We start from the raw sequence: 57,671 nt of genomic DNA on the forward strand, positions 1-57,671 counted from the left end.
ATCTCGGTGGAGTGCAGGATGGACTCCAGAGCGGAGACCGACTCCTCGGGGAGGTGGCTCAGCTTCAGGTAGACCGGGCCGCGGTCGCCCGGGCCCCTCGGCCGGTCCCCGCCCCGCGACCCGTCAGGCTCCGCCGAGGCCGCGCGCGCTGTCGAGCGCCGCCTCGTAGGAGCCGGCCGCGACGTCCTTCAGATGCGCGAGCCGGGGCACGTGCGCCGACTTCGTCAGCTCCGCGTGCAGGAAGGTCAGGTCGGAGGCGAGGCCCACCATGCCGAGGGCCGCCTTCAGGTACGACTCCTGGTGGTCGCAGTGGTGGCGGGGGGTGCCGGGACCGTAGGCGCCGCCGCGCGCGGAGGCCACCACGACCCTCTTGCCGGACAGCGGGCCCTCGCCGGAGACCGGGTCGAGGATCAGCGGCGGGATCAGAACCCGGTCGAACCACGCCTTGAACGCCGACGACACCGAGAAGTTGTACATGGGGACGCCGAGCAGGATCGTGTCGGCCGCGAGGAGCTCCTCGATCAGCGGCCAGGTCACCGCCCAACTCGCCTTCTCCTCGGGTGAAGCACCGGCCTCCCGGGCCTCCGCGAGGTCACGGACGCCCTGCGTCTCGAGGCGGTGCATGACCTGGATCTGCGCGTCGTCGATGTGCGGGACCGGGTCGGCGGTCAGGTCGCGGTAGACGTACGCCGCCTCGGGGTTGGCCTTCCGCCAGGCCTCCGCGAACTCGCCGGAGATCCGGCGGGAGACAGAGCCCTGGCGGGGGCTGGAGTCGAGGTGGAGGAGTGTGGGCACGGCTAAACCCCTTGCGTGGACGGTGCGTTGAACGGAACCGACTCCATTGAAGTCACCGCACCGGCTTCTGTCCCGTAATCTGGCGTGATACTTCGTAACCGGATGCGTTAGCGGGGATGACGGTGCTGGACGTACGGAAGCTGGTGCTGCTGCGCGAGGTGGGGGCCCGGGGATCGATAGCCGCGGCGGCCCAGGCCCTCAACTACACCCGTTCGGCGGTCTCCCAACAACTTTCCGCCCTCGAGGCGGAGACCGGCACCGCGCTCCTGGACCGCGGCAGCAAACGAGCCGAACTCACCGCCTCCGGGCGGCTGCTCGTGGAGCACACCGAGCGGATCCTCGCCGCACTCGAAACGGCTCAGGCGCAACTCCTCGCCCGGGAGGACGGCAAGGTCACCGGCGAACTGAGGGTCGGCGTACCGCTGCACGAGGGACCGGCGCTGCTGGTGCCGGCGCTGAACCGGCTGCGCGAACGGCATCCGGAACTGCGGATCACCCTCCACGGAGTGGACCCCGACGAGGGACGTCAGACGGTCCGCCTGGGACGGCTCGACGCCGTCCTGGCATCCGGCTATCCGCAGGTGCCCGAGCCCGCGGTGCCGGGACTGTACGAGGAGGAGGTGATCAGCGACCGCATCCGTCTGGTCCTCGCGCCCGGCCATCCGCTGGCCGGGGCGGAGGGGACGCGCGCCCTCGCCGAGTTCGCGCGAGAGCCGTGGCTCCTGGACCGTAGGTCCCGGCTCGGGAAGCTGGCCCTGCACCTGTGCGCCGGCGCCGGCTTCGTCCCCGACATCGTCTCCGACATCGGGGACATGCAGGCGGTCTTCGGACTGGTCTCGCTGGGCTGGGGCGTCGCGTTGGTGCCCGACCTGGTTCCGGACCGTCCGGGCCACCCGGTCGTCCGCGTCACCCTCGAGGGAATCCGGCCCGTCCGCCGGATCACTCTCGTCGTGCGCGAGGGCGCCCTGGACAGCCCACCGGTGGCCGCCCTGCTCCCGGCCGTCCGGGAGGCGGCCGACGAGCTGCGCCGCCCGCCCGAGTGAACCGTCCGGGGATCGTGCGGCGCCACGTCATGCCGTGGGTCAGGTCTCGATCACACGGTGGAAGGCGACGGTGTCGAAGATGTCCTCCATGCGCACCGCCTTGCCGTCCCGCAGCACCCACGAGTGCACGAACGGCTGTGTCTCCGTGTAGCCGCTCAGGGAGACGATGTCCCGGTGGCCGAAGACCACCACGCGGTCGCCCTCCCGGACGAACTCCGTCGGGTGCAGCCGCATGCCGCCGAGGACGGTGGGGACGTGCGTGAGGAACTCCTTGACGCCGGCGTGCCCGTGCTTGGTGCCGCCGAGGCCGTACCGGGCCATGCCCTCGGGGTGCACCCACTCGATGTCCGGGTCGAAGGCGTCCAGCAGCGCGCTCACGTCGCGGGCCGCGAAGGCCGCGTAGGCGGCATGGACGGGTGCCAGTGGATCGGTGCTCCCGGTCATGTCCGGTCCGCTCCTTCGGTCTTCAGATACTCGGGGTACATGGCAGCGAGGGTGCGCCGGATGCCCTCTCGCCAGGAGACCTTGCACGGTCCGGTGAGCGAGCGGCGCAGCGTCGGGTCGAACTGGTAGGTCTCGCGGGTGACCTCGCTGGGGACGAGGTTCGCCGTCACCCCGGTCAGCTCCTCCAGGTAGCGCACGCAGTCGGTGATGCCGACGGACTCGTCGCCGCCCCAGTTGGTCAGGGTCGCCGGCACGCCCGCCGCGTTCCACAGGTGCGGGACCTGTTCCACGAGGTCGTCGGTGTACAGCAGCGAGGTCCAGTTCTGGCCCTCGAGGGGGACCGGGATCGGCTCGCCCGCGAGCATGCGTTTGAAGTAGAGCATGGGTACGCCGCCGTAACCCCCGGGCCCGTAGGCGATGTTGAGACGGGCGATGACGGTCGGCAGCTCCAGGGTCCGGGCGAAGGCCCGGACCGTGCCCTCCGCCGCGATCTTGACGACGGGATAGGCGGGCAGCCAGTCGGCCTTGCCGTCCAGAGGGTCGTTCTCGGTGTACTTGTGGTCGAGGGTCTGGCGGGCGTACAGCGCGCCGGTGGAGACGTAGAGGAACGCCTCCGCCGTACGGCAGTGCGTCATCAGACGTCCCGCGGCGACGGAGTTGACCTCGACGGCCGTGTTGAAGTCACCGTCCTCGCCGCGCCGTACCGCGGAGTGGAAGACGTGGGTGAAGTCCTCCGGCAGGCCCTTGAGCGAGCGGGCGCTCGTGTCGTCCATGTCCCAGCGGAAGGTGCGGATGCCGTGCCGGGTCAGCTCCGCCTCCGCCGCGGGGGCGCCGAAGCGGCCCAGCGCCCATACTTCGTTGCCGTCGGCCAGGGCCTTGGCCACCGGTCCGGCGACCTGTCCGGTGGCACCGGTCACCAGGATCTTCTTGCCGTTCAAGCGGTATCACTCCAGTGGTGGTGGGGTCAGGCGTCGCCGAGGGCGCGGTCGAGTTCCTTGCGCAGGATCGACTGGAAGGTCGCCACATGCGCGGGGCCCATCAGCGTGTAGTGCTCGCCGGGCACGTCGATGTACCGGTTCTCGCCGGTGACGTGCTCGTCCCAGCGGCGCAGCTCGTTGTTCAGCCAGTCCTCCTTGGAGCCGCGCAGCGGTATGGCGTAGAAGACGCTCATCGAACGGACCCGTCCGCTGGGTGAATAGCCGCGGCCGAGGTCGGTGAGTCTGTCGGCGAGTTCCGCCCATGCCCTGAACTTCTCAAGGTCCAGGTCGAGTTCGGCCAGCCGCCCCTCGGGCGCGTGGTCGATGAAGTGGGCGAGTTGTTCCTCGACCGGCAACGACCGCAGCCGGGCGGGCAGTTCGAGAGACTGCTTCTTGTCGATGAGGTCCAGGAAGAACGCCAGGTTGGTCGCGGTCTCGATGAAATCCAGTTCGTTCATCCGGTACTTGATGTGCGGCGGCAGGTTGAAACTGCCGACGAAGTCGACGCGTTCGCCCTGCGCCTCGAGCACCTTGGCGATCTCGAAGGCGACGGCACCGCCGTACGAGTACCCCGCGACGGCGTAGGGGCCGTGCGGCTGCCGGGACCGGATCGCCGTGACGTACGTGTCGACCATTTCGGCGAAGCTCTCGAAGGGCTTCTCACCAGGGTTGAAACCGCGGGCACGCAGCGCGTAGAAGGGCCGGTCGCCGACGAAGTACTTGGCGAGGTTGACGAAGACGAGGACCTCTCCGACACCGGGGTGGACGCAGAACAGGGGGGTCTTGTCGCCCGTGGTCTGCATCGCGACGATCGGGTCGTACTCCTGCTCCACGTCTTCGGCCCGGTCGAGGTGCGCGGCCAGCGCCCGTACGGTGGGCGCTCGCAGCACCGTGATGACCTGCAGGTCGTGCGCGCCGAGGCGCTGGGCGACCAGGGAGCGCAGACGCAGGATGTCGAGCGAGGTGCCGCCCAGGTCGAAGAAGTTGGCGGTGACGCTCAGACGGTCCGGATCGGTGTCGAACATCTCGGCGTAGATACCGGCGAGGACCCTCTCGGTGTCGCCGGCGGGGGCGGTGTAGCCGCCGAGCCGGCGCAGCACCAGATCCTCGACGTGCGCCGTCACGTCGTCGTACGCTCCCGCCTCCAGCCGTCTGCGCATCAGCGCGCGCTGGATCTTGCCGAGGCTCGTCTTGGGGAAGGCGTCCTTCGGCAGCGGCAGGATCCGCGCGGGCCGGAAACCCCAGTGCATGACCACCGTGCCGCGCACCGCGTTGAGCACGCGGTACAGCGCGAGTTCGTCACCGTCGGCGCACTCCGGGTGGAAGGCGACGACGAGTTGCTCGGTGTCACTGCCGGGGGCGCGGGTCGGGAAGGCGGCGACGTAGGAGCGGGCCACGTCGTCGAGATCCTCCAGGATCGTCTCGATGTCGTGGCTGAAGTAGTTGACGCCATTGACGATGATGCTGTCCTTGCTGCGGCCGACCAGCGTGAGCCGGCCGTCGTCGAGCCGCCCGAGGTCACCGCTGCGGAACCAGCCGTCGGGAGTGAAGGCGTTCCGGGTGGCCTGCTCGTCGTTGTAGTAGCCCGGGGTGATGATCGGGCCCCTGAGCTGCAGCTCGCCCACTTCCCCCGCGGGCAGTTCTCGGTGCTCCTCGTCGGCGATCCGGATACTCAGCCCCGCTACCGGCCGACCCAGGTTGGCGAACTCCTGTCCCTGGTCGGCGGCCGGGAACCCGGTGGAGTAGATGCTGCCCGCACAGGTCTCCGACATGCCGAACGCGGGCCAGAGGGCGTCGGCACGCAGCCCGTAGGGTGCGAAGCGGCTGAGGAAGGTCTCGCCGGTGGTGCGTACGACGGCCTCGCCGCCGCTGATGACGTGCCTCAGCCGGGACAGGTCGATCCCGTCGCCGTCCTCGTCGTCGAGCCGGTCCGCCTGCGGATTGATCAGGCCCAGCAGGAAGTTGGGGGTGAACGTCATGGTGATGCCGAAGCGGGAGATGATCCGCAGGAAGTTCAGCGGCTCCTGGAGCACCACGGGCGCCTCGACGTGCACCTGGTTGCTGCCCGTGGACAACGGCAGCAGATGGCATTCGAGGAGGGCGGCGACATGATCGAACGAGACCCAGTTGAGGCTGATGTCGTCCGCGGTCAGCCGGTGGTAGCCGTTCTTGGCGGCCATGGAGGCGAGGAGGCCCGCGTGGCTGAGCATCACCGCCTTGGAGTTGCCGGTGGAGCCGGACGTGAGGACCAGGGCGGCGGTGTCCTCGGGGGCGGCCTCGTGGAAGGAGTCGGCCGGCCGGTCCGCGTGCAGTTCCTCCAGCGGGACGACGGACAGGTGGGCGGCGGAAGGGAGTTCGGCGACCAGGGCGGCGCTGGTCACGACCAGCGGATGGTCGAGAAGGGTGTCGACATGCGTGAGCTGGGCGGACCACCGCTCCGGGTCGCCCCCGAGGGGGGCCATCGGACAGGGGACGAACCCGCCGAGCTGGCACGCCCAGAACGCGGCGAGGAACTCCCGTGGGTTCTCCAGCAGCAGTACGACCTTGTCACCGGGCGCGAGGGAGTGCTCCCGTAAGCCGGTGAGGACCGAGCGGGCCGCGTCGAGGAGTTCGGGGTAGCTCTGCGGGGACGCGTGGAGGTCGTCCACGTTGCGGGGATAGCGAAGCCCGGCCCCGGGATGGTTGCGGGCGGCGTCGTGCAGCAGGTCCGCGATGGTCCTCGTCGTCACGGCTGTGGTCATGTGGGGGCCTTCCTTGCGGAAATGTCGTTCAGACGTACAGGTGAGGCGCACAAGGAAAGTAGGAACCGGTCGACCACGCTGTCAAAGTGTTGAAAAAGCAACAGAGGAACCGGGAAAACAGGAAGAAACCTCCGTCAAACCTGCGGGGGTGTGAGGGCTGACACACTGGTCAAACGGTGTTTCCACCCTTTTCCTCGTCCTTGCCTTTCCTGATCTGCGCCACTGCGTCAACGGCAACTACGCCATTGCAAAGTGCCGCCCAACAGCCTGCAAATTCCGGTTGCGCCGATTTCCCTGACGGTGGGCGTAAGCGATCGAGACGGCCCGGGTGACGCCGGTCAGCGCATCCGCAGGACGTCGAGCGCGGTGAGTGCCACGTGCAGTTCGGTGCGCTGTTCACCGGACTCGAGGTCGCAGTCGAGTAGCCGCTCGACGGTGCGCAGGCGCTGGTAGACGGTCTCGCGGGACAGACCGCCCGAGCGGGCGGCCACCGTCTTGTTGCCTGCCGCGTCCAGGTAGTGGCGCAAGGTGGTCAGCAGGTCCGTGCCGTGGCGGGCGTCGTGGTCGGCGAGTCGGCCGAGCCGGCGTTCGGCGAAGTCCTGGATCCGGGTGTCCTCACGGAGTGCGAAGAGGAGGCGGCGCAGGCCGATGTCGGATCGTTCGTGGTAGGAGCGCCCCGGCGGGAGCGGCCTGCCGGGCTCGGTGGCCTCGGCCACGCGGGTCGCGTCGCGGAAGGAGCGGGCGACGCCGGCGAGGTCCGCCGCCTCGCTTCCCGCGCACACCGTCGTCCCCGGCAGCAGGTCGAGTGCGGTCCGGCTGAGGGTTTCGACGGCGGGTCGCCAAGGCTGGTCCGGGCGCAGGGACAGCAGGATGCCGAGGCGGGTCGGTCCCAGGAGGCCGACGAGGGCCTGCGTTCCCTTCTTCCTCAGTTCCCCGGGCAGGAGTTCCTCCGCCTTCGTCGTGTCGTCGGCGTGCCGGACGTCCGCCAGCACGGCGACGAAACGGGAGTCCTTCGTGGGCAGGCCCAGCGCGGCGACCCGGGCGCGGGCGTCCGCCGGCGAGCGGTGGCGCTGTTCGACGAGGTCGCGCAGGACGCCGCGGTGCGCGCCGTGTTCCCAGGGTGTCGGGTGGGCGAGGCGGGCGATGGTGAGGGCCATCGCGGTTCGCTCCAGGACGGTGACGGCTTCGGGTCCGAACCGGCCGAGGTCCGAAGGCGCGGCCGGGCCGGGCGGTGCCGGGAGCATGGCCACCCTGCCCCAGCGTTCGCCCTGGTACTCCACCGGCGCCGTGAGCCAGCCCTCGGGACCGGAGACGGTGGTGTGGCCGGCGGGCGGTGTCGCCCGGGAGCGCTGTTCCCAGTCCGTGAGCGCCGCCTCGACCGTGTCGGCGGACGGGCGGCAGATCAGCGCCTGGTGGACCAGGTTCTCCAGCACGACGGTGTGGCCGCTCATCTCGGCGGCGGCGCGCACCACCTCCTCCGGTCCGGCGCCGCGCAGGGTGAGGGCGGTGAACGCCTCGTGGACGCGCTGGGTCCGCCGCATCACCTCGGCCTGGTTGCCGAGGATGAGGGCGTGGACGACCTGGGTGACCTCCAGGAAGTTGACGTCCTGGGCCAGGGTGACGAGGGGGAGGCCACGTGCCCGGCAGGCGTGGACCAGGGCGTCGGGCGGCCGGTGGTAGCGGCGGACCAGTTCGATGACCAGGGCCGCGGCGCCGATGTCGGCCAGTTCGTCGACGTAGCGCCGTACGCCGGCCGGTTCGCCGGGCAGGGGCATGCCGGTGGTCAGGACGAGTTCACCGCCCTTGAGGAAGGAGGCGGGGTCGGTCAGCTCGGTGATGTGGACCCAGCGGACGGGGCGGTCGAGCCGGGACGTCCCGGTGACGACCTGGGGCCGACCGGCGGCCAGGACGGGGAGGGCCAGGACCTCGGCCACGGTGAGCGGGCGGCCCGCGGTGTCCGGGGCGCGGCCCGGCGTGCGGGCGTCCGGACCGCGGGCGCCGGGCCCGGGGGCCGTGGGGTGGTTCTCGCTCACGGTGCCTCCAGCAAGATCCCGGCTCCAGTGACACCCGAGAGCCCGGGACGGTGCCCCGTCACTCTGACAAGCGTCGCTGACCTGCGCAAGAGTCCTGAAAGTCCGCGTCCGCGAGGCGGACCGGAGGGGACGGGACCCGACGCGCCTGACACAACGTCCGGATGCCGCGTCCCGGCCGGACAGATCGCGCGTTGGCGCCGTCCCGGCCCGCGGAGATGCTCGACGGACCGGAGCAGACCGACGAACCCGCCGGGAGACGAACATGACCGCACTGTCGCCGCACCTTCGCCAGGCCACTCCCGTGGTGGCGGCCCGGGGCGAGGGCGTCCACCTCTACGGCGAGGACGGCCGCCGCTACCTCGACTTCACCGCCGGCATCGGCGTCACCAGCACCGGGCACTGCCATCCCAGGGTCGTCGAGGCGGCGCGGGAACAGGTCGGCACGCTCGTCCACGGCCAGTACACGACCGTCATGCACCAGCCGCTGCGGCGGCTGGTCGACAAGCTCGGCGAGGTGCTGCCGGCCGGCCTGGACAGCCTGTTCTTCACCAACTCCGGCAGCGAGGCCGTCGAGGCCGCGCTGCGGCTGGCCCGCCAGGCCACCGGCCGCCCCAACATCGTCGTCTGCCACGGGGGCTTCCACGGCCGTACGGTGGCCGCCGCCTCCATGACCACCTCCGGCACCCGATTCCGCTCGGGCTTCTCCCCGCTGATGAGCGGTGTGGTCGTCACCCCCTTCCCGACCGCCTACCGCTACGGCTGGGACGAGGAGACGGCGACCCGCTTCGCACTGCGGGAACTGGATCACACGCTCCAGACGATCTCCTCGCCCGCCGACACCGCCGCGGTCATCGTCGAGCCGGTGCTCGGCGAGGGCGGATACGTGCCCGCGACCCGCGCCTTCCTGGCCGGGCTGCGCGAACGGGCGGACCGGTACGGCTTCCTGCTGATCCTCGACGAGGTGCAGACCGGCGTCGGCCGCACCGGCCGCTTCTGGGGCCATGACCACTTCGGTGTCACCCCCGACATCCTCGTCACCGCCAAGGGCCTGGCCAGCGGCTTCCCGCTGTCCGGTATCGCCGCCCCCGAGGAGCTGATGAGCAAGGCGTGGCCCGGTTCCCAGGGCGGAACCTACGGCGCCAACGCCGTCGCGTGCGCGGCGGCCTGCGCCACCCTCGACGTCGTACGCGACGAGAAGCTCGTCGAGAACGCCGAGGCGATGGGCAGGCGGCTGCGCCAGGGGCTGGAGGCGGTGGCCGACCGGACACCGGGCATCGGCGACGTACGCGGCCTCGGACTCATGCTGGCCACCGAGTTCGTCACCGAGGACGGCAGCCCCGACCCCGAGACCGCCGCTCGCGTACAGCGGGCCGCCCTCGACGAGGGACTGCTCCTGCTGCTGTGCGGTGCGTGGAACCAGGTCGTACGCATGATCCCCGCGCTCGTCGTCGACGAGGCGGCGGTGGACGAGGGCCTCCAGGCATGGGCGACCGCGGTGGAGGCCGGTACATCGGGAGCGGCACGGCGATGACGGACACCGCCACGGCCCTCGAGGCGCTGGTCGCGCGGCTCGCCGGGACCGCCCCGGGCCTGCGGGTGGAGACCGGCCCGGGTTCCACCGGCCGCTACGCCTACGACGCCTCCAACTACCGGGTTCCGCCGCAGGCCGTGGTCTTTCCCCGCAGCGCCGACGACGTGGTCGAGGTGATGCGGGCCTGCCGCGCAGCCGGCCTGCCGGTCACCGCGCGCGGCGGCGGCACCAGCATGGCCGGCAACGCGGTCGGGCCGGGCGCGGTGCTGGACTTCTCCCGGTACATGAACAGGGTCCTGGACGTCGATCCGGTGGCCCGCACGGCGCGGGTCGAGGCGGGAGTGGTCCTGGACGCGCTGCGCGACGCGGCCGCACGGCACGGACTCACCTTCGGTCCGGACCCCTCCTCGCACAGCCGCTGCACCCTCGGCGGCATGATCGGCAACGACGCGTGCGGCAACCGGTCGGTGCGGCACGGGCGTACCAGCGGGCACATCGAGGCGCTGGAGATCGTCACGGCGGACGGCGTGCGCGCCGTCGCCGACCGCACCGGTCTGCGGGCGGCCGACCCGGACGACACCGAAGCGGTACGGCAGGTCGCCCGGCTGACCGCGGACGTGAAACGTCTGATCGACGCCAACCTGGCGCCGATCCGTACCGAGCTGGGCCGCATCCCGCGCCAGGTCTCCGGTTACCAGCTGCACCACCTGCTGCCCGAGCACGGCTTCGACATGGCCCGCGCCCTGGTGGGCACCGAGGGCTCCTGTGCGGTCGTCACCGCCGCGACGGTCCGCCTGGTGGCGACCGCACAGGCTTCCACGCTGCTGGCGCTCGGCTACGACGACGTCGTGGACGCCTCCGAGGACGTCCCCGAGATCCTGCGCTGGAACCCCACCGCGGTGGAGGGCATGGACGAGGCGATGGTCGCCACCATGCGCGCTCGCCGTGGACACGACTCCGTGACCGGCCTGCCCGAGGGGCGGGCCTGGCTGTACGTCGAGCTCGACGGCGACGGCCAGGCGGCGGTCGACGCCCGCGCCGCCGAACTGCTGGACGTGCTCAGGACGCGGGGCCGGACGACCGGCGGCCGGGTCGTGCGGAGCCCGGCCGAGCGGCGCTCACTGTGGCGGGTCCGCGAGGACGGCGCCGGACTCGCCGCACGCCTCGTCGACGGCGGGGAGTCCTGGCCCGGCTGGGAGGACGCGGCGGTCGCGCCCGAGAACCTGGCCGGCTACCTGCGGGACTTCCGCGCACTGCTCGCCTCCCACCGGCTGACCGGGGTGCTGTACGGGCACTTCGGCGCGGGCTGCGTGCACGTGCGCATCGACTTCGACCTCGCCACGGACCGCGGCCGGGCCGCCGCACGCCGGTTCCTCGCCGAGGCGGCCGCCCTGGTCGTCGAGCACGGCGGAACCCTGTCGGGCGAGCACGGTGACGGGCGGGCACGCGGTGAACTGCTGGAGGTCATGTACAGCCACCGCATGATCCGGGCGTTCACCGCCTTCAAGCAGATCTTCGACCCCGAGGGGCTGCTCAACCCCGGCGTCATCGTCGCTCCGGCCCGCTTCGACGCCGATCTCGCCCTGCGTGAACTCCCGCTCTTGAACACGACGTTCACCTTTCCCCACGACGAGAACGGCTTCGCGGGCGCGGTACGCCGCTGCGTCGGTGTCGGCCGCTGCCGTAGCGACGCGGGCGGCGTGATGTGTCCCAGCTACCGGGCCACGGGCGAGGAGAACGACTCCACGCGGGGCCGGTCGCGCCTGCTCCAGGAGATGGTGCGCGGCGACCTGGTGGCGGACGGCTGGCGCTCGACCGAGGTGCGCGACGCCCTCGACCTGTGCCTGTCCTGCAAGGCGTGCTCCAGCGACTGCCCGGTCGGGGTCGACATGGCCACGTACAAGGCGGAGTTCCTGCACCAGCACTACAAGGGGAGGCTCAGGCCGCGCTCCCACTACTCGCTGGGCTGGCTGCCCCTGACCTCCGCCCTCGCCGGACACGCCGCCCGCCCCCTCAACGCGCTGCTGCGCGGACCCCTCGGCGGGCTGCTCGCCCGGCTCGCGGGCGTCACCACCAAGCGCCGGATCCCGCCGTTCGCCTCCCGGCGCGCCCTGCGCGGGGCCCTGCGCGCGGCGGAGCCCGGCACACCGGCGAAAGCCCTGCTCTTCGTGGACAGCTTCACGCGCGCCTTCCGCCCCGAGGTGGCCGCGGCCACGAGCCGCGTGCTCGCCGACGCCGGAGTCCCCTGCACGGCCGAGGACGGCCTGTGCTGCGGCCTGACCTGGGTCAGCACCGGCCAGCTGTCCGTCGCGCGCCACATCATGGCCCGTACGGTCGCCCGCCTCGACAACGGCGACGAGCGGCCCATCGTGGTCGCCGAGCCCAGCTGTGCCGCCGCGCTCAAGCGTGACGTGCCCGAGCTCCTCGGCACCCCCGCCGCCCGTCGCGTCGCGGAACGTGTCCACACCCTCACCGGCGCCCTGACCGACCTCGCCGCACCGCACTGGACACCGCCCGAGCTGCTGGCCGACGTCGTCCTGCAGACCCACTGCCACGAGTACGCCACCTTCAGCGGCCGCCGGCCTCGTGACCTGCTCCGCCGACTCGGCGTACGGAGGGTCGACGAGGCCGAGGGCTGCTGCGGACTCGCCGGGAACTTCGGCTTCGAGGCGCAGCACTACGACACCTCGATGGCCGTCGCCGCCCTCGCTCTGCAGCCACGCCTCGACGGACTCGGCGGCCCCGCCGGACGAACGGTGGTGGCGGACGGCTTCAGCTGCGCCACCCAGATCGACCACCTCGCCGGCGGCCGTGGCATCCGTGCCCTGCACCTCGCGGAACTGCTCGACCCCGCCGCCGATCGACCAGGAGGAACCTCGTGACCGACACACCCACGCAGTTGTTCATCGGCGGTGCCTGGGTGGACGCCGCGGACGGCGCCACCATGCCCGTCGACGACCCGGCGACCGGCGAGGTCCTCTGCCACGTCGCCGACGCCGGCCCGAAGGACGCGGGGCTCGCCGAGGAAGCGGCCGTGCAGGCGCAGGAGGAGTGGGCCCGTACGGCACCCCGGGTGCGCAGCGAGATCCTGCGCCGCGCCTACGAGATCATCCTCGAGCGCACCGACGAGCTCGCCCACCTCATGACCTCCGAGATGGGCAAGCCGCTGGCCGAGGCGAGGGGAGAGGTGGCCTACGCCGCGGAGTTCTTCCGCTGGTTCTCCGAGGAGGCCGTCCGGGTCGACGGCGGCCACGGCGTCCTGCCCGACGGCCTGAACCGGATGCTGCTCTCCCGCCGCCCGGTCGGCCCCTGCCTGCTGATCACCCCCTGGAACTTCCCCCTCGCCATGGGCACCCGCAAGATCGGCCCGGCGGTCGCGGCCGGCTGCACGATGGTGCTCAAGCCGGCCCCGCAGACCCCTCTGTCCAGCCTGGCGCTCGCCGCGATCCTCAAGGAGGCCGGGCTGCCGGACGGCGTCCTGAACGTCGTCACGACCTCCCGCGCGGGAGAGGTGTGCGAACCGCTCCTGCGCGGCGGACGGATCCGCAAGCTGTCCTTCACCGGCTCCACCGGCGTCGGGCGGCTGCTGCTCGCGCAGAGCGCGGAGGCGGTCGTGAGGACCTCGATGGAGCTGGGCGGGAACGCACCGTTCATCGTCTTCGAGGACGCGGACCTGGACCGGGCCGTGGACGGCGCGATGGTCGCCAAGATGCGCAACATGGGCGAGGCGTGCACGGCCGCGAACCGTTTCTTCGTGCACCGGTCGGTGGCGGCGGAGTTCGGGCGGCGGCTGGCCGCGCGCATGGGCGCGCTGGTCGTCGGCCCGGGGACCCGGGACGGCGTCGACGTCGGCCCGCTGATCGACAGGACCGGCCGTGCCAAGGTCGAGGAACTCGTCGCCGACGCGGTCGAGCGCGGCGCGCGGGTGCTGGTCGGCGGCCGTACGCCGGAAGGACCGGGCTGTTTCTACCCGCCGACCGTGCTCGGCGACGTCGATCCCGGCAGCCGGCTGATGGACACGGAGATCTTCGGTCCGGTGGCGGCGATCCTCACTTTCGACGACGAGGACGAGGTCGTGCGCCGCGCCAACGACACTCCCTGGGGTCTGGTCGGCTACGTCTTCACCGAGGGCCTCGACCGCGCCCTGCGCGTCAGCGAGCGCCTGGAGGTGGGCATGGTCGGCCTCAACACCGGTCTGGTCTCCAACCCGGCCGCTCCCTTCGGCGGCGTCAAGCAGTCCGGGCTCGGCCGCGAGGGCGGGCGGGTCGGGATCGACGAGTTCCTGGAGTACCAGTACCTCGCGGTGCCCGTGCGATGACGGCGGCACCCACCGGAGGTGTCACGGCCCGCCGGGGTGGCCGCGTCAACCGGTGCGGCCGCCCGGGAGGGTCGCAGCCGCCGTTCCCGCACTCCGCAGGACCGGCACCGCCTCCAGCACCAGTACGGCCAGGTCGTCCTCGAGCGGCTCGGTGCCGAAGTCGTGAACGGCTCGCCGGACGCATTCCGCCACGGCCTTCGCGCCGAGTCCCACGCATCGCGCCAGCACCTTCGCCAGGCCGTCGTCGTCGTCCAACTGCCTTGAGCCTCTACGGCGTTCGGTCACACCGTCGGTGACACACAGCAGCGTCTCCCCGGGCGCCAGGGTGAAGGAGTTGGCGCGGAACTCCGCATGCTGCTCGATGCCGAGGAGCATCTGCGGGTCCGCGGCGGGCGTCACCGAACCGTCCGTCGCCAGCCGCAACGGAGGCGGGTGCCCGGCGCTGGCCACCGTGCACCGTGCGCCGCCGGCAACCGGGTCGGGCTCCAGCTCCCCGTACAGCAGGCTCAGGAAGCGGGAGCCGTCCCGCTCGCCGCGGAGCGTCATGGCCTCGGCGGCCTCCTCCGCCAGAGCGAGGTTCAGCCGGGTGAGGAGGGACTCCACGCCGTGTCCCTCACGTGCCAGCAGCCTGACGAGATGCCGGGCCAGGCCGGTGACGGACATCGCCTCCACGTCATGGCCGCACACGTCGCCGAGCAGGAAGCACCACCGGCGGTCCGCTGTCGGGAACAGGTCGTAGAAGTCGCCGCCCACGGTCTGGCCCTCGCCCCAGGGCTCGTAGACGATCGCCGTGTCGACGCCCGGAATGGCGGCGAGGGAGGTGGGCAGCTGGCTGCGCTGGAGTGTCCGGCTGATGCTCACCTGCCGTGCGTAGTGCCGGGCGGTGACCACTGACTGGGCCATGCGCCGGGCCACGTTCTCCGCGAGCCGTACGACGGCGTCCGTCAGCGGGGACAGTCCCGCCTGGCCGATCAGCAGCGTGCCGTGACACCGGCCGCCCGCGACCAGCGAGAACGCCAGCGCCGAGCCGCCCGCGTTCTCGGCGCCCGCGGACCGGGGCCAGGGCCATGGGACACCGGCCGTGCCCAGCCCGGCGGCGGGACGGTCCTTCTGCAGTGCCAGGCGGAGGGTCCGGATGCGCCGCTCGTCCATGTGCCAGACATGGGAGAGCCGCATCTCGGCGTTGTCGGTGGTCAGCCATACACCGCACCAGTCGGCGAGCCTGGGGACCAGGAGCTGTCCGGCGAGTGCGGCGACCATGTCCTCGTCCAACTGCCCGGCGAAGAGCTCTCCGGCCTCGGTGAGGAACGACTGCCCTTCGCGCTCGGCCCACTGGGCGCTGCGGCCCGGACGGTCGCGCGGCGACGGGACGGCCCTGGCGAGGGAGACCGCGACGCCCTGCTCCGCGGTCGCGGACGGGGCCGCCACCGCGCACTCCAGACGGAACCACGTGACCTTCCCGGTGCGCCGGTAGGTGATGCCCCAGGACTCCGCCAGTGCGCGCAGCAGCTGTCTGCCGGGGCCGCGTACGTGGCTGTGTTCACCCTGCTCGCCACCGGGGGCCCCGTAGGCCCCGGGCTCCAGCACCTCGACCACGGCCCCCACCCACTCGGCCTGCGCGCAATCCGCCGCGGAGTCGGGACCGGTGTCGATGCTGCAGGCCACCTCGACCTCGAACCCGCCGTGTGTCACAGCACCGGTGACCAGCTCGCTGACGAGGAGCACGGCGTCGTCGATCGACCTTTCACTGATCGTCGGGACCCCGGGGAAACGGGCCGTGGCCCTCTCGGTGAGCGCGGCCCGCAGGAATCTTCGTGCCGCTGAGGCCGCGAGCTCGTCGGCGGGCACGCGCATGCGCGACGTGGCTCCACACGGTTCAAGGGACGGCCCCATCGGCGACCCCCGCCCAGCTCGCTTCCGACGAATACGGGACGAATGTAGCCTAAATGGGAAGGAATCATACGTTTATCCCGGAAAAGTGTTGCTATGGATTCTGCCAACCAGCCTGATTCCGCTGCTCCTGAGACCGGCTCGGCCCGGGAACAGGAGCCCGCTGCAACCAGTCCCGGGGTCGTGGACCGGCCCGCCCTCTCAGGGAGCGGCGAGTGGGTGTGCGTGACCGAGTTGCGTCCGCTGCTCGCGGCCATGAGCTCCCTTTGTGACGGGGACTTCACCGTACGCATGGGAAGCCTGCCCGAAGGGGTCCTCGCCGAGATGGCGGCCGTGTTCAACCGGGTCGTCACCCGGAACGCGCACCTGGCTTCGGAGCTCGAGCGGGTGCGCCGGGAGGTGGTCCGGCAGGGGCGGCTGGACGAGCGGGTCACCGCGAGTCCCGGGCCGGGAGGGTGGACGACGAGCGTGGACGCGGCCAACACGCTGCTGGAAGCGCTGGCCGTCCCGATCGTGAACGCCACGCGCGTACTGGACGCCGTGGCGGACGGTGATCTGACGCAGCACACCGACCTGCACGACGGCGGACGCCCGCTCCGGGGCGATCTACGGCGCTTGGGGAGCGGGGTGAACCGCATGGTGGAGCGTCTGTCGCTGTTCACCGGCGAGCTGACCCGCGTCGCCCGGGAGGTCGGTACCGAAGGCCGTCTCGGCGGCCGAGCCACGGTGGACGGGCTGGCCGGCGACTGGCAGCACGTGACCGAGGCCGTCAACACGATGGCGTCCCGGCTCACCGCTCAGGTGCGCGACATCGCGGTGGTGACCACGGCGGTCGCGCGCGGCGACCTGACCCGGCAGGTCACGGTGGAGGCGACCGGTGAGCTGCTGGAGCTGAAGCTCACCGTGAACACGATGGTCGACCAGTTGCGCGCGTTCGCCGACGAGGTCACCCGGGTCGCGCGCGAGGTGGGCACGGAGGGGCAGCTGGGCGGGCGGGCACAGGTACCGGGCGTATCGGGGGTGTGGAAGGACCTCACCGACAACGTCAACCTCATGGCGTCGAACCTGACCGCCCAGGTGCGCAACATCGCCCAGGTCACCACGGCGGTCGCCAACGGAGATCTGAGTCAGAAGATCACGGTGGACGCCCGGGGCGAGATCCTGCAGCTCAAGAGCACCGTGAACACGATGGTCGACCAGCTGTCGGCGTTCGCGGGGGAGGTCACCCGCGTCGCCCGTGAAGTCGGTACCGAGGGGCGGCTGGGTGGCCGGGCGCAGGTCCGCGGGGTGTCCGGGGTGTGGAAGGACCTCACGGAGAACGTCAACTTCATGGCGGACAACCTGACCTCGCAGGTCCGCAACATCGCCCAGGTCGCCACGGCGGTCGCCCAGGGCGACCTCGGCAAGACGATCACGGTGGAGGCGAAGGGCGAGATCCTGGAGCTGAAGTCGACGATCAACACGATGGTCGACCAGCTGCTGGCGTTCGCCGACGAGGTCACCCGGGTCGCGCGTGAGGTCGGCACCGAGGGCAACCTGGGGGGACAGGCGCAGGTCCGCGGGGTCTCGGGGGTGTGGAAGGAGCTGACGGACAACGTCAACTTCATGGCGTCGAACCTGACCTCGCAGGTCCGCAACATCGCCCAGGTGACCACCTCGGTCGCCAACGGCGACCTCTCGAAGAAGATCACGGTCGATGCGCGCGGCGAGATCCTGCAGCTGAAGGAGACCGTGAACACCATGGTCCAGCAACTGCGCGCGTTCGCCGACGAGGTCACCCGGGTCGCGCGGGAGGTCGGCACGGAGGGATCGCTGGGCGGCCGGGCGCAGGTCCGCGGGGTGTCCGGGGTGTGGAAGGACCTCACGGACAATGTCAACGGCATGGCGGACAACCTGACCTCGCAGGTCCGCAACATCGCCCAGGTCGCCACGGCGGTCGCCCAGGGCGACCTGTCGAAGAAGATCGACGTGGACGCGCGCGGTGAGATCCTGGAGCTCAAGACCACCATCAACACCATGGTCGACACGCTCTCCTCGTTCTCGTCCGAGGTCACCCGCGTCGCCCGTGAGGTCGGCAGTGAGGGGCAGCTGGGCGGTCAGGCCCGTGTGGAGGGCGTCTACGGAACGTGGAAGCGGCTGACCACCAACGTCAACGAGCTGGCCCTGAACCTCACCACCCAGGTCCGGGCGATCGCGGAGGTGGCCGACGCGGTCACCCAGGGCGACATGTCCCGTGCCATCACGGTCGAGGCCAAGGGCGAGGTCGCCGAACTGCAGAACAACATCAACCTCATGGTCTCCAACCTGCGTGAGACGACCCGCGCCAAGGACTGGCTGGAGTCCAACCTCACCCGCATGGCCGCGCTCATGCAGGGCCACCGTGACCTGGTGGAGGTCGCCGACCTGATCCTGCGCGAGCTGACCCCGCTGGTGAACGCACAGTTCGGGGCGTTCTTCCTGGCCGAGACGGGAGCGCTGCCGGGCGAGGGGCTGCAGTTCATCGCCGGATACGCCACCGACCAGGCCGGCCGGGGCAGTCCGCTCCCCGGCACCGGGACCCCGGGCCGCGGGCTGATCGCACAGGCCGCGCAGGAGAAGAAGCGCATCCTCGTCACGGACGCCCCGCCCGACTACATCACCATCAACTCCGGGCTCGGCACGGCCCGTCCGGCCAGCATCGTCATCCTGCCCATCCTCTTCGAGGACCAGGTTCTCGGGGTGATCGAACTGGCCTCGCTCAGCAAGTTCAGCGAGGTGCACCTGGCGTTCATCGACCAGTTCGTCAACACGATCGGCGTCTCGATCAACACGATCATCGCCAACTCGCGTACGGAGTCGCTGCTGTCGGAGTCCCAGCGGCTCACCTCCGAGCTGCGCGAGCGGTCGGACGAACTCCAGCGCTCCAACGCCGAGCTGGAGGAGAAGGCCGCCCTGCTCGCGACCGCCTCGCAGTACAAGTCGGAGTTCCTCGCGAACATGTCGCACGAGCTGCGCACGCCGCTGAACTCGCTGCTGATCCTGTCCCGGTTGCTCGCCGACAACCCCGACGGGCACCTGACCGAACAGGAGGTGCAGTTCGCGACCACCATCCACCGGTCGGGTTCGGACCTGCTCCAGCTGATCAGCGACATCCTCGACCTGTCGAAGATCGAGGCGGGGCGGATGGACGTGCGTCCCAGGATGCTCCCGCTGATCAAGCTGCTCGACTACGTCCACGCGACCTTCCGGCCACTCACCATCGACCGCGGTCTGGGCTTCGAGATCGCGGTCGACAAGGACGTACCGGCCGACCTCTACTCCGACGAGCAGCGGCTCCAGCAGGTGCTGCGCAACCTGCTGTCCAACGCGGTGAAGTTCACCCCCAGCGGCACCGTGGAGCTGCGCGTCAACCGGGTGCCGGGCAAGGGGTTCGCCGAGGAGACACTGAAGAACGCGGAAGCCGTCGTCGCGTTCTCCGTGACGGACACGGGGATCGGTATCGCCCCCGAGAAGCTTCCGATGGTGTTCGACGCGTTCCAGCAGTCCGAGGGCACCACCAACCGCAAGTACGGCGGCACCGGCCTCGGCCTGTCCATCAGCCGGGAGATCGCCGGGATGCTCGGCGGCAAGATCGTCGCCGAGAGCGAGCCGGGTGTGGGCTCCCGCTTCACCCTCTACATTCCCTCCCGCCACCCCGGCGCCGGCGCGGCGCAGGGTCCGGCGGACCAGCGCACCGTCGGCGCCGCGTCCCCGCTTCCCGTGGCGGCCCGGTCGCCGGCGGCGGACGTCGCCGTGGAAGCGTCACCCGAGCAGGTGCTCGACAGCGCTACGAGCCGCAGCGCCGAGGTCCTGGCTCCGGGCGGCCTCGCGGACGACGCCACGGCCAGGGGAGGCGCCGGGACCGCCGAGGGCCGTGAGGAAACGTGGCCGGAGACGACGCGGCTCAAGGAATGGCTCAGCGGACGGGCGGGCCGCGCCCTGTCAGGCCGTTGCCTCCTCATCGTCGACGACGACATCCGCAACGTCTTCGCCCTCACGCACGCCCTGGGGCGTGTCGGCATCACCGTGCGGTACGCGGAGAACGGCAGGGAGGGCCTGGAGGTCCTGGAGCGGGACCCCGACGTCTCCCTGGTCCTGATGGACATCATGATGCCTGAGATGGATGGGTACGAGACCATTCGCATCATCCGGGACACGCCTCGTCTCGCCCACCTGCCGATCATCGCGCTCACCGCCAAGGCGATGCCCGGGGACCGCGAGAAGGCGATCGACAGCGGCGCCGACGGCTACGTGCCCAAGCCGGTGAACGTCGACCGCCTGTTGTCGGCCATCTGCGATCTGCTCGACCCGCGGAGCGACTCCCCGGCGCCGGTGCACGACCGCGGCGCCGCCGGCGAACCGCCGACCGCGCACGACAGTGCCGACGAACCGTCCGAGGACGCGTCATGAGCCCCCACCCGGTCGACACGTGCAGCATCCTCCTCGTCGACGACATGGAGGAGAACCTCATCGCGTTCGAGGCCGTACTCAGCCCGCTGCACCAGCATCTGGTGCGCGCGCGTTCGGGGGAGCAGGCACTGAAGGCGATGCTGCGCCAGGAGTTCGCCGTCGTGCTCCTGGACGTCCGGATGCCCGGCATGGACGGCTTCGAGACCGCCGCCAACATCAAGCGCCTCGACCAGACCAAGCACGTGCCCATCATTCTGGTGACCGGCACGGAGAGCGGCTCGGACTACGCCTACCGGGGATACGCGATCGGAGCCGCCGACTTCATCGCCAAGCCCATCGACCCGTGGGTGCTGCGCACCAAGGTCAACGTGTTCCTCGATCTGCACCGCAAGAACCGCCAGCTGGCGACACACGCGGTGACGCGGGACGCGGACCGGCTCACGGACATCACCGAGCGGCTCGACCGGATCGAGCTGCTGCTGCGCAACAGGGCGGAACCCGACATGAGCGGGCTCGCCGAACGCATCGCGGAGGTGGAGCGTGCCGTCGAGGCCCTCCTGCCGGACGGCACCGGGACCGCGTAGAAGTTCCCGGGGTGCCGACGCCGACGCGGCGGTGCGATGCCGGGCAGGCGGACTGTCCGGCCGCGGCTTCCCGCGACCGCGTTGTTGGTTAGGGTGGCGAGCAGGGACTGATTACGGGGGTGTGTCGCATTTCGGGGATGGTCTGCGACGGTGGACGGCGGGCGGTGTACTCGCTCATCGCCCCGGGCGGTGACGGCCGCGACGATGCCGCGGGCCGGCCGGACGCGGTGGGCGTGTGACCGGCCGGTCGGCGCCCGCGCTGCTGCCCTCGTCGCTTCGCGTGCGGCTCGGGCTGGTCGCGGTCCTCGCCGGGTCGGTGGTCGTCGCGCTCGGGGTCCGGTACGCCGGCCACGGCGAGCCCGGCAGGGTGGACAGGTGGATCGTCCGGCCGACGGCGGACAGTGTGCGACCGCCGTGGCGGTACGTCGCCCTGGTCCTGGACTTCCTGGGCGAGCCCGCCGGATCGACGATGCTGGTCGCCGCCATCGTGGTGTGCTGTCTGCTGCTCCGGCGTCCCCGCGCGGCGGCGCTCTTCGTCGCCGGCGGCGCCGTGGCCGTGGGGACCGTGACGCTGCTCAAACATGTTGTGGGTCGCACCATCCACGGCCCCGCCAACCTGTCCTATCCGAGTGGGCACACCGCCTTCTTCACCACGCTCGCCCTCGTCCTGGCGCTGCTCGCGACGGGCCGGCTCGGCCTCGGCGGGACGGCCGGCATCTCGCTCGTGCTCGCCGCGTCGCTGGTCGGCGGCGCCACCATGGGATGGGCGGAGGTGGCCCTGGGCGCCCACTACCCGACCGACGCCCTCGGCGGCTGGTGCACCGCGCTGGCGGTGACTCCGGCGACAGCATGGCTGGTCGACCGGCTGGCCGACCGGATGGCCGACCGTCCGGTCGAGGGGATGGCGGAGGCCGGCCGGCGAGAGCGCCGCTGACGTCACATCACGTCACGCCAGGCGGCGGAACACGGGTTTGACCGGCCGTCCGGCCAGCCAGGGGGTGGGGTCCGCGGCGTCCAGTGCCTTCCGGTACACCGCACATGCCTGGGCCACCACCTCGACGGTGTGCTCGATGTCCGCGTCGTCGAGCGCGCTGCTCACCACGAAGGACGGGGCCAGCACCCCGCCCTCGAGGAGCCGGCGCAGGAACAGGGTGCGGTACCGCTGCGACGGCTGACCGTTCTCGTCGAGGGTGGCGAAGACCAGATTGCTGGCCCGGCCCCGGACGACGACGTGGTCGCCGACGCCCATGGTGGCCGCGGCCTCGCGGACACCGGCGGCCAACCGCTCGCCGAGGGCGTGCAGTCGGGCGGTGACGCCCTCTTCGACGTAGGTGGTGAGCACGGCCATCGCGGCGGCCAGGGAGTGCGTCTCGGCACCGTGCGTGGTGGACAGCAGGAACACCCGGTCGCCGGAGTGACGCAGCCCGCCCCGCTCCATCAGCTCGCGGCGCCCGGCCAGCGCGGAGACGGCACATCCGTTGCCCAGCGCCTTGCCGAACGTGGAGAGGTCGGGGACCACGCCGTACAGGCCCTGGGCTCCCGCCTCGGACCAGCGGAACCCGGTGATCATCTCGTCGAAGACCAGGACGCAGCCGTGCCGGTCGGCCAGCTCACGCAGGCCGGCGAGGTACCCGGGCGGCGGCTCGGTGTGGGTGGCGGGTTCCAGGATCAGACAGGCGACCTCGTCCCGGTACCGGCCGAGCAGCTCCTCCGTGGCGGCCAGGTCCCCGTAGGGGAACGCCACGGTGAGCTCGTTGGTCGCCGCCGGAACACCGGCGGACATCGGCGTGGTGCCGATGAACCAGTCGTCGACGGAGAAGAACGGATGGTCGGCGCAGATGGCCACCCGCGGGCGCCCGGTCGCGGCGCGGGCGAGGCGCACCGCGCCGGTGGTGGCGTCGGAGCCGTTCTTCGCGAACTTCACCATCTCGGCGGTCGGCACCGTGGCGAGGAAGCGTTCCGCGGCCTCGACCTCCACGATGGACGGCCGGACGAAGTTGCTGCCGCGGTCGAGTTCCCGCCGCACCGCCTCGACCACGCGTGGGTGGGCGTGGCCGAGGCTGACCGACCGCAGGCCGGAGCCGTACTCGACGTAGCGGTTGCCGTCGATGTCCCACACGTGGGCGCCGCGGCCGTGGCTGATGACCGGGGCCAGGCCTTCGGGGTACTGGTCGTCACCCTTGGCGTAGGTGTGCGCGCCCCCGGGGATCAGGGAGTGCAGCCGCTCGTTCGCCGTCCGGGACCGGGGGAGGAGGAGTTCTGCGGTGTCTACGGTGTCCACACCGACCTCGACTTTCTATGCGTGCTTCAGGACCTCGGCGAGGCTCGGCGCCTTGCGATCCCGCTGGGACATCGATGTGACCGGCAGCGGCCAGGGAATGGCCAGCTCCGGGTCGTCGAAGGCGATCGTCACGTCCTCGGCCGGATCGTGCGGTCGGTCGATCCGGTACGAGACGTCGGCCGGTTCGGTCAGCGCCTGGAAGCCGTGCGCGCACCCCGCCGGGATGTACAGGGTCACCTGCGTCTCGTCGGACAGTTCGAAGAAGGCCCGGCCCAGGTATGTCGGCGAGTCCGGCCGCAGATCCACGACGACGTCGAAGATCCTCCCGTACGAGCAGCGCACCAGCTTGGCCTCGCCGGCGCCGGAGCGCAGATGGAGGCCGCGCAGCACGCCCCGGACCGAGCGGGACAGGCTGTCCTGGACGAAGGCGTCCGGATCGAGGCCCACCGAGCGGACCACGTCGGCGTCGAAGGTGCGGCAGAAGAAGCCGCGTTCGTCGGCGTACGGCGTCGGCTCGAACAGGTACGCGCCGGCGATCTCGGGGACTTCGGTCGCTTTCATGGAGCCTTCCGCGGGGCGTGGGCGTGGGTGTTCGCCGGGAACAGGGTCGTGGTCAAGGCGGTGAACTGCCGGGTGAGTTGCAGGGCCGCGACCCGGTTTCGCTCCGCGAGGGTCTGCCGTAGCTCCGCCGCGTGCTTCTCCAGGTCCCGGAACTGCTCGAGCAGCCGGTCGGCGTCGACCTCGCGTGCCGGGTGGCAGTACGCGCCGAGGCCCATCCGGTCCATGAGCGCGTCGCTCTTCGCCGCGTAGCAGAGGGCGAGCACGGGCGTTCCGGTCTTCAGCGCGCAGATCAGGTTGTGGTAGCGGACGGCCACCACGGTGTCGGCGGCCGCCATCTCGTTCATCAGGTCGGCGAGTGAAGCCGGTTCGGCCGCGGTCACCAGCGGTGAGCCGACGGCGTCGAGGATCGCGGCGACCACCGGCAGATCGCACTGGTCGCCGGTGAGGAGCCGGACCGGTCTGCCCTCCTCGACGAGCGCGCGGACGAACGTGATCGTCCCGTCGAGGTAGCGCCGGTGAATCTCCTCGGCCCGGGCGCGGTCGTCGTTGCCGCCGTGGAAGTCCATGACGCCCAGGCAGACGGGGCCCGGTGTGCCGGTGGGCGCGCTCGCCCGTGGTGCCGGCAGGGAGAACGCAAGGTCGGGGTAGACCTCGTCGCGCGCGGTGTCCACACCCATCGCGCGCATCGCGTCGCGCGACTGGGCGTCGCGGTACGACCGGTACGCGGCGAGCCGTGCCGACCAGCGCACCAGGGCCCGGGTCGGGCGGCTCTTGATCTCGGCGGCGCCGACGCTGACCAGCGCGACCCGGGTGCCCAGCAGCCGTCCGCTCGCGCAGAGCAGGAACAGCGAGTACGGGAAGCCCCAGGGCCGCAGCGGCAGGGTGGCCTCCAGGACGCCCATGCCCGGCACGATGACCACGTCGTGCCGGCGCACCCAGGCGGCGGTGCGGAAGACGTCGACGAGTTTGCCGAGTCCCTTCGACGCGATCGCGCCCGCCCGTGACGCGGTCCGGTACTCCGCACGGTTCCAGTGCAGCCGCGTCGCGGGGATGCCGAACCTGGCGGTCACCGCCTCGGGGCCGCCGCACAGCGCGTCCACGACCGCGTCCGGGTGCTCGGCGCGAAGGTATCCGAGCACGGCCTCGAGCGACCCGTCGTTGCCGAGGTTGCCGGAACCGAGCAGACCGAACACGCCGACGCGCACCGGCGCCCTGTCCGCTGCCGTCATGCCTGCCTCCCCTCACGTCCGGCGACGAGGGCGTCGACGGACACGGTGAGCATCGCCGGGTCCACGGGGGCGCGGTCCTCGACCCGCTCACCGGCGCCCGGCCGGACCCGGCTGGTCATCCACGCGGCCAGGTGGCGGTAGCAGGCGCGCCGGTCGGCCGGGGACAACGGCGCCCGCCGGATCGCCGAGACGAAGCCCCAGACGTACTCGGCGAGCAGCCGCGGCGTCGGGTGCAGCAGGCCCGCCCGGCGCGGGTCCAGGTTGACGCACCGGGCGCGCTTGGACGGGTTCGCCCGCTCGGCGCGGGTGGGGTGGTCGCGGCGGAAGTAGAGGAGTTCCGGCACCTGGTGGAAGCGCCCGTGCAGGGCGATCTCGGCGACGAAGGTGCGGTCCGCGTGGTGGTAGCTGTCCATCGGCTTCACCCGGCGCAGCGCGTCGGCCCGGATCACTCCGTAGAAGTCGTCACCGCCGGGCTCGAACAGCAGGCTGCGGAAGCGCTCGGGCGCATGCGGTGAGCCGGTGTCGAGCGTGTACTCGTACGGGACCTTCACCTGGCCGTCGCCGTCGATGACCGCCTGGTCGGCGTGCGCGAGGATCACGTCCGGCCGCTCGTCCAGCGCCTCGACGCAAGCCCGCAGCAGGTCCCGGGCGTAGAGGTCGTCGTGCGAGGCCCACTTGAACAGCTCGCCCCGGCACTGGGTGAACACGTAGTTGTGGTTCGGGGTGGCTCCGACGTTCCGGGGCAGCCTGATGTACCGGACACGCGCGTCCTGCGCGGCGTACTTGCGGCAGATGTCCTCGGTCCCGTCGGTCGAGGCGTTGTCGGAGACGACCAGCTCGAAGTCCTCGTAGGTCTGGCCGAGCAGGGCGTCGAGCGACTCGGCCAGGTACTCCTCGCCGTTGTACACGGGCAGTCCGATGCTCAGCCTGGGTCGGTCGGTCATGGGGTCCTCACTTCGGGAACGGGGTTCGGGGGCCCGGGGGTCGCCCCTCGGAGGATGCGGCCCGGCGGCGTTCGCGCAGGGCGGACCGCAGTTGCAGCCACCACGCGGCCGAGCCGCTGACGGTCGCGGCGGCGGCGCCCCAGGCCGAGCCGACCGTGCCGGCGACGGCCGCCCCGCCGAGCCCGCCGCCGACGTAGCAGGCGGAGGCGAACAGCTGGCAGCGCAGGCTGCGCCGGGCCACGCCGAGCGCGCGCAGCCCGGCCGCCGCGCCGGTGCCGAGGCCCGCGCCCGCCACGCCGAGGGTGATCGGGACGATGAGCCGCGCGGCGGAGTGCCAGACTCCGCCGAGCACGAGCCCGCCGAGCCGGTCCGGCATCAGCAGCAGCGTCCCGCCCCACAGCAGCGCGCCGGCGGCCTGCCCGCCGCCCAGCAGAAGGCAGAACGTGCCCAGGCGGTGCGGGGCCTGCCGCAGGACCCGTGCCGCCTCCGGGACGGTGACCAGGGACAGCCCCATGAGTACGGCGAGGAACGGCCCCATCAGGAGCTCGGCGCCCCGCACCGCGCCCACCGCGCCGACCCCGGCGAGCGCGCCGAGCCCGTACGCCCGCAGCTGGCTCGCGCCGCTGAGGCTGACGTTCTCGACGAGGTACCGGTAGCCGAGGTCGCGCTGTTCGCGAAGCCACCCGCGCGCCCCTGCCGTCCGGGGCCGGATTCCGGACTGCAGGCAGCCGTACGCGGCGGCGACCGCGGCGGACGCACCCCAGGCGAGCACGAAGGCGGCCACGGTGTCCACGCGGGCCGCCGCCACCATGGCCGGGACGAGCGCCACGCACCACACGACGTCGTTGACGAAGGCCTTCCGCCCGTTGCCCGCGGCGAAGAACGAGAACCGCCAGGCGTCCTGCAGCAACAGCCCCGGCAGCATGACGCCCAGGCAGACGAACGCGGGCCCCAGCCGGCCGCCGAGCGCCAGTCCGGCCCCCAGGGACACCGCACCTAGGGCGGCACCGACACCGAGTGCCGTGCCCGTCGACCGGGCCACCGCGCCGCGCCAGGACGCTTCCGGCACGCCGCTGAACCGCACCACGAGCGGGTCCGTGGACAGGCCGCGCGAGACGTTCAGCACCACGCCGTAGGTCACCCATGCCAGGCTGAACACGCCGAACGCGGTCACCCCGAGCGAGCGGGCCACGTAGATGCCCACGGCGAAGTTGCTGATGCTCGAGGCCGCCTGGTCGGCCAGTCCCCAGGACAGCCGGCCGACGAGGGCCCGCCGGGCGGATCCGGCCCGTGGCGCCACTGTCTGCGGATTCTCCCCCTCGACGGGCATCGACGTCATGTCTTGATCAGCCCTGCCTCGTGCAGGGCGCCGGCCGCGTCGGCGACGGTGTCGAACGGCAGCCCGGACCGCTCGGCCACGTCCAGCAGGCTGTGCTCGCCGTCGGAGAGGCTGAGCACCCAGAGCATGGCCATCTGGGCCTGCTTGGTGTCGCTGCGCCCGCCGAGCGCGTCGTACAACCCGCGCCGGCCCAGCTGCGGTTCGCCGTAGGGGCTGAGGTTGAGGTAGCGCCGGTTGCGGTCCAGGACGGCGAACGCCTCGCGGCAGACAGCGAGGGTGTCCGCCATCGCCTCGGGGGAGACGAGGTCCAGGTCGTCCGCCGAGGTGTGGTACTCGGGGTAGCCCGCGTACGGGGTCCGGGTGAGCGAGCCGACGCCGAGGTTGAACCCGGGTGAGCAGTACTGCCGTTCGTCGTAGCCGTACGGAGTGAACTCGGTGATGCGGTGCGGCCGTTCGGAGGCGGCCAGCACGTGCCGCAGCACCCGGTCGATCTCCGCGTCACCCCGCCTGCTCTGTTTGTACGTCAACGAGCCCGGGTCGCCGGCGCAGGCCAGCACGAGGCCGTGCTTGACCCGCTCGACCCGTTCCGCGTTGCGCGCCAGCCAGGTGATCGCCCCGATGGTGCCGGGCGCGAAGACGAACCGGTAGGTGTGGTACGGCGTTCGCTCGGCCAGCTCCCGGGCCAGGAACGTCGCCACCGCGACACCGGCCATGTTGTCGTTGGCCAGCGACGGATGGCAGACGTGGCAGGAGACGATCACCTCGTCCGCGACCTGACCCGGCACCACGTGCTCGGCGTAGGTCAGGTGGCCGTCGGCGAGCGTGGAGTCGATGCGCACCTCGTACTCGCCGTCCGGCAGCGCGTCCAGGGTCTCCTGGGCGAGACAGAACCCCCAGTCCGGCTTGTAGTAGCTGGTGCGGTACGGCACCCAGGACGGGTGGTCGGGCAGCGTGTGCAGGTGTGCGCGCAGTTCGGACAGGGGCATGGTCCGGGCCACCGGCACGCTGTACCCGAGCACGTGCAGGCTGGACGCGGCGAAGTCGACGACCCGGTTGCCGGCGGGGTCGGCGATGTAGGCGTCCCGGATGTTCCACTCCTGCGGCACCGTCCAGTCGAGCACCTGCGTCCCCGTCGGCACCTCGTGCACCCGCAGCGGTACGTACTGGCCGACGATGTCCAGGGTGGCGCGCACACCGTCGCCGGTGATGCTCCGGCAGAGCGGGTAGAGCCGCTCCACCAGGGCGTACATCTCCTCGCCGGCACCTTTGTCCACATGCGTGGTCACCGGCGCCACCGCAGGGTGTCGTCGACGGTGCCGGCCTCGGACGCCGAGCGCAGCACGGCGAGGCGGGTGAAGCGCTGCTCGAAGTCCTTGCGGGTCAGGCCGTGCGCACGGTAGGCGTCGGCGAGTTCGAGCGCGCCCTGCTTCACCGTCCACTCGCAGTCGAAGCCGGGGATCGCGGCGCGGAACCGGGAGAAGTCCACCCGGTAGGAGCGCGGGTCGGCACCCGTCTCCCCGGTGATCACCACCTCGGAGCCGGGTACCGCCTCGGCGACCTGCTCGGCGATCTCGGCGACCGTGACGTTGTTGGTCTCGCTGCCGATGTTGAACGCCCGGTCGTGCACCGCTTCCCGCGGCGCGGTCAGCGCGGCCGTGAAGGCCCGTGCGATGTCGGCGGCGTGCACCAGCGGCCGCCAGGGCGTGCCGTCGGACATCACCAGCACCTCGCCGGACAGCAGCGCGTGGCCCACCAGGTTGTTCAGCACGATGTCGGCACGCAGCCGGGGCGAGTAGCCGAAGGCCGTGGCGTTGCGCATGAACACCGGGGTGAAGTCGCCGTCGGCGAGCTCGTGCAGGTCGTCCTCCACCCGCACCTTGGACTCCGCGTACGGTGTTACCGGGCGCAGCGGGGCGTCCTCGCCCACCAGGTCCTCACCGCCGGAGGCGCCGTAGACCGAGCAGGTCGACGCGTACAGGAAGCGCCGCACTCCGGTGTCCCGGGCCAGCCGGGCCAGGTGCACGGACGCGTGGTGGTTGATGTCGTAGGTGAGTTCCGGCGCCAGCGAACCCAGCGGGTCGTTGGACAGCGCGGCCAGGTGGATCACGGCGTCCACCCCGGCCACGTGCTCGGCCGTGGCGTCGCGCAGGTCCACCCGGTGCCCCCGCGGGTCCGCGGGCGCCGGGCCCAGGACGCAGTCGGCGAACAGTCCGGCGTCGAGGCCGACGACCTCGTGCCCGGCGGCGGCGAGGACCGGGGCCATGACGGTTCCCAGGTATCCCTGGTGTCCGGTCAGCAGTACGCGCATGGTTCAACCCCCCAGGTTGAGCGTGAGTTTGGTGACGGCGAACGCCTCGGCGTAGCGCTCCTGGCATTCGATGCCGCGGATCCGCGCAAGACCGAGGAAGGCCTCCCGGTCGTACCAGGGGCGGTGCCGCTGCGAGGGGTAGTGCTCCTGCAGCAGCCGCACCTTCTCCTCGGCGGTCTCGGTGGACAGTGGCTGGTACGCCGTCATGCGGCCCAGGTCTCCGTCCCACTTGACGATCTCGTAGCCGAGCACGAGGTGGTCGCGGAAGGCCGTGGGTATCAGCTGTGCCAGGCCGCGGTGGTCCTGGTGGGCGTCATCGGTGCGCGGGGCCAGGATCAGATCCGGGTCGCTCTGCCCACGCAGTTCCTCGACGGCGGCCTTGGCCTCGTCCCAGTGCACGGGCATACGGCCGTCCGGCAGTTTGAGCACGGTCAGCCGCAGGTCGGCGCCCGGGCAGAAGGCGGCGAGCGCGGCCCGCTCCTCCTGCTCGCGTTCGGTGCCGCCGCCGGAGAGCACCAGCGCGTCGACCCGGAGGCCGGGCCGCGCGAGGCACAGGGCGAGCAGCGTACCGCCGGCTCCGATCGCGATGTCGTCGCAGTGGGCTCCCACGGCGACGATCGCGTCCGGGGACCCGGCCCCGAGCCGGATCACGCTCCCACCCCGGCGGTGTCGCGCTCCCACACGGCCCACGGACGGTCGCCACGGGCATAGGCGGCGTCGAGCGCGGCCCGCTCCTTCACGGTGTCGGTCGGCTTCCAGAATCCGCGGTGCTGGTGTGCCACCAGCCGCCCGCGCTTGGCCAGTTGGGCGCATCCGTCGGCGACCAGGTCCCCGTTCTCCGGGATGTGGTCGAAGACCTCCTGGCGGAGCACGAAGTAGCCGCCGTTCTCCCACAGCGGCAGCTCGCTCACCGCGGTGATGCCGCCCACCAGACCGTCCTCGCCCAGGTCCACGCAGTGGAACGACGACTGCGGCGGCACCACCATCATCGACGCACCGGCGTCGCGCCGGGCGAAGTTCTCGATCATCTCCGGCAGCGGGGCGTCGGTGAGCACGTCGGCGTAGTTGGCGAGGAACATCTCGTCGCCGTTCAGGTGGTGCCGCACCCGGCGCAGCCGCTCCCCGATCGGTGACTCGATGCCGGTCTGCGCGAACGTGATCGTCCAGTCGGCGATGTCGGTGGACAGCAGCTCGGTCCGCCCGCCCCGCAGCACGAAGTCGTTGGACGTCGTCTCCTCGTAGTTGAGGAAGAAGTCCTTGATGTGGTGCGCCCCGTACCCGAGGCACAGGATGAACTCCTTGTGTCCGAAGTGCGCGTAGTAGCGCATGACGTGCCAGATCAGCGGCCTGGGGCCGACCATCGCCATCGGTTTCGGCACGTCGTCCGCGGCACCGCTGCGCATCCGCATCCCGTAACCGCCGCAGAACAGTACGACCTTCATCGCGTGACCTCGACAATGCTCAGTTCCGGGATGGGGAAGACCAGCCGGCCGCCCCAGTCGTGCACGAAGGACAGCTGCTCGACGAGCTCCGCCCGCAGGTTCCAGGGGAGGACGAGCACGTAGTCCGGCCGGTCGGCGGCGATCTGCTCGGGCGGCAGGATCGGGATACGGGTGCCCGGGGTGAACCTGCCGTGCTTGTAGGGGTTGCGGTCGACCGTGTACGGCAGCAGGTCGGGCCTGATGCCGCAGTGGTTGAGCAGGGTGTTGCCCTTGCCCGGGGCGCCGTAGCCGACGACCGTCTCGCCGCGCTCGGCGGCCTCGATGAGGAACTTGAGCAGGTCCCGGCGCACCTTGGCCACCCGGGCGGAGAACTCGGTGTACCCCGACAGCTCCTGCAGTCCGGTGGCCTTCTCCCGGGCCAGCACGTCGGCCACCCGCTGTGCGGGCTCGCCGGCCACCTCGGCCGGCCGGGCCCACAGCCGGATGGAGCCGCCGTGCGTGGGCAGCAGCTCGACGTCCACGAGCGCGAGTCCGCCGCTCGCCAGGGCCCGGATCGCGGAGGCGACCGTGTAGTACTGGAAGTGCTCGTGGTAGATCGTGTCGTACTGGTTCTCCTCGATCAGGGTCAGCAGGTGCTGCACCTCGATGGAGACCCAGCCGTCGTCGGCGACCAGGGCGCGCAGCCCCCGGGTGAACCCGACGACGTCGGGGATGTGCGCGTACACGTTGTTGGCGACGACGAGGTCCGCCGGACCGTGCCCGTCGCGTACGGCCGCGCCGGTGTCCGGGCTCAGGAACTCGGTGAGCGTGGGCACCCCCGCGTCCCGCGCCGCGGCGCCGACGTTCACCGACGGCTCGATGCCGAGGCAGCGGATCCCGCGGTCCACCACATGCCGGAGCAGGTAACCGTCGTTGCTCGCGACCTCGACCACGAAGGCGTCGGTGCCCAGACCGAGGCGCTCCACGGCGTCGGAGACGAACGTACGCGCGTGCTCCACCCAGGACGTCGAGTAGGAGGAGAAGTACGCGTACTCCTTGAACGTCTCCTCCGGCGTGATCAGCGGCGGGATCTGCGCGAGCCAGCAGTCGGTGCAGACCCGCAGGTGCAGCGGGTACGCGGGCTCCGGCTGGTCCAGTTGGTCCGCGGCGAGGAAGCTCTCACATGGTGGCGTCGCCCCGAGGTCGACGACGCTCGCCATCGCCTCCGAGCCGCACAGTCGGCATCGTGTCATCTGATGTCCCCATCCCCCCTGCTCGCGCGGGTGTCCCCGCCGCGAGTCAGTGCTGACCGACCCGCGATCGCGGTGCGGTACTCCTCCACCAGGCGCTCCAGCCCGACAGCCGGGCTGAAACCCTGTTCGTAACGGAGCCGGGCCGCCCGGCCCATCTCCTGGCCGAGGGCCGGATCGGCCGCGATGCGGCGTATGCCGGACGCGACCGACGCGGAGTCGCCCGGCCGGTGCAGCAGCCCCGTCACGCCGTCGTCGACGAGTTCCACGAAGGCGCCGTGACCGGCCGCGACGACCGGGACCCCGGCCGCCATCGCCTCCACGACCACCAGCCCGAACGCCTCCAGCCACGTCGAGGGAGCCACCACGGCGACCGAACGGGCGATGGCCTTCCGGCACTCCGCCGCGTCCAGCAGGCCGACGTGGCGCACGTCGTCGCGGCCCGCCGCCCAGGCGGTCACCTCCGGCTCCAGTGGTCCCGTTCCGGCGATCACGAGCGGTACCCCCACGCCGCCGCCCGCCGCCACCTCGTCCCATGCGGCCATGAGCAGCCGTACGCCCTTGGCCTCCGCGAGCCGGCCCAGAAAGAGCAGATGCTCTCCGGCGCCCGTACGGCGCGCGTCCGGGTCGGGCACGAAGTTGTGCTTCACCGTGAGCCGTTCGGCCGGCATGCCGGCCCGCACCAGGACGTCGCGCTGCGCGGCGGAGATGCAGAAGAAGCGCTCCACGCCGGTCCACCACCGCCGCCGGTTGACCGACAGGCTGAGCGCGAGCGGCACCGTCGCGAGGCGGGAGTTCCGGTAGCAGCCGTGGCGGACGGCGGGCAGCGGTGCCGCCCCGACGCACTCGGCGCACGGCTTGCCGTCGCGTCGCAGGGTGCCGGGCGGGCAGACCTGGGTGTAGTTGTGGAGCGTGGCGACGGCGGGCACGCCGGCGTCGGCGCAGGCGGCGAGCACCGCGGGCGACAGCAGCGGGAAGACGTTGTGGACGTGGACGACGTCCGGCCGCACGGTGCGGAGCCGGGAGGCGAGTTCCGTGCGGACCGCTGGGTTCCACGGCACGAGGAGCGGCACCGCGACCTTGCCGGGCAGGGACCGGGCGGCGATGTCGTCGCTGCGCCGCTCGAACACCTCGACCCGGTGACCGGCCGACCGCAGCAGCTCCACCTCCTGGTCGACGACCTTGTTCTCGCCGCTCGGCTGCGCCGAGGCGTAGCGGTTGTGCACCACCAGGATGTGCATGCTCATCTCACCTCCGTTCGCTGGGCCCAGCGCGGGACACGTCGTCGGTCGGCCTCGGGCGTCACCAGGGAGCCGGTCCCGGGGGGAGTCGCCAACAGCGAGGCGGCCAGCGCCAGATGCAGCAGATAGGGCGAGGCGTCGCCCAGCCCGGCCTCGGTGTACGACGCGAGCGCGCAGTAGCTGATCAGGAAGAGGGCGCAGGCCCTCTGCAGCGACGGGGGCCGCAGCAGCGCGACGCCGCCCAGTACGACGAGGAACGCCGCGACGAGGGACACCCCGATGAGGCCCTGCTCGTTGTAGACGGCCAGCCAGCTGTTGTCGATCGGCAGCCCGCCGAACGACTTGTCGCCCAGGCCCACGCCGAACCACTTCTCCCCGGTCGTCCGCGGCGCGGCCAGCAGGGCGTCCCAGACCTTGGCCCGACCGGTGAGGCTGGAGAAGTTCTCCTTGCTCTGTCCGCGCAGGAACCACGCCTGGAGCACGGAGGCGAACCCCACCGCGGCCACCGTGGCGCACAGCACGGCCCAGGTGAAGAAGCGGCGGGCCGCGGTGCTGGTGAGCAGGAGCGAGCCGATCGCCAACGCCAGTCCGACCAGCAGGCCGAGCGTGGCCGTCCGGGTGTGGGTCAGCCCGAGCAGGACGAGTGACGGCACGATGACGACCGCCGCGCTGGTCCTGTCGGTTCTGCCGCCCAGTACGAGCAGCACGGTGAGCCCGATGATCACCGCGGCGTACTGTCCGATCTGCGGCGGGGTGAGCGGCCACAGCGCGCCGACCAGCCGCCCGCCGTAGAGGTCGGGCAGCGCGGCGCCCGGTGAGACGACCAGGCCGGCGGCCACCGTCCCGAGCACCGCGAAGTACATCCGGATGTGGTGCCGGACGAACGTCATGCTCCCGTCCCACCAGCGGCTGAGCAGCCACAGCGTGCCGACGAAGAGAGCCAGCCGGAAGCACCTGAACAGCGCGCCGAACCCGGACTCCAGGTCCGCGCTGGAGACGACGCTCGTCACCAGCAGCAGGGTGAGCAGGAAGACGTACGCACTGGCTCGGACGCGCAGCCGGAGGTTGACCATGAGCGCCAGCGCGAACGCGGCGACCAGCGCGCCCATGGTGACCATCTGGATGAGGGAGCGGGGCAGCGGAACGATGGTCTTCGCCCCGGCGGAGCCGAGCGTGTTGAGGACCAGCAGTCCCCAGACCGTCCCGACGAGCTTCGGTGTGTTGCCGCCCTCCACCTCAACCACCGTCCTGTGCGCGGTAGGTGCTGCCCGCGTCCTGCTGGTACGGCGTGCCCTGCCACTGCCCGAAGTCGAGCACCCGGCTCGGGTCGTAGGCGACGAATCGCCAGGGGCCGAGGTAGACGTTGTGGTGCCAGCGGTTGTGCTGCTTGCGGGTGATCGACTCGGCCACCCGCTCGCCCTTGTAGGGCGACCAGTCCGGATAGGTGCCGTAGTTGGCCAGCACCGCCATTCGGTCGCACTTCGCCGTGCACCCGACGACGGACTTGTCCAGGACGAAGCGGTTGTCGTGGATGTCGACCCGCTGGGTCTTCCACCGGCAGTCGGAGTAGAGCGGTGGTCTTGTGATCGCCGGCTTGACGCAGCGGTGGACGTCGCCGACCAGCAAGGTGCAGTCACCGGAGGAGGTGTTGGCCGGGCTGTTGCAGAACCGGTCGGCGTTCTCCCACAGGGTGATCCCGGACCAGTTGTTCTCCAGCAGGTTCCCGTAGATCTCGATCCTGTCGGTGCGGGCCTTGATCCGGGGTTCGCCGCCCGACTCGGACAGGTAGACGGCCGGATACGGGAAGTTGTCGCCGCGGTCGGCCTGTCTGCGGCCGTCGACCCGGTTGTTCCGCCGGATCGTGTTGTTCCGGATGACCGCGTTGTAGCTGGTCTCGTAGATCAGCGCGGCACCGTCGTTGGCATCGAGCACGTTGTCCTCGATGCGGAAGTCGTTGTTGTCGGTGTCCGCCCACAACCCGGCTCCGCGATTGTCGTGCACCCAGTTGCCGCGTACGTCGGCGCCGTTGACCGCCCAGAACTTCACGCCGCCGGTGCAGCCGCAGCCCGGCTTGCGCCGCTCCCAGTCGCCGGTGTTGTTGCCCACGATCTCGTTGCCCTCGACCAGCAGGCCGCTCATACGGCCTCTGGACTTGTAGGCGTTCATGCCGTACTGACCGTTGTCGCGCAGACAGCTGGCGCGGACCCGCTGGCGGGAACCGGCCATCAGCCCGGCACCCGAGTTGTGCTGGATCGTCGCGTGCTCGATCACCCACCCGTCGGCCGAGTCGTGGTTGACCACGCCCTCGTTCTGCGGTGCGACGAAGCCCTGCACGGTCAGATAGCGGATGGTGACGCCCCGGGCACCGCCGCCGAAGGCGTACTGGTTCTTCTTCCGGCCGTCGAGCACCGCCCCCGGCGCGCCGATGTAGCGGTCCCCGTTCTTGGGGATGACCTGGGCGTAGCGGTCCGGCTCGAGCCGGTGCCTGCCCGGGCGAAGCCAGAACGTGGTGTTCGGGGGGCTGTTCTTGGTCTTCGTGGCCAGGTCGCCGACCACCGCGGGGTCGACCGTCACCGCGCGCGCCGGCGCCTTCGCCGGCCCGGCCGCGGGTTCGGCGCACACCCTGGCCACGGGCCGGGGCGCGGGCGTGGACGGCCCGGATGTCGGCTCTGCCGCCGAGGCGCCCGGCGTGCTCTGACAGCCGGTCGCCGCCAGCAGGGCCAGCGCCGCCGCGGGCAACGCCAGGTTCCGCCACTTGATCTCCACGCGTCCCCTCCCTAGCCCCGGAACCCGAGCACGGTCGTGAAGTCCTCCGTGCCGTCGGCGAAACCGGTGCCGACCAGCGTGGTGGCGGGTTCCTTGCGCCCGAAGCCGGCGGAGTACCAGCCCAGCGGCGGATCGGACTCACCGCGATGCGCCCGCCAGGCCAGCTGCCCGGGCAGGTCGAGCACCGCGGACCGGTCCTCGCCGTCCCGGGTCCAGGTGAGCTGCGCCCGGTTCCCCTCCAGGGCCACGGCGATCGCCGGGCCGAGGTGGAACGCCAGACGGACGGCCCGGCGCGGGCTGTGCTCACCGCGGACCTCGTCGATCACCCGCAGCTCCCGGCGGGTGGCCGTCAGCTCCACCCGGCGGCGGTGCACGGAGCCTTCGTAGCCGTCGTGTTCGGCAGCCCAGCGGGTCACGTCCTCGCCGGACGTGTCCACGGTCAGGACACGGGTCTCGGCATGCCGGGTCCACAAAAACGGGCCGCCGGAGACGGACTGGTCACCGCCGTCCAGCTGCAGGGTGTTGTGGCCGAGGGTCGACCGGAAGTACTGCCGCCACTCGGGCTGGCCGTGGTAGCAGTACGTCCCCGGGTCGGCGAGCACGTCGACACCGTCGTGCCGGACCTCCAAGGACAGCGCGTCCGCGTGGGCGTGCGCGGCGATGGAGAGGAAGCCGTGCGGACCACCGTCGCAACGGCACCAGATCTCCTCCGGCCCGCGCAGGATGGTGAGCCCCGCGTCGGCGAAGTGCGCCGGACGGTTCGCCGGGCGGCGCACGGACGGTTCGCCCGACTTGACGAGCGCGGCCAGCAGCGGAGTGCGCACGTCGGTGCCGGTGACCTCGGGCCACCAGGGGAGCCGGCCGAAGACGGCGTCACCGGTGGTCAGCAGCGAGCCCCAGCGGTCGGTGCCCGTGCCGTCCAGGACCAGGCCGTACCCGTCGTCCGCGTCCCCCTGGCGAGGCGGCCGGAGCCGGTTGTCCACGACCGCGGCGAGCGCGTCGGTCATCCGCAGCAGCACCAGCCGGATCGACGCGGGGACCGCCACGCCCGCGGCATCCGCCTCGGCCACCGCCGCCAGCCCGAGCTCCAGCACCAGTCCGTGGTACTCGGTGGCCAGCTCACGGTTGAGACCGGAGAGGTAGGTGTTGCCGCGCAGGTGCCGCTCCAGCGACCGCAGCGCGTCCGCCCGCCAGCGCGCCGACGAGGGGAACCACCCGAACGCGCAGGCCGCCGCGAACTGCCCGGCCGTCTCGGCGATGACGTGGTTGTTCGCCGACGACCCCCGGCTGGGGAACGCGGCCAGCCAGCGCTGGTGGTACCAGATCTGGTTCAGCGCCACCGGGTTGTCCTCGAACAGCGCGGCCGCGCCCGGCCAGCCGTCGAGCAGCCTGCGGATCCACACCCAGGACAGCAGCCGGATGCCCAGCTCGATCCCGCTGATCCAGTGGACGCCGCGCAGCGGCGGGTTGACCGCCCACCACGACCGCAGGTGCTCGGCCACGCGCTCGGCGTACCGTTCGTCCCCGGTGATCGCGTAGGCGGCGGCGAGCACGGTGAGGTACTGATGCCGGGACAGCTCCCAGATCTGCTTGATGTCCCCGACCGCGTCCTCGTTCCGGTACGGCACGTCGAAGGCGTAGCCCGAGGGAGCCCGGCGCCCGGTCTTCGGGTCGAACCACCAGTCCGGGTCGGCCAGGTCGTCGCGGACCACCCCGAAGTACTCGGCGTGCCCGCCCATGAGCCGGTCCGCCTCGGCGATGAGCCGTTTCGCGGCGTCCGGTGCCACCGCGGCGGTCGTCCCGGCAGGCAGTACCGCGGTGAACCGGGCCCCGGTCACCCTCGGGCAGTGCGGGCGCGCCGACCGCCACCCCCGTCTGCGCACCGCGTCGCCCACCCGGCCGCCGACCTCCCGCGGCCCCATCCGGGACAGCCGCCGCAGGTACCAGCCCGCGCTCATGCTCATCGCGCCCCCGCCAACGTCACCGGCGCACCGCCGGCCAGAGCGGTCCGCACGGCGAGGGTGGCCGCCGTGGTGGCGACCAGCGACTCCAGCGGCACCGGCATCGGCCCGCCGGTCCGCACGGCCTTGACGAACGCGGCCAGCTCGGCGTTCTGGCCCTTGTCCCGGGCCTTGGGCAGCCGTGAGCTGACCCACCGCTTCTGGCCGGCTGTGCTTTTCTCGAAATACACCGAGGCCCGCACGAAATCGTCGAGCCGCAGCGCACGGCCGTCCGCGATCAGGTCCAGTGTCTCCTTGGGGAATCCGGAGGGGCCGGAGGTGAGGTAGCTGATGGTGGCCGTCGACCCGTCCTGGTAGCCCAGCACGATCTGCAGGTCCTCGTTGCCGGACGGGGCGGTCGCGTACACGGACACCGGGTCGGCGTCGAGCAGCCAGCTCGCCGTGTCGATGAAGTGCCCGCCCTCACCCGCGAACCGGGAGCCCTCGGTGCCCTGCTGGAGGTACCAGCTGCCGTGCTGCAGCCGGCCCGCGTTGACCAGGTAGCGCAGGTGCGCCGGTCCGGTCCGGGTGCCGAACCGCTTCCTGGCCTCCTGCAGCAGCGGCGCGAACCGTCGGTTGAAGCCGACCTGCAGCCGGTCGTTGCCCGACTCCTCCACCGCCGCGAGCACACCGGCCAGCTCGTCCTCGGTGAGGGCGAGGGGCTTCTCCACGAACACGGTCTTACCGGCGAGCAGCGCCTTACGGGTCAGTTCGGCGTGCGAGCTGTGCCGGGTGACCACGAACACCGCGTCGACGGACTTGTCGCCGAGCACGGCGTCGAGATCGGTGGTCGCCCCGGCGAAGCCGAACTTGCGCTGCGCGTTGGCCGCGGACAGCGCCGTCGTGGTGACGACCGTCGACAACTCCACGCCCTCGCGCCGCGCCAGGTGCGGCAGCAGCATCGACGTCGCGTAGTTCCCCGCGCCGACGAACGCGAGCCGTACCGGGGACTTGGCGGGCCGGGCCGGACCGGACTGCACCTTGACCGCGGGCACGGCCACCGCCGGGGCCACCGCTTCCTCCGCTTCCCCCGCCTGTTCGGGGTACCGGAACAGCACGGCCACGGCCTTCAGGTCGCCGTCCTTCAGACGCCGGTACGTCTCGACCGCGTCGTCGAAGTCGGCGATGTGGGAGACCAGGGGTTCCACGTCGACGCCGCCGCGGGCGAGGAGGTCGAGGAAGCACGCCAGGTTGCGGCGCTCCGTCCAGCGCACGTAGCCGATCGGGTAGTCGCGTCCCTCGAGTTCGTACTCGGGGTCGTAGCGCCCGGGTCCGTAGCTGCGGGAGAACCGGACGTCGAGCTCCTTCTCGTAGTACGCGTTCCACGGCAGGTCGAGTCGGCACTTGCCGATGTCGACGACCCGGCCGCGGTCCCGGCAGAGCCGGGCGGCCAGCTCGACGGGCTGGTTGCTGCCGCCACCGGCCGCCAGATACACCTGGTCCACGCCCGTACCGCCGGTGAGTCCGGCGACGGCGGCCTCCACGGCCGCGGACGCGGGATCCCCGCAGGCCGCCGCACCCAGCCGCTCGGCGAGTTCGCAGCGCACCGGGTCGGGGTCGGCGCCGACGACGCGGACTCCCGAGGCGGCGAGGAGCTGCACCACCAGCTGCCCGATCAGGCCGAGGCCGATGACCAGGGCCACTTCGCCGAGCTGTGACCCGCCCTGGCGGACGCCCTGCAGCGCGATCGACCCGACGGTGCCGAACGCCGCGTGCCGGGGCGCGAGGCCGTCCGGCACCGGGGTGAAGAGGTTCTTCGGCACCCAGTTCAGCTCGGCGTGCAACGCGTGCTCGTTGCCCGCGCAGGCAACGAGGTCGCCGGCCTTCACCTCGTCGATCCCGGCGCCGACCTGCTCGACCACCCCGCACAGCGAGTAGCCCAGCGGCGTGTAGGAGTCCAGCTTGCCCATCACCTTGCGGTAGGTGGCGGGCACCCCGTTGGTGGCCACGCTCTGCATGACCTTGGCCACCTGGTCGGGACGGGAGCGGGCCTTGCCCAGCATCGACATGCCGGCCTCGGACACCTTCATCAGCTCGGTCCCCGTGGAGATCAACGAGTAGGCGCTGCGGACCAGCACACCCCCCGGCTTGCACCCGGGCACCGGAACGTCGAGCACCGCCAGCTCGCCGCTCTTGTAGTTCTGTACAACCTGCTTCACCCGAACTCCTCTGATTCCTAAGCCGTTTGCCGAGTGCTCTGGCCGGACCCAGAGGTCGCGTCGCGATACCAGTACTCGAGGGTCAGCACATGCCACAGATGCTTGGAGAAGTCCTGCTGTCCTGCGGCGTCCTCGGCGACCATCCGGGCCAGCGCGTCGCGGCGCAGGAACCCGGAGCGGACGAGCTCGCCGTCGTCGACCACCTCACGCACGAGCGGCGCCAGATCCCGGCTCATCCAGGCGCGCAGCGGGGCGCTGAACAGGCCCTTGGGCCGGTAGACGATCTCCCGGGGCAGGATCGAGCCGGCCGCCTCCTTGAGGACCGCCTTGCCCTGCCGTCCGGCGATCTTGCGATCGCCGGGCACGGTGAACGCCGCCCTGACCACCTCCACGTCCACGTACGGCACCCGCACCTCGGTCGACGCGGCCATGCTCGAGCGGTCCGTGTACGTGAGGTTCAGGCCCGGCAGGAACATCCGGGCGTCGGCCAGGCACATCCGGTTGACGAAGTCGTCGAGGTCGTTGTCCGCGTAGACGTCCGCGTGCTCGGTCAGCACGTCGTCGACCGCCCCGGCCAGGTCCGGATCGACCAGGCCGAGCAGCTCGCCCTGGTCGTACATGGTGTAGCTGCGCCGGAACGCCGTCTCCTCCGGCAGCTCGGCGAAGGAGAGGAACCTCTTGGCGAAGCGCACCGACCTGAGGCCCCGGCGGGACGTGGCGACCGGCAGCCGGCCCACGGCCGCGGACACCCCGCGCCGCAGGGGCCGCGGGACGCGCTGGTAGCGCAGCGCGAGCAGGTTGGCCAGGTGCTTGCGGTACCCGGCGAACAGCTCGTCGGCGCCCATCCCCGAGAGCATCACCTTGACCCCGGCCTCCCGGGCGGCCGAGCAGATCAGGAACGTGTTGATCGCGGCCGGGTCGCCGATCGGCTCGTCCAGGTGGTACGTCATCTGCGGCAGCAGGTCGAGCACGTTCGGGGCGATCTCGATCTCGTGCAGGTCGACGCCGAACCGCTCGGCCACCTGCCGGGCGTAGCGCAGGTCGTCCGGCATCGCCTCGAACCTGGCGTCCTCGGCGCGGAACCCGATCGTGTAGGCCGAGATCCCGGGTCGGTGGCGGGCCGCCAGCGCGGTCAGGTAGCTGGAGTCGAGGCCTCCGGAGAGGAAGGTCGCGACGGGCACGTCGGAGAGCAGGTGGCGCCGGGTCGACTCCTCGACGACGGCGGCCAGGTCCGGCCGCTCGCCGGCCCGGGCCCGCTCCCGGCCCTCGGCGGCGACGTCCTTCAGGTTCCAGAACCGGCCCCGCTCGACGCGGCCGTCGGGCCGGCACCTCAGCCAGCTCCCCGGCGGCAGCTTCTCCGCCTCGCGGAACGCGCACCGCGAGTCCGGCACCCAGTAGTACAGCAGCGACGCCACCAGCGCCGCGTGGTCCACCTCCAGCGGTCCGCCGGTCGCGGTGGAGAGCGCCTTGAGCTCGGAGGCGAACACCAGGCCCTCGCCGCGCCGGAGCAGGAACAGCGGCTTGATGCCGAGCTGGTCGCGGGCGAGCACCAGCTCACCGGTTCGCTCGTCGAAGACGCCGAAGGCGAACATGCCGCGCAGCCGGGGCAGGCAGTCCGTGCCCCAGCGCCGCCAGGCCTCCAGGAGCACCTCCGTGTCGGAGGTGCCGCGGAAGCACACCCCGGCGGCCGACAGCTCGGCACGCAGCTCGGGCGCGTTGTACAGCTCGCCGTTGTACGTCAGGGCGAGGCCGTCCGAGACCATCGGCTGGGCGCCGGTCCCGGACAGGTCGATGATGGCCAGCCGGCGGTGGCCGAGGTGTACTTCGCCGTCACCGACGGGGTGGCTGTACCGGCCCGCCCCGTCCGGACCGCGGTGGGCGAGGGTGTCGGTGAGCCGGTCGGTCACGATCTTCCCGTCGGGCCATCGGTAAGTGCCTGCGATGCCACACATGTCCTACCGCGCCTCCTGGTTGCTGTCCGGGACCCGTGCCGCCCACATCGGCTGGCGATCCGTCCGGGGCCGGGCCTCTCCCACTGCCGGAACGGCGTGGGAGGTGCCCCCACCGCCCCGCCGGGCGGACCGGTCGCTCTGACCGCGCAGAGCGGTGTGGAGCCCGTCCCACAGCGTGCCGTCGGTCCGGTCGCGCGGGTCGGGGTCGATCAGCACCACGCCGATCACCGCGATGCGCTGATCGGCGAGCTGCCGCGCCACGGTGTGCAGCCAGGCGGCGCTGCCGTGCCCGGCACGCACGACGAGCACGGTCCGAGTGCCGAGGTACTGCAGGTCGGTCCACGCCGTGCCGGGCGCCACCGAGCCGACGCCGAGGGCGCGCCCCTGATGCGGCACGGCCGTGGCACGCTCGCCGCTGACCACGGTCGGGTCTCCCGGCTTGGGGCGGCGGCGGGAGAGCTGCGAGCCGGGCAGGCCGTCGATGACGACCACCGGCCCGTCCGCCGCCAGTGATCCGGCGAGGTCCAGGGCGATCGCGGCCGTGCTGCGCGCACAGCCCAGTTCCAGCAGCGACACCGGTTCCTCGGAGCCGCGCACGGTGCGCGCCAGGGATCCGGTGAGGCGTTCGCGTGCTGCCCGGTTCCGCCGACGGTGCCACAGCCGGGGCGGCCGGGCGGGGAGCTCCGCGATGACCGAGGCGCCGAGGTTGGCCGAGATCTCCCGGCGCAGCACGGGGCGGTCCGCCACCACCGCGCCGACCGCGGACACCGCGAGTCCGAGGACGAGTCCGAGGACGAGTCCGATCGCGGCGTCGGTGGCGGCGGCCTTGGGCAGCGAGTGCCGCACCGCGTGCGGGGCGTCCACGACCTGTGTGCCGGCGATGAGCTGCGGCGTGCCGACGCTCGCCTCCGCGGCGCGCTCACCGAAATCGGTGATCTTCGACGTGAGGTCGGCCCGGCGGGCGAAGAGCGACTCCAGGTTCGCCGACGTCTTCGCTCCGCTCGCCGTCGACCCGTCCGCGATCGCCTTGTTGACCTGGGCGAGTTCGTCCCGCAGCCGGTCGCGTTGCTTGAGCAGGGCTTTGGCCTGGGCGTTCGAGGTTTCCTGGATCCGCCGCACATGGTCCGCGACGAACGCGTCGGCCAGCGCCTTTGCGCGGGCCTCCGCCTCCGCGTCGCTGGCACCCGTCACATTGATCTGCAGCAGGTTGTTGGTCAGACCGACGCCGCTGTAGTCCCGCATGAAGGTCTCCGGTCTCTCCGGGGACTTGAGGGACTTGAGCGCCGCGTCGGCGATCCGCGTGGTCTGCAGCAGCGCGACGTCGGTGCGGATCAGCGTTCCGGGGTCGTTCGGCTGGTCCTCCTCGTGCGCGACCAGCACCTTGGTCACCGCGCTGGGGGGCGGCGGCATCAGTATCGCCGCCGCCGACCCGATCAACAGGCCGACCAGCGCCATGGCGCACCACAGGCGCCGGCGCCTGCGCACCGCCACCACCAGTGCCTGCAGGTCGAGGAGCGGGGCGGCGGCCGTCGACTCCGAAGTCGTGCTCGTCGTCACGCTGAACCTCCCGTTCCGTGGCCGTGCACCGCGAGCGTCTGGGTGGCGTCGTCGGGAAACTGGCCGGCGGACCGTGTGGGGCGGGCCAGGACCATGCCGGCGACGACGATGCCGACGATCTCGTGCCTGCCGTCCGCACACGCCTCGGCGATGCCGACGAGCTCCTCCGCGGTCCAGCTGCCCGCGCTGAGGACGACCAGGGCGCCGGACTCGGTGTCACGGTCCGGCACCGTCGGCCGGTCCACCGAGACCTCCACCACTCGCAGCTGCGGACCGTTCTTGGCCTCGGCGGCGAGCTGCCCGGCGGCCCGGCGGGCGGTCTCGTCGCCGTCCGGTACGACGACCAGCAGCCGCTGGGCTCCCGGCAGCCGCTCCTTCAGGCGAGCGCACACCCGCCGGTAGCGGATCCGGCTGCCGGCCTGGTCGCCGGACTTCTGCGGGGCGGGTGTGTCCCACCGTGTGTCGATGCCGAGGAGGCGGCGGATCCGGGCCCGGGGGCCGCCGCCCTCCGGCCGGTGCACCCGCTGTTCGGTGGGCACGTCGACGGTGCCGAGGAGCGTCGAGCCCAGCGCCGCGGCGATCTCCGGTTCGGTGCGCAGCCGGCGGTTCATCCGTGCCGAGACGAGATGGCCGATGAGCGTGAGCAGGAAGAACAGCAGCGCCCCGGCGACGATGAGCTGCACCCTCGTGGGCGGCGCCTCGCCGGTCGGCCTGGGGGCCGGACCCATGACGACCATGCCCGCCTTGTTGTTCGCCGGGTCGGCCTCGTTCAGCTTCTGCATGGCCTCCTCGAGCGAGGTGCGCAGCTGCTCGAGCTCGGTGCGGGTCTGCACGCTCTCCACGGTCTGTCCCGGATCGGCCGCCTTGGCCAGATCGGTGATGCGGCGGCTGGTCTCCGCCACCTTCTTGCGCAGCGCCTCGGTCCCCGAGGACGCCTCGGGGTCGGCGCTGCCGCCCGCGATCCCCGACGCGAAGGCGACGAACTGCCGGGCCACCTGGTCGGACAGACGCTGTGCGCGCTTCGGGGTGTCGGCCGTGCCCGAGATCTTGATGATGTTCCCGTCGGCGGCCTGGGCGGTCACCCGGTCCTGGAGCGTGGCGCCGCTGACGCCGGACCAGTGCAGAGCGGCGGCCGTCCGGTCGAGCACCGCCGAACTGGTGGCGATGTCCACCTGGGTGCGGAGCTCGCGTTCCTCCCACTGCCCCGGCAGCAGTACCGGTGCCGACGCCGTGTACCGCGGCGGGAACACCACCGAGGTGCCGTAGCCGACGAGTGCCCCCACCACGGTGAGGACGGCGAGAAGCCGCCACCGCCGACGGAGTATCCGCCCGAGTGTGACCAGGCGGATCGTGTCTTCGTTCAACGCCGCTGCCTCTTCCCTGTGCGGACCGGGTCGCCCGCCGGCACCGCGGTGCGGTCACGGCAGGCGGCGGCGTAGGCGGCGAGCAGCGACGACTGCGAGTTGCGCCAGGAAAGCTGCCCGCCGATCCGCTCCTGGCCGATCTCGCCCATCCGGGCCCGCTTCTCCGGATCGTCCAGCAACACCGCGATGAGCTTGGCGAACTGCGCCTCGTCGTTGGCGGGTGCGTACACGGCGGCGTCACCGGCGGAGACGCGCGCCTCCTTGAGGTCGAACGAGACGATCGGCCTGCCCATCGCCATGTACTCCAGAACCTTGTTCATGGTCGACACGTCGTTGAGCGGATTGCGCGGGTCGGGGGAGAGGCACACGTCCGCGGTGGACAGGTAGCGCACCAGGTCGGCGTCCGGAACACGCCCGGTGAACTGCACCTGCTCGGTGAGACCGAGCCGCCGGGACAGCGCCTCCATCGCGTCGAACGCGTCGCCGGATCCGACGAACACCGCATGCCAGTCGGTCCGCCCGAGCTCGTCGCGCAGCTTCGCCAGGGCCCGCAAGGCGTAGTCGACACCGTCCTGCGGGCCCATCACGCCGAGGTAGCACAGCAGATGGGGCTTGCCGCGCTTCAACTCCGGTTCCGGCGGCACCGGTCGGAACCGCTCGATCGCGGGCGCGCTGCGCACCACGAAGACGTCCTCGGGCCGCCGGCCACCACGGCGCACCGCGACGTCCCGGTAGCTCTCGTTCGTGGCGAGCACGATGTCCGCGGCCCGGTAGGTCCGCCGTTCCAGCGCGCACACGGCGCGGTAGAGCAGGTCCTCGCCACGGCCGAACCGGGAGAGGTACAGCTCGGGCACCAGGTCGTGCTGGTCGAAGACGAACCGCGCGCCGCGCCGCTTCAGCCACAGCGCCGGCAGGAACAGCAGGTCGGGCGGGTTGCAGGCGTGGACCACGTCGACCGGGCCGACCTTGCGGGCCAGCCGGGCCGTGTGCCACAACGCCGATCCGTACTCGCGCAGGTAGCCGGCCGGCCCGCCGGTGGCCGCGCGCAACGGGTAACGGTGGATCCGCACCCCGTCGATCAGCGCCTCCGGCTCCGTGTCCCGCTTCTCCCCGCGGGGACAGATGACGTGCACCTCCCAGCCCGCGTCGCGCAGCGTCGTGCACTCCTGCCACACCCGCCGGTCGAACGGCACCGACAGGTTCTCCACCAGGATCAGCGCGCGCAGGCCCGACCCGTCACCGTTGATCGCATCACCAGGCAAGGCCCACGTACCCCGGTTCGGTCCGGCGCGCCTCGGCGTCGGGAAGGCGGACGAGATCGACGATCAGCGGGCCCCCGCCGTGCGGCAGTGCCGAGAGGACGGCCGGATCCCTGGTTCCGACCAGGCACACCTCGGCGTGCTCGAGCACCTCCTCGACGGAGTCCGCGAGCAGCTGCGCGAGGTGCGGCAGCCGGTTCTCGATGTATTCGCGGTTCGCGCCGAGCAGCCGGGAGAGGCTCACGTTGGCGTCGTGGATCCGCAGGTCGTACCCCTTGCCGTGGAGCCTCTCCGCCAGTTCGACGAGCGGGCTCTCGCGCAGGTCGTCGGTGCCGGGTTTGAAGGACAGCCCGAACATCCCCACCCGGCGCCTGCCGGTGCGCTCGACCAGCTCCACCGCGCGTTGCAGGTGGTCGGAGTTGGAGGGCAGCACATGGGAGAGGATGGGCACCGAGACGTCGGCCCGCTGCGCCGCGTGGACCAGGCTGCGCAGGTCCTTGGGCAGGCAGGAGCCACCGAAGGCGAAGCCGGGCCGCAGGTAGGCGGGGCTGATGTTCAGCTTGCGGTCGGCCAGGAACACGTCCATCACCTGGTGCGAGTCCACCCCGAGCGCCTGGCACACCGCGCCCAGCTCGTTCGCGAAGCCGATCTTGAGGCCGTGGAACGCGTTGTCCGCGTACTTGATCGCCTCGGCCGTCGGGACCGGCACCCGGAACACCTCGCCGGGCAGGCCGTCGTACAGAGCCGTGACCGCGTCGCCGCTCGCCGGGTCGAGCTCGCCGATGACGGTCTTGGGCGGGTCGAAGAAGTCCCGCACACTCGTGCCCTCGCGCAGGAACTCCGGGTTGACCGCGACCCCGAAGTCCACCCCGGCCGTGCCGCCGGTGTTCTTCTCCAGGAGCGGTACCAGCAGGTTCAGACAGGTGCCCGGGAGCATGGTGCTGCGGAACACCACGGTGTGCCGGCCCCCCTGCCCGGCCCCCTCGGCCAGCGCGGTGCCGATCTGCTCGGTCACCCGCTCCAAGTAGGTGGTGCACAGGCTGCCGTTGGGCTCCGACGGAGTGCCCACGCAGACCAGCGACATGTCGCTGCCCGTGATCGCCTCGCGGACGTCGCCGGTGGCGCGCAGTGCCCCGGTCCGTACGACCTCGGCGATGAGCTCGCCGATCCGCTCCTCGACCACCGGGGCCTTGCCGTCGTTGACCAGGTCGACCTTCACCTGGTTGACGTCCACCCCGATGACCTCGTGGCCCATGCTGGCCAGGCACGCGGCCGACACGCAGCCCACGTAGCCGAGCCCGAAAACGCTGACTCTCATGACTCGTTCCTCCCCCCAGGCAGGCCCTGACGGCCTGCGATCCGCGCGCCGGCCGGACGACCCCCGCGCATCAGTAGGCCCCCTGGCCGTAGAGCACCGCACGCAGCGTCTTCCACAAGATCACCGTGTCCAGGGCGAGCGACCAGTCCTCGACGTACCGCAGGTCGAGGCGGACCGCCTCCTCCCACGGCAGGTCGCTGCGTCCGCTGATCTGCCACAGGCCGGTGAGTCCGGGTTTGACCAGCAGCCGCCGCCGGATGTCGGGGCCGTACGCGGCGGACTCCTCCGGCAGCGGGGGCCGCGGACCGACGAGCGACATCGATCCGGTGAGCACGTTGAGAAGCTGCGGGAGCTCGTCGATCGAGTACCGGCGCAGCACCGTCCCCACCCGGGTCACCCGAGGGTCCCGGCGGAGCTTGAACAGGGGGCCGGCGCCCTCGTTGCGGTGGGCGAGCTCGGCCCGCGCCCGGTCGGCCCCGGCGACCATGGTGCGGAACTTGAGGATGGTGAACTCGCGCCCGTCCTTGCCGACCCTGCGCTGGCGGTAGAACACCCCGCCCCGGCTGTCCACCGCCACGAGCAGTCCGACGAGCACCATCAGCGGCGCGAACAGCATCAGCAGGACCGCCGCGCCGACCCGGTCGACGACCCCCTTGATCGCCCGGCGCCCCCCGGTGAAGGTGGGCATGCTGACCCGCAGCAGCGGGATCCCGAGCACCGCGTCGACGTGCAGCCGCGGGCCGGCCACCTCCATCAGCACGGGGGCCACGACCATCTCGGCATCGCTGCCCTCGAGGTTCCAGGCCAGCCGCTGCAGCCGGTCGGGTGTCCAGTACGGGTCCGGCGTGACCGCGACGACACGGTAGCCGTCGTGCTCGACGTGTTTGGCGACGTCCGTCAGCCGGCCGACGACCGGAACACCGTCCAGTCGGTCACCGTCGAGCTCGAGATCGTCCGTGGTGCACACCCCGTCCACCCGCCAGCCCAGGTGCGGGAACTTGCGGGTCCGGGTGATCAGGTCGCGCACGGTGGCCGGGCTCCCGGCGGCGAGCACTGGTCTCAGGCACAGCCCTTCCTTGCGCTGTTTGTGCAGCCAGAGGCGGAGCACATACCGCTCGGTCATGGTGACGAGCGCGATGGCGGGAACCGCGACGAAGATCCAGAGCTTGATGTTGCGCGAGGTGAGGGCTATCCCGCCGAGCGCGAGCACGACGGTCGCCGTGAACAGTGAGCGTCCGAGCCGGCGGAATTCCTCGGCCCCCTGGCCGAGCACGGCCGGAGCCCACGACCGGCTCACCGCGAGCGCACCCAGCACCAGCAGCTCGGTGCCGAAGGCGAGGATTCCCCACTTCTCGTGCCAGTTGGCCGCGTCCCGGGCCCCGAAGAAGTTGCCGATCGACGCCACTACCATGGCCGTTGCCGCGGTGTCGCTGGTGATCACGGTACGGCGGTACCGCTGCTCCCAGTCGATCGCGGTCTGACTGATCGTCCCGTTCGCCACACGCTCGCGCGCCGACGGGAACAGGCTGACTACGCCCCCTTGCCGCACAGAACCCCCCAGGTTCCCAGTGATTCGACGTGTTCGCCTAACACCGTTCCTCTGCACAGGAGGCCCCCGCCCCCCGCACTTCGCCTCCCCTCAGGAGGCCCCCGCCTCCCGCACTGCCCCTCCCCTCAGGAGGCCCCCGCCTCCCACGCAGCGCTGTTCCTGCCCACAGGGCGGCCCCCGCCACCCCGCGCCGGACATCCCGGCTGTTTCAGAGCTGCTCCAACAACCCACCCTGGCGGCAGCGGACTTGGACGTCCTGCCAGACCCGCGCGGTGTGCTGGAACCCGTCGGCACCCCAGGTGCTCCCCGCACCCAAGGCCCCCTCCCGGGCGCCGAGCATTGATCACCCCCACGTCTGGTGCCGGGGAGGCGACCGCTGGCCCTCCACAGCACCGGACCTATAGATCATTACTGGTCGCCTCGTGTCCGAACAGCCGAAGCACGGTCAATCTAGACCATCGGGGCCGGTATGAAGAGAGGATCTGGGTAATTTGTGCTTTCAAGGTCCGAGACTGGCCCGACCGACCGGTAACCGTCCGGGGCCGCCCGCCGCCACCGCGAACTCGTCGCCCGGGTGGTCCACACGACGGCAAGCGCTCCCATGCCGTCGTTCACGGAGCGAGGGAGAAGTAGTTCTCCTCCTCCTGGGTGAAGTGCAGACGCAGGACGGTGTTGAGGCCGTAGAGGCACGAGCGCAGGTCGTCGAGCTGTTCGGGGGAGAGGCCACCGCCCGCGTGGGCGAGTTCGAGGTGGGTGGCGATGCGACGGGAGAGGCGTTCGATCTCGGTGTGGGCGCGGCTCATGGTGGCGGTGGCCTCCGGACCCCCCAGCGCCGGCGCGAGGGCGGGATAGAGCTCGTGCTCCTCGGCGTACTCGTGCGGCAGCAGCCGCTCGGCCAGGAGCCGGTGGGTCTCCTCCACCGCGGCCAGGGCCGTCGGGCCGGGGCCGTCGGAGAGGCGGTCGGCGGCGTCGCGCACGGATTCGAGGACGTCCTGGAGGTCGTCGTGTTCGGCGGCGAAGCGGTGGATGAGGGCTTCGGCGGCGGGGGTGAGGGCCGGCCGCGCGGCCTGGGGGACGCGCAGGGCGCGCAGGGCGTTGAGGATGACGGCGACGTCGATGCCCTCCTGGAGCAGGGCGCCGGCGGCGGGCGGAAGCAGACCGAAGGCGGCCGCGACCATGGCGGCCAGGGACATCGACATCCCGCCGAGCGCGCTTTGCACGGCGATGCGCCGGGCGCGCTGGGCGATGGCCACGGCGTCGGCGAGGCGGTCGACGCGGTCGTTGGTCAGGACGATGTCGGCGGCCTCGGAGGAGGCGGTGGAACCGCGGGCGCCCATGGCGACGCCGATGTCGGCGGCGGCGAGGGCGGGGGCGTCGTTGACGCCGTCGCCGACCATCACGGTGACCGCGTGCTCGCGTTCGGCACGTACGGCGGCGACCTTGTCGGCGGGGCCGAGTTCGGCGCGTACCTCATCGAGGCCGAGTACGGCGGCGACCTCGTGGGCGGGTTCGGCGCGGTCGCCGGTGAGCATGAGGATCCGTTCGATGCCTGCCGCGCGCAGGTGACGCAGGGTGCGTGGCGCGTCGTGGCGCAGGGGGTCGCGCAGGAGCACGGCACCGGCCAGGTGTCCGTCGACCGTGAGCCAGGCGACGGCCGCACCGTCGAGCAGGGCGCGGTTGCCGACCGCCTTCGCCCAGCCCGGCCGCGCGGTCGCGGCCTCCGTGCGGCCGATCGAGATCCGGTGTCCGTCGACGGCGCCGGAGGCGCCCCGGCCCGGCTCCTCGGTGACGTCCGCCGGGACGGAGAGAGCCAGTCCGCGTTCCCGGGCGGTGTCGACGATGGCCTGGGCGAGGACGTGCGGCGAGTACTGGTCGAGCGAGGCCGCCAGCCGGAGCACTTCGGTCGGTTTGCCGCCGGGCGCGGCGATCACGTCGAGGACGCGGGGGCGGCCACGGGTGAGGGTGCCGGTCTTGTCCAGCAGCAGGGTGCGGGCGCCGCCCAGGTTCTCCAACGCGCCGCCGTCGCGGATGACGACGCCGAGGCGGGAGGCGCGGGAGAGGCCGGAAACGATGGCGACAGGAGCGGCCAGCAGCAGCGGACAGGGGGTCGCGACCACCAGGACGGCGACCGCGCGCACCGCGTCCCCGCTGAGCAGCCAGGCCAGTCCCGCCACCGCGAGGGACAGCGGCAGGAACCAGGCCGCGTACCGGTCGGCCAGCCGTACGACCGGCGCGGACTCGGCGCCGGCCTGCTGGGCCAGCCGTACGATCCCGGCGTAGGTGCTGTCCTGCTCGGTTGCGGTGGCGCGCAGTTCGAAGGCGCCACCGGCATTGACCACGCCACTGCGCACCGGCTCGTCCCGGGCCCGTTCGACCTGGAGGGCCTCGCCGGTGAGCACCGACTCGTCGAGGACGGCCGCGGTGCTCACCACCCGGCCGTCGACGGGGACGACCTCGCCGGGGCCGACGACGAGCAGGTCACCGACGGCGACCTCGGCAAGCGGCACCGTGGTCACGCCCGCGACGCCGCGGCGGCGCGCGGAGCGCGGTGCGTGTTCCAGCAGGGCGCGCAGGTCGTGGGAGGCGCGGCGCTGGGCCGCGGACTCCAGGGTGCGGCCGGTGGCGAGCATCAGCGCGATCAGCGCGCCGGCCAGGTATTCGTGGACGGCCAGGGTGCCGCCGAGTGCGAGGACGGCGATGAGATCGACCCCCGCGTGGCCGTGCCGGAGCGCGGCGATCACCCATCCCACGGCGGGGACGACCGCGGACAGGGTCCCCAGGGCCCAGAAGAGGTCGGCGACGTCCCCGGCCCCGGCGAGCCAGGCGATGCCGCCGGCTGCCAGGGCCGCCGCGGTGACGGTCAGGAGAGCGGGTTCCATCCGGTTCGACACCACCGCCGCGGTCAGGCGGTGCAGCCGTGTGGTGGGCGTGCGCTGGGTCATGACGTACCTCGGTCCGTCCGGCGCGGCGATCGTGGGGCCGGCTCCCTTCCAGTACATCGCGCCGTCGGGTGCCGCAGCGAGCGGACGTCCGGCCCTGTTTCCGGGCCGTGCGGACGACGGTGCGTGTGTCTGCTCCGGTCACGGCCCGTGCCGTTCGGTGCGGAACGCCGGCTTCCCGGTCGGGCGGCCCGCGCTCGGCACGTGGACCGTGCCGGCGTGGGCGGACCGGTCGACGTGCGCGTCGCCCACGCGTCGCCGTACGCGTGCGTCGTGCGCGGTGGCGCCGTCGTCCGCTTCGAGCGGTTCATGGACACCGCGCTCGTCCGCCGGGCCATGAGCACCTGACCCGTCGACCGTGGACCCGGCCTCGCGCATCCGGGCCGCCGGCCGTACGCTGCGGCCATGACAGAGATCCAGGCCGCAACCCCCCGAGAAGCGTTCGAGCTGCTGCTGGCCGGCAACCAGCGGTTCATCGCGGGTGCCCCGGAGCACCCGAACCAGGACGCCACCCGCCGTACCGAGGTCGCTCCGTCCCAGCGCCCTTTCTCCGTGCTGTTCGGGTGCTCCGACTCCCGCCTGGCCGCCGAGATCATCTTCGATCGCGGTCTGGGTGACCTCTTCGTGGTGCGCACGGCCGGCCATGTCATGGGCCCGGAAGTGATCGGCAGCATCGAGTACGGCGTCGACGTGCTGGACTGCCCCCTGGTCGTGGTCCTCGGCCACGACTCGTGCGGGGCGGTCGGCGCGGCGTGCGCGGCGCTGGAGGACGGCATGGCGCCGGCCGGCTACATCCGGGACGTCGTCGAGCGGGTCACCCCCAGCGTGCTGGCGGCGAGGGCCGCCGGACGCGTGAGTGCCGACGAGATCCTCGCGGAACACGTAGGACACACCGTGGACCTGCTGCTCGACCGTTCCCGCCTGCTGGCCGACCGGGTCGCTGCCGGCCGGGCGGCAGTGGTGGGCTTGTGCTACAGCCTGGCCGACGGGACCGCGCGTCTCGTCGCGGCCCGTGGCCTGGACCTGCCCGTCGCCTCGGCTCCCTCGTATCTGGCGTCCTGACCGCGACGCGGCCCTCCGTGCCCTTGCCGTCCTCACGGCGGTGAGCGACCCGACAGGACCTGACCGAGCTTGCGCAGCACCTCGGCGACGTTGGCCCGATATCTCCGCAGTGCTCGCAGCCCGGCGGCGTAGCCTTCGCGGTGTCGTGCGATGTCCGCGGTCTGCTTCCGTGCACGTACGGAGTGCCAGATTTCGGCCGTCCGCAGACTGCGCTTGCACGTGACGTCCGCGACGGCGGTCGCTCGTTCCCGCCGCGTGTGCCGGGTGTTGCCGCTGCTGTCCCGCTGCCAGGCCAGGTCCGAGAAGGCTGCGTCGGGGTCGGGACAGCGGGTGAATCCCTGCTCCGACACACAGCGGGACCACCGACCCCAGGCCGCGCGGAGGCGTGGGTCACGCCTGACCGCTTTGTCGACCTCGATCGCCCGTTTGTCCGCGTACAGCCAGTCCCGCTCGATGTCCACGCCCCGCATCAGCCGCCGGTCCGCCTGCAGGGTGCAGGCGGGCAAGTCCGCGTACTCGGCGTAGGTCATGCGACGGCCCGTGGGCCGGGAGGCCGGGTGTTGTGCGGGGTCCCAGCCGTATCCCCAGCGGCGCGCGGCGTCGAGGTCGAGGGCGCCGTAGTCGGTGCCGACCGCGGTGCTGACGACGGGATCGCTGGGGAAACGGGGGTCGAGCGGGAAGTGCGGGTGACCGTGGTCAGCCATGCACTGCCGGACCAGTAATGCCGACGCCTGGTGGGATCGCCGGTGGTCCCGTGGTGTGTAGTCGTAGCGGTCCACCGGCAGGGGGCCGAGATGCGACGCCGTGCGGACGGCCTCCGGGTGCTCCGGACCCGAGGCGCAGAACGCCGCAAGCACCGTCACCAACGCCACGGCACCCGGCCGGCACCCCCGTCCCATCATGGCCAGGGATGCTGGCGGGCTCGGTAGCGGCCCGGGGTCGTTCCGACGATGTCGGTGAACGCCGAGATGAAGTGGCTGGGGTTGGCCCATCCGCAGGCGTAGGCGGTGCGGATGGTGTCGTGGCCGCCTGCGAGGAGTACGAGCGCGTGGTGGATGCGCAGCTGCGTGCGCCACTCGTAGAAGGTCATGCCGAGTTCGTTCCGGAGCAGTCGGCTCAGCGTGCGGGAGCTTGCTCCGATCGTCCTTCCGAGTTCGGCGAGCGTGGTGTTGTCCGCCGGTCTCTCGTACAGCACCCGGGCGATGGCTCGCAGCCGGTCGTCCCGCGGCTCCGGCAGGTGCAGTGGCTGTTCGTGTGCTTCGCGCAGTTCGTCGACGAGCACGCGAAGGAGGCGAGAGCGTGCGGAGCGGCTGTAGTCAGGTGCCGCGTCGTCGGAGTCACGGGGGCCGGTCAGGGCGAGCAGGACCTCGCGAGCGAGGCCGGAGGCCAGGAACACGGCGGGGTGGTCCGGTATCAGCCGGGCGAGGGACGGCGCGAGAAACACGATCCGCATGTCGGTGTCGCCGTGGGCGCGGTGGTAGTGCGTGAACTCGGCGGGGGTCCAGGCGACCCGGTTGGCGGGAACGATCGACGTGCCGCGCTCGGTGTGAACCGTCAGGACACCGCTGGCCGCGTACACCAGGTGTCCCCGTGCGTGCGCCTGCACTGCGCTTGTCCCGCCGGACGGCCACAGGTGGCGCCCGCCGGACGGCCACACATGGGACGTGACACCGGCGGTCCGACGGGGTGGGCGGCCAACTTGGCGGCGATCGGGCATCACTTGGCATCGTATCGCTAGCAGGCCACGCCGTGACCCGGCGAGACTGCTGCCATGCGAAGTGCTCTGGGGAGAAGGAGAAACGCATGGCGACGTTCGTCCTGGTGCCGGGTGGCTGGCACGGCGCCTGGTCGTTCGAGGCGGTGGTCCCGTTGCTGGAGCGTGCCGGTCATGCCGTGCACGCCCTGACACTGACCGGTCTGCGGCCTGACGACGACCGGACGACGGTCGCGACCGCCAACCTCGACACGCACGCCGACGACGTGTTGCGGCTCCTCGATCACGCCCACGTCACCGACGCGACGCTGGTCGGCCACAGCTACGGCGGGATGGTGATCGCCGCCGCCGCAGATCGAGCCGACGGCCGGGTCTCCCGGCTGGTGCATCTGGACGCCTACGTACCGCGCGACGGCGAGTCGTGCTGGTCGTCGACGACCGAGCGCTACCGGGAGGTGTTCGCCGCCGGGGCCGCGACCACCGGCTACGCCGTCCGACCGCCGGACGGCGGCGATCCCCGCCGCCGCCCCCATCCCCTCGCCTCTTTCCTGCAGACGATCCGGCTCACCGGAAGGTTCGCCCAGGTCCCGCGCCGGGAGTTCGTCCACTGCTCGGGATGGGCGGACCGGACGCCGTTCTCCGGACTCCGTGCCCGGCTCCTGGCCGATCCTGAGTGGCGGGTCCACGACCTTCCGACCGGCCACGACGCGATGCACGAGGCCCCCGAGGCGGTCGCCGCACTCCTGCTCGACGAATGCGACGCGGATGCATCCTGACCGCCTCGGCCGGTCTCGCTTCCTCCGACGCCGTCGCGGCACGCGGAAACCGGCTCCCGTCATCGACGCCGGGGCGCACGACACGGCGCCGCGGTCGGGCGGGATGCGGCTTCACGGAGCGGCGTCGCGGGGGCGAAGCGCCCGGGGTGAACTCCGGGAGCGCGGCGTCGTCCCGACCACCGGTTCGAGCACCACGATCCGGGCCGCGCGCTCGCCGTCGGCCGCCGGGACGGTGACCGCACACAGGCCCGGCCGCATCGCTCAGAACGCCGTCCGGATGATGCCCACCGTACGCGCCAGATGCGGCTCGCAGCGGTCGGCGCGGTGGGCCACCGCCAGTTCCACGCGCGCATCGGCCCCGGTCAGGGGCAGATAGACGACGCCGTCCAGCGTCAACGCCGTCACCGGCTCGGGCACCACCGCGACGCCGAGACCACCGGCCACGAGTGTGACCAGCGTCGAGGTCTCGCCGACCTCGTGGCGGATGTGCGGTTCGACGCCGGCGTCACGCAGGAGGCCCAGCACGACGTCGTACATCACGGACCGCCGGTCGGCGGAGTGCACGATCAGGTCGGCCCCGGCCAGGTCCACGGCGCGCAGCCGTTTACGGCGGGCGAGGGGGTGGTCGTGGGGGACGGCGACGACGAGCCGGTCCCGGCGCAGGGTGTGCACGGTGAGGGAGAGGTCGGCCGCCGGAGGGCGCAGCAGCGCGACATCGATGGCGCCGGTCCGCAGCGCCTCCACCTGGTCGGGTGCGAGCATCTCGCCGCGGAAGGAGAAGTCGACACCGGGAAGTTCCTCCGTGAGCCGTCGTGAGAGCGCGGGCAGGAGGCTGTACGTCGCCGAGCCCACGCATCCGATGGCGAGGTGACCCACCGAGCCGGCCGCGACGAGCCGTGCGTGGCGGGTGGCCTCGTCGACGTCGGCGAGGATGGCGCGCGCCCGCTCCAGGTAGGCCCGGCCCGCCTCGGTGAGGTCGACGCGGCGAGTGGTGCGGTGCAGCAGCTCGATGCCGAGCTCGGCCTCGAGCTGGCGGATCTGCTGGGAGAGCGGCGGCTGGGCCATGTGGAGCCGCTCGGCGGCGCGGCCGAAGTGGCGTTCCTCGGCCACCGCCACGAAGTACCGCAGGTGCCGAAGATCCATACGTCGTCCATATCAATCGGCTGGGACATGCGTACTTCAGAATATCGCCACCCCTGACTAGCGTCGCTGCCATGAGTGCTTTCCTGTACGCCGCGACACGGACGCCGTTCGGCCGCTTCAACGGCGCGCTGGCCGGCGTCCGCCCCGACGACCTCGCCGCCGCCGCCATCACCTCGACGCTCACCGGGGTGCCTGGCCTCGACCCCGCCGCGATCGACGATGTGGTGTGGGGCAACGCCAACGGCGCCGGGGAGGAGAACCGCAACGTGGGCCGCATGGCGGCACTGCTCGCCGGGCTTCCGGTGAGCGTGCCCGGCGCCACGGTCAACCGGCTGTGCGGCTCGAGCCTCGACGCGGCGATGACGGCGAGCCGGCTGATCGAGTCCGGTGACGCCGAGGTGGTGCTGACCGGCGGCGTGGAGTCGATGACGCGTGCGCCGTGGGTGCTGCCCAAAACGGCGAAGCCGTTCCCCGCCGGCGACGTCACCGCCGTCTCGACCACGCTCGGCTGGCGGTTGGTCAACCCGCGGATGCCCAAGGACTGGACGGTCAGCCTCGGCGAGGCCAACGAGCAGCTTGCGGAGCGCTTCGGGATCTCCCGTGAGCGGCAGGACGAGTTCGCCGCCCGCTCCCACCAACTGGCCGACGCGGCGTGGGAGTCGGGCTTCTACGACGACCTCGTGGTGCCGGTGGAAGGGGTCGGCCTGACCCGCGACGAGGGCATCCGCGCCGGATCCACACCTCAGGTGCTGGCG

At 71.9% G+C, this 57,671-nt stretch carries 42 protein-coding genes (1 of these 42 running past the window's edge); 11 read left to right on the forward strand and 31 right to left on the reverse strand.

From position 1 onward, the window contains the following. Nucleotides 1-123: 123 nt before the first annotated feature. Nucleotides 124-795, reverse strand: a complete 672-nt coding sequence (locus ACWC21_RS36530) for an FMN-dependent NADH-azoreductase (protein ID WP_450888420.1) — start codon at nt 793-795, stop codon at nt 124-126. Between the two features lie 116 nt (nt 796-911). Between ACWC21_RS36530 and ACWC21_RS36535 the strand changes: the two genes are divergently transcribed. After that, on the forward strand, nt 912-1,838 hold the full coding sequence (locus tag ACWC21_RS36535; RefSeq protein ID WP_450888421.1) for a LysR family transcriptional regulator: 927 nt from the start codon (nt 912-914) through the stop codon (nt 1,836-1,838). A 39-nt stretch (nt 1,839-1,877) separates the two neighbouring features. Here ACWC21_RS36535 and ACWC21_RS36540 read toward each other — a convergent pair whose 3' ends face one another. The 4 genes from ACWC21_RS36540 to ACWC21_RS36555 all read right to left on the reverse strand — a co-directional run bounded on the left by ACWC21_RS36540 (nt 1,878) and on the right by ACWC21_RS36555 (nt 8,033). Then, nucleotides 1,878-2,282 carry a nuclear transport factor 2 family protein gene (locus ACWC21_RS36540; protein WP_450888423.1) on the reverse strand — a complete coding sequence of 135 codons (405 nt, stop codon included), beginning with the start codon at nt 2,280-2,282 and terminating at the stop codon, nt 1,878-1,880. Beyond that, nucleotides 2,279-3,220, reverse strand: coding sequence for an NAD-dependent epimerase/dehydratase family protein (locus ACWC21_RS36545; RefSeq protein WP_450888425.1), 942 nt, complete (start codon nt 3,218-3,220; stop codon nt 2,279-2,281). Before ACWC21_RS36545 ends, ACWC21_RS36540 begins: the two co-directional genes overlap by 4 nt. 26 nt (nt 3,221-3,246) lie before the next feature. Beyond that, a complete protein-coding gene (locus ACWC21_RS36550) occupies nt 3,247-6,000 on the reverse strand; it encodes an alpha/beta fold hydrolase (protein ID WP_450888427.1) in 2,754 nt (917 codons plus the stop codon). Nucleotides 6,001-6,338: 338 nt separating this feature from the next. Beyond that, a complete protein-coding gene (locus ACWC21_RS36555; protein ID WP_450888429.1) occupies nt 6,339-8,033 on the reverse strand; it encodes a PucR family transcriptional regulator in 1,695 nt (564 codons plus the stop codon). A 262-nt stretch (nt 8,034-8,295) separates the two neighbouring features. Here ACWC21_RS36555 and ACWC21_RS36560 point away from each other — a divergent pair, with 262 nt between their 5' ends. From ACWC21_RS36560 to ACWC21_RS36570, 3 genes are read left to right on the forward strand one after another with little or no spacing between them, the layout of a single operon-like run. Then, complete coding sequence (locus ACWC21_RS36560; protein WP_450888431.1) at nt 8,296-9,564, forward strand: aspartate aminotransferase family protein; 1,269 nt, start codon at nt 8,296-8,298, stop codon at nt 9,562-9,564. Then, on the forward strand, nt 9,561-12,446 hold the full coding sequence (locus ACWC21_RS36565; protein ID WP_450888433.1) for an FAD-binding and (Fe-S)-binding domain-containing protein: 2,886 nt from the start codon (nt 9,561-9,563) through the stop codon (nt 12,444-12,446). Before ACWC21_RS36560 ends, ACWC21_RS36565 begins: the two co-directional genes overlap by 4 nt. Then, nucleotides 12,443-13,882 (forward strand): NAD-dependent succinate-semialdehyde dehydrogenase, encoded by a 1,440-nt coding sequence (locus ACWC21_RS36570; protein ID WP_450888435.1) that lies wholly within the window; start codon nt 12,443-12,445, stop codon nt 13,880-13,882. Before ACWC21_RS36565 ends, ACWC21_RS36570 begins: the two co-directional genes overlap by 4 nt. Nucleotides 13,883-13,927: 45 nt before the next feature. Here ACWC21_RS36570 and ACWC21_RS36575 read toward each other — a convergent pair whose 3' ends face one another. Beyond that, nucleotides 13,928-15,736, reverse strand: coding sequence for a SpoIIE family protein phosphatase (locus tag ACWC21_RS36575; RefSeq protein ID WP_450888437.1), 1,809 nt, complete (start codon nt 15,734-15,736; stop codon nt 13,928-13,930). A gap of 291 nt (nt 15,737-16,027) precedes the next feature. On the opposite strand from ACWC21_RS36575, the gene ACWC21_RS36580 reads away from it, so the two are divergent. The 3 genes from ACWC21_RS36580 to ACWC21_RS36590 all read left to right on the forward strand — a co-directional run bounded on the left by ACWC21_RS36580 (nt 16,028) and on the right by ACWC21_RS36590 (nt 21,718). After that, the gene (locus tag ACWC21_RS36580; RefSeq protein ID WP_450888490.1) at nt 16,028-20,200 is read left to right on the forward strand and encodes a HAMP domain-containing protein; all 4,173 of its coding nucleotides are present in this window, start codon (nt 16,028-16,030) and stop codon (nt 20,198-20,200) included. Next, nucleotides 20,197-20,784, forward strand: coding sequence for a response regulator (locus ACWC21_RS36585; protein WP_450888439.1), 588 nt, complete (start codon nt 20,197-20,199; stop codon nt 20,782-20,784). Before ACWC21_RS36580 ends, ACWC21_RS36585 begins: the two co-directional genes overlap by 4 nt. A 235-nt stretch (nt 20,785-21,019) precedes the next feature. Continuing rightward, nucleotides 21,020-21,718 (forward strand): phosphatase PAP2 family protein, encoded by a 699-nt coding sequence (locus ACWC21_RS36590; RefSeq protein WP_450888441.1) that lies wholly within the window; start codon nt 21,020-21,022, stop codon nt 21,716-21,718. 12 nt (nt 21,719-21,730) lie between these two features. Here ACWC21_RS36590 and ACWC21_RS36595 read toward each other — a convergent pair whose 3' ends face one another. From ACWC21_RS36595 to ACWC21_RS36700, 22 genes are all read right to left on the reverse strand, one after another. After that, nucleotides 21,731-23,065 (reverse strand): glutamate-1-semialdehyde 2,1-aminomutase, encoded by a 1,335-nt coding sequence (locus ACWC21_RS36595; protein ID WP_450888443.1) that lies wholly within the window; start codon nt 23,063-23,065, stop codon nt 21,731-21,733. A gap of 15 nt (nt 23,066-23,080) precedes the next feature. Then, nucleotides 23,081-23,626 (reverse strand): dTDP-4-dehydrorhamnose 3,5-epimerase, encoded by a 546-nt coding sequence (rfbC, locus tag ACWC21_RS36600; RefSeq protein WP_450888445.1) that lies wholly within the window; start codon nt 23,624-23,626, stop codon nt 23,081-23,083. Beyond that, nucleotides 23,623-24,855 (reverse strand): polysaccharide pyruvyl transferase family protein, encoded by a 1,233-nt coding sequence (locus ACWC21_RS36605; RefSeq protein WP_450888447.1) that lies wholly within the window; start codon nt 24,853-24,855, stop codon nt 23,623-23,625. Before ACWC21_RS36605 ends, rfbC begins: the two co-directional genes overlap by 4 nt. Further along, nucleotides 24,852-25,799 carry a glycosyltransferase family 2 protein gene (locus tag ACWC21_RS36610; protein WP_450888449.1) on the reverse strand — a complete coding sequence of 316 codons (948 nt, stop codon included), beginning with the start codon at nt 25,797-25,799 and terminating at the stop codon, nt 24,852-24,854. The genes ACWC21_RS36605 and ACWC21_RS36610 overlap by 4 nt, the downstream gene beginning before the upstream one ends. Before the next feature lie 7 nt (nt 25,800-25,806). After that, on the reverse strand, nt 25,807-27,138 hold the full coding sequence (locus ACWC21_RS36615; protein WP_450888451.1) for a hypothetical protein: 1,332 nt from the start codon (nt 27,136-27,138) through the stop codon (nt 25,807-25,809). After that, the gene (locus tag ACWC21_RS36620; RefSeq protein ID WP_450888492.1) at nt 27,135-28,388 is read right to left on the reverse strand and encodes a DUF4910 domain-containing protein; all 1,254 of its coding nucleotides are present in this window, start codon (nt 28,386-28,388) and stop codon (nt 27,135-27,137) included. The genes ACWC21_RS36615 and ACWC21_RS36620 overlap by 4 nt, the downstream gene beginning before the upstream one ends. A gap of 32 nt (nt 28,389-28,420) precedes the next feature. Next, nucleotides 28,421-29,446 carry an NAD-dependent epimerase/dehydratase family protein gene (locus ACWC21_RS36625; protein WP_450888453.1) on the reverse strand — a complete coding sequence of 342 codons (1,026 nt, stop codon included), beginning with the start codon at nt 29,444-29,446 and terminating at the stop codon, nt 28,421-28,423. 3 nt (nt 29,447-29,449) lie between these two features. Beyond that, entirely contained in the window at nt 29,450-30,097 is a 648-nt protein-coding gene (locus ACWC21_RS36630; protein WP_450888455.1) for a PIG-L deacetylase family protein, read from the reverse strand. Then, entirely contained in the window at nt 30,094-30,888 is a 795-nt protein-coding gene (locus ACWC21_RS36635; protein ID WP_450888457.1) for a glucose-1-phosphate cytidylyltransferase, read from the reverse strand. Before ACWC21_RS36635 ends, ACWC21_RS36630 begins: the two co-directional genes overlap by 4 nt. Next, nucleotides 30,885-32,120, reverse strand: coding sequence for a class I SAM-dependent methyltransferase (locus ACWC21_RS36640; RefSeq protein WP_450888458.1), 1,236 nt, complete (start codon nt 32,118-32,120; stop codon nt 30,885-30,887). Before ACWC21_RS36640 ends, ACWC21_RS36635 begins: the two co-directional genes overlap by 4 nt. Continuing rightward, nucleotides 32,117-33,358 (reverse strand): glycosyltransferase family 4 protein, encoded by a 1,242-nt coding sequence (locus tag ACWC21_RS36645; RefSeq protein ID WP_450888493.1) that lies wholly within the window; start codon nt 33,356-33,358, stop codon nt 32,117-32,119. The genes ACWC21_RS36640 and ACWC21_RS36645 overlap by 4 nt, the downstream gene beginning before the upstream one ends. 2 nt (nt 33,359-33,360) lie before the next feature. Then, the gene (locus ACWC21_RS36650; protein ID WP_450888495.1) at nt 33,361-34,593 is read right to left on the reverse strand and encodes an O-antigen ligase domain-containing protein; all 1,233 of its coding nucleotides are present in this window, start codon (nt 34,591-34,593) and stop codon (nt 33,361-33,363) included. 1 nt (nt 34,594) lies between these two features. After that, nucleotides 34,595-36,124 (reverse strand): right-handed parallel beta-helix repeat-containing protein, encoded by a 1,530-nt coding sequence (locus ACWC21_RS36655; protein ID WP_450888460.1) that lies wholly within the window; start codon nt 36,122-36,124, stop codon nt 34,595-34,597. 11 nt (nt 36,125-36,135) lie between these two features. Then, the gene (locus ACWC21_RS36660; RefSeq protein ID WP_450888462.1) at nt 36,136-38,088 is read right to left on the reverse strand and encodes an alginate lyase family protein; all 1,953 of its coding nucleotides are present in this window, start codon (nt 38,086-38,088) and stop codon (nt 36,136-36,138) included. Beyond that, on the reverse strand, nt 38,085-40,283 hold the full coding sequence (locus ACWC21_RS36665; protein WP_450888464.1) for a bi-domain-containing oxidoreductase: 2,199 nt from the start codon (nt 40,281-40,283) through the stop codon (nt 38,085-38,087). Before ACWC21_RS36665 ends, ACWC21_RS36660 begins: the two co-directional genes overlap by 4 nt. A 17-nt stretch (nt 40,284-40,300) precedes the next feature. Next, complete coding sequence (gene asnB / locus ACWC21_RS36670; protein WP_450888465.1) at nt 40,301-42,235, reverse strand: asparagine synthase (glutamine-hydrolyzing); 1,935 nt, start codon at nt 42,233-42,235, stop codon at nt 40,301-40,303. A gap of 3 nt (nt 42,236-42,238) precedes the next feature. Then, the gene (locus ACWC21_RS36675; protein ID WP_450888467.1) at nt 42,239-43,792 is read right to left on the reverse strand and encodes a Wzz/FepE/Etk N-terminal domain-containing protein; all 1,554 of its coding nucleotides are present in this window, start codon (nt 43,790-43,792) and stop codon (nt 42,239-42,241) included. Then, nucleotides 43,789-45,156, reverse strand: coding sequence for a Wzz/FepE/Etk N-terminal domain-containing protein (locus ACWC21_RS36680; RefSeq protein ID WP_450888469.1), 1,368 nt, complete (start codon nt 45,154-45,156; stop codon nt 43,789-43,791). The genes ACWC21_RS36675 and ACWC21_RS36680 overlap by 4 nt, the downstream gene beginning before the upstream one ends. Continuing rightward, a complete protein-coding gene (locus ACWC21_RS36685) occupies nt 45,153-46,418 on the reverse strand; it encodes a glycosyltransferase family 4 protein (protein ID WP_450888470.1) in 1,266 nt (421 codons plus the stop codon). Before ACWC21_RS36685 ends, ACWC21_RS36680 begins: the two co-directional genes overlap by 4 nt. After that, nucleotides 46,408-47,733: a nucleotide sugar dehydrogenase gene (locus ACWC21_RS36690; protein ID WP_450888472.1), complete on the reverse strand. Its 1,326-nt coding sequence runs from the start codon at nt 47,731-47,733 to the stop codon at nt 46,408-46,410. Before ACWC21_RS36690 ends, ACWC21_RS36685 begins: the two co-directional genes overlap by 11 nt. A gap of 70 nt (nt 47,734-47,803) precedes the next feature. Then, nucleotides 47,804-49,282 carry a sugar transferase gene (locus tag ACWC21_RS36695; RefSeq protein ID WP_450888473.1) on the reverse strand — a complete coding sequence of 493 codons (1,479 nt, stop codon included), beginning with the start codon at nt 49,280-49,282 and terminating at the stop codon, nt 47,804-47,806. A 611-nt stretch (nt 49,283-49,893) separates the two neighbouring features. Continuing rightward, nucleotides 49,894-52,161 carry a heavy metal translocating P-type ATPase gene (locus ACWC21_RS36700; RefSeq protein WP_450888496.1) on the reverse strand — a complete coding sequence of 756 codons (2,268 nt, stop codon included), beginning with the start codon at nt 52,159-52,161 and terminating at the stop codon, nt 49,894-49,896. A 279-nt stretch (nt 52,162-52,440) separates the two neighbouring features. Here ACWC21_RS36700 and ACWC21_RS36705 point away from each other — a divergent pair, with 279 nt between their 5' ends. Further along, a complete protein-coding gene (locus ACWC21_RS36705) occupies nt 52,441-52,569 on the forward strand; it encodes a hypothetical protein (protein WP_450888475.1) in 129 nt (42 codons plus the stop codon). Nucleotides 52,570-52,626: 57 nt separating this feature from the next. After that, nucleotides 52,627-53,283 carry a carbonic anhydrase gene (locus ACWC21_RS36710; RefSeq protein WP_450888477.1) on the forward strand — a complete coding sequence of 219 codons (657 nt, stop codon included), beginning with the start codon at nt 52,627-52,629 and terminating at the stop codon, nt 53,281-53,283. 32 nt (nt 53,284-53,315) lie between these two features. On the opposite strand, the gene ACWC21_RS36715 is transcribed toward ACWC21_RS36710, so the two are convergent. Together ACWC21_RS36715 and ACWC21_RS36720 are read right to left on the reverse strand one after the other, a co-directional pair. Further along, nucleotides 53,316-54,146 carry a hypothetical protein gene (locus ACWC21_RS36715; protein ID WP_450888478.1) on the reverse strand — a complete coding sequence of 277 codons (831 nt, stop codon included), beginning with the start codon at nt 54,144-54,146 and terminating at the stop codon, nt 53,316-53,318. A 35-nt stretch (nt 54,147-54,181) separates the two neighbouring features. Then, nucleotides 54,182-54,889 carry an AraC family transcriptional regulator gene (locus ACWC21_RS36720; RefSeq protein WP_450888480.1) on the reverse strand — a complete coding sequence of 236 codons (708 nt, stop codon included), beginning with the start codon at nt 54,887-54,889 and terminating at the stop codon, nt 54,182-54,184. Between the two features lie 197 nt (nt 54,890-55,086). Between ACWC21_RS36720 and ACWC21_RS36725 the strand changes: the two genes are divergently transcribed. Continuing rightward, nucleotides 55,087-55,773 (forward strand): alpha/beta fold hydrolase, encoded by a 687-nt coding sequence (locus ACWC21_RS36725; RefSeq protein ID WP_450888482.1) that lies wholly within the window; start codon nt 55,087-55,089, stop codon nt 55,771-55,773. 261 nt (nt 55,774-56,034) lie between these two features. Here ACWC21_RS36725 and ACWC21_RS36730 read toward each other — a convergent pair whose 3' ends face one another. Continuing rightward, the gene (locus ACWC21_RS36730) at nt 56,035-56,916 is read right to left on the reverse strand and encodes a LysR substrate-binding domain-containing protein (RefSeq protein ID WP_450888483.1); all 882 of its coding nucleotides are present in this window, start codon (nt 56,914-56,916) and stop codon (nt 56,035-56,037) included. A 71-nt stretch (nt 56,917-56,987) separates the two neighbouring features. Between ACWC21_RS36730 and ACWC21_RS36735 the strand changes: the two genes are divergently transcribed. Beyond that, on the forward strand, nt 56,988-57,671 hold the 5' portion of the coding sequence (locus ACWC21_RS36735; protein WP_450888485.1) for a thiolase family protein. It continues 522 nt past the right edge of the window; the window shows 684 of its 1,206 coding nt (coding positions 1-684); it begins with the start codon at nt 56,988-56,990; the stop codon falls past the right edge of the window.

This window comes from Streptomyces sp. NPDC001348 (assembly GCF_053597535.1).

Excerpts from the sequence above, each read along its gene's own strand:
- ACWC21_RS36535 (WP_450888421.1), top strand. The coding sequence starts at position 912 with ATGACGGTGCTGGACGTACGGAAGCTGGTGCTGCTGCGCGAGGTGGGG.
- ACWC21_RS36540 (WP_450888423.1), bottom strand. The coding sequence starts at position 2,282 with ATGACCGGGAGCACCGATCCACTGGCACCCGTCCATGCCGCCTACGCG.
- ACWC21_RS36550 (WP_450888427.1), bottom strand. The coding sequence starts at position 6,000 with ATGACCACAGCCGTGACGACGAGGACCATCGCGGACCTGCTGCACGAC.
- ACWC21_RS36560 (WP_450888431.1), top strand. The coding sequence starts at position 8,296 with ATGACCGCACTGTCGCCGCACCTTCGCCAGGCCACTCCCGTGGTGGCG.
- ACWC21_RS36565 (WP_450888433.1), top strand. The coding sequence starts at position 9,561 with ATGACGGACACCGCCACGGCCCTCGAGGCGCTGGTCGCGCGGCTCGCC.
- ACWC21_RS36575 (WP_450888437.1), bottom strand. The coding sequence starts at position 15,736 with ATGCGCGTGCCCGCCGACGAGCTCGCGGCCTCAGCGGCACGAAGATTC.
- ACWC21_RS36580 (WP_450888490.1), top strand. The coding sequence starts at position 16,028 with ATGAGCTCCCTTTGTGACGGGGACTTCACCGTACGCATGGGAAGCCTG.
- ACWC21_RS36585 (WP_450888439.1), top strand. The coding sequence starts at position 20,197 with ATGAGCCCCCACCCGGTCGACACGTGCAGCATCCTCCTCGTCGACGAC.
- rfbC (WP_450888445.1), bottom strand. The coding sequence starts at position 23,626 with ATGAAAGCGACCGAAGTCCCCGAGATCGCCGGCGCGTACCTGTTCGAG.
- ACWC21_RS36605 (WP_450888447.1), bottom strand. The coding sequence starts at position 24,855 with ATGACGGCAGCGGACAGGGCGCCGGTGCGCGTCGGCGTGTTCGGTCTG.
- ACWC21_RS36610 (WP_450888449.1), bottom strand. The coding sequence starts at position 25,799 with ATGACCGACCGACCCAGGCTGAGCATCGGACTGCCCGTGTACAACGGC.
- ACWC21_RS36615 (WP_450888451.1), bottom strand. The coding sequence starts at position 27,138 with ATGACGTCGATGCCCGTCGAGGGGGAGAATCCGCAGACAGTGGCGCCA.
- ACWC21_RS36620 (WP_450888492.1), bottom strand. The coding sequence starts at position 28,388 with ATGTACGCCCTGGTGGAGCGGCTCTACCCGCTCTGCCGGAGCATCACC.
- ACWC21_RS36625 (WP_450888453.1), bottom strand. The coding sequence starts at position 29,446 with ATGCGCGTACTGCTGACCGGACACCAGGGATACCTGGGAACCGTCATG.
- ACWC21_RS36635 (WP_450888457.1), bottom strand. The coding sequence starts at position 30,888 with ATGAAGGTCGTACTGTTCTGCGGCGGTTACGGGATGCGGATGCGCAGC.
- ACWC21_RS36640 (WP_450888458.1), bottom strand. The coding sequence starts at position 32,120 with ATGACACGATGCCGACTGTGCGGCTCGGAGGCGATGGCGAGCGTCGTC.
- ACWC21_RS36645 (WP_450888493.1), bottom strand. The coding sequence starts at position 33,358 with ATGCACATCCTGGTGGTGCACAACCGCTACGCCTCGGCGCAGCCGAGC.
- ACWC21_RS36660 (WP_450888462.1), bottom strand. The coding sequence starts at position 38,088 with ATGAGCATGAGCGCGGGCTGGTACCTGCGGCGGCTGTCCCGGATGGGG.
- asnB (WP_450888465.1), bottom strand. The coding sequence starts at position 42,235 with ATGTGTGGCATCGCAGGCACTTACCGATGGCCCGACGGGAAGATCGTG.
- ACWC21_RS36690 (WP_450888472.1), bottom strand. The coding sequence starts at position 47,733 with ATGAGAGTCAGCGTTTTCGGGCTCGGCTACGTGGGCTGCGTGTCGGCC.
- ACWC21_RS36700 (WP_450888496.1), bottom strand. The coding sequence starts at position 52,161 with ATGGAACCCGCTCTCCTGACCGTCACCGCGGCGGCCCTGGCAGCCGGC.
- ACWC21_RS36710 (WP_450888477.1), top strand. The coding sequence starts at position 52,627 with ATGACAGAGATCCAGGCCGCAACCCCCCGAGAAGCGTTCGAGCTGCTG.
- ACWC21_RS36725 (WP_450888482.1), top strand. The coding sequence starts at position 55,087 with ATGGCGACGTTCGTCCTGGTGCCGGGTGGCTGGCACGGCGCCTGGTCG.
- ACWC21_RS36730 (WP_450888483.1), bottom strand. The coding sequence starts at position 56,916 with ATGGATCTTCGGCACCTGCGGTACTTCGTGGCGGTGGCCGAGGAACGC.